Annotated in this window: 39 protein-coding genes and 1 pseudogene; 25 read left to right on the top strand and 15 right to left on the bottom strand. The window is 68.3% G+C overall.

Annotated elements, in window-relative coordinates:
- Nucleotides 1-45 precede the first annotated feature (45 nt).
- The 3 genes from O3438_RS00200 to O3438_RS00190 all read left to right on the top strand — a co-directional run bounded on the left by O3438_RS00200 (nucleotide 46) and on the right by O3438_RS00190 (nucleotide 1,781).
- Nucleotides 46-924 carry a NucA/NucB deoxyribonuclease domain-containing protein gene (locus O3438_RS00200; RefSeq protein WP_269677971.1) on the top strand — a complete coding sequence of 293 codons (879 nt, stop codon included), beginning with the start codon at nucleotides 46-48 and terminating at the stop codon, nucleotides 922-924.
- A gap of 20 nt (nucleotides 925-944) precedes the next feature.
- A complete protein-coding gene (locus O3438_RS00195) occupies nucleotides 945-1,535 on the top strand; it encodes a hypothetical protein (protein WP_269677970.1) in 591 nt (196 codons plus the stop codon).
- 111 nt (nucleotides 1,536-1,646) lie between these two features.
- Entirely contained in the window at nucleotides 1,647-1,781 is a 135-nt protein-coding gene (locus tag O3438_RS00190; RefSeq protein ID WP_269677969.1) for a hypothetical protein, read from the top strand.
- 564 nt (nucleotides 1,782-2,345) lie between these two features.
- Here the strand turns inward: O3438_RS00190 and O3438_RS00185 are convergent.
- Nucleotides 2,346-5,915 (bottom strand): NACHT and WD repeat domain-containing protein, encoded by a 3,570-nt coding sequence (locus O3438_RS00185; protein WP_269677968.1) that lies wholly within the window; start codon nucleotides 5,913-5,915, stop codon nucleotides 2,346-2,348.
- Nucleotides 5,916-6,115: 200 nt separating this feature from the next.
- Complete coding sequence (locus tag O3438_RS00180; RefSeq protein WP_269677967.1) at nucleotides 6,116-6,373, bottom strand: hypothetical protein; 258 nt, start codon at nucleotides 6,371-6,373, stop codon at nucleotides 6,116-6,118.
- A 409-nt stretch (nucleotides 6,374-6,782) separates the two neighbouring features.
- Here O3438_RS00180 and O3438_RS00175 point away from each other — a divergent pair, with 409 nt between their 5' ends.
- From O3438_RS00175 to O3438_RS00165, 3 genes are all read left to right on the top strand, one after another.
- The gene (locus O3438_RS00175) at nucleotides 6,783-7,055 is read left to right on the top strand and encodes a DUF6244 family protein (RefSeq protein WP_269677966.1); all 273 of its coding nucleotides are present in this window, start codon (nucleotides 6,783-6,785) and stop codon (nucleotides 7,053-7,055) included.
- Nucleotides 7,056-7,195: 140 nt separating this feature from the next.
- Complete coding sequence (locus O3438_RS00170) at nucleotides 7,196-7,552, top strand: DddA-like double-stranded DNA deaminase toxin (protein WP_269677965.1); 357 nt, start codon at nucleotides 7,196-7,198, stop codon at nucleotides 7,550-7,552.
- On the top strand, nucleotides 7,549-7,962 hold the full coding sequence (locus tag O3438_RS00165; RefSeq protein WP_269677964.1) for an Imm1 family immunity protein: 414 nt from the start codon (nucleotides 7,549-7,551) through the stop codon (nucleotides 7,960-7,962). The genes O3438_RS00170 and O3438_RS00165 overlap by 4 nt, the downstream gene beginning before the upstream one ends.
- A gap of 757 nt (nucleotides 7,963-8,719) precedes the next feature.
- On the opposite strand, the gene O3438_RS00160 is transcribed toward O3438_RS00165, so the two are convergent.
- Complete coding sequence (locus tag O3438_RS00160) at nucleotides 8,720-9,061, bottom strand: hypothetical protein (protein WP_269677963.1); 342 nt, start codon at nucleotides 9,059-9,061, stop codon at nucleotides 8,720-8,722.
- A gap of 223 nt (nucleotides 9,062-9,284) precedes the next feature.
- On the opposite strand from O3438_RS00160, the gene O3438_RS00155 reads away from it, so the two are divergent.
- The 5 genes from O3438_RS00155 (at nucleotide 9,285) to O3438_RS00135 (ending at nucleotide 13,224) form a co-directional block, all read left to right on the top strand.
- The gene (locus O3438_RS00155) at nucleotides 9,285-9,950 is read left to right on the top strand and encodes a hypothetical protein (RefSeq protein ID WP_269677962.1); all 666 of its coding nucleotides are present in this window, start codon (nucleotides 9,285-9,287) and stop codon (nucleotides 9,948-9,950) included.
- Between the two features lie 276 nt (nucleotides 9,951-10,226).
- Nucleotides 10,227-10,718: a hypothetical protein gene (locus O3438_RS00150; RefSeq protein WP_269677961.1), complete on the top strand. Its 492-nt coding sequence runs from the start codon at nucleotides 10,227-10,229 to the stop codon at nucleotides 10,716-10,718.
- 242 nt (nucleotides 10,719-10,960) lie between these two features.
- Nucleotides 10,961-11,647, top strand: a complete 687-nt coding sequence (locus O3438_RS00145) for a DUF433 domain-containing protein (RefSeq protein WP_269677960.1) — start codon at nucleotides 10,961-10,963, stop codon at nucleotides 11,645-11,647.
- Between the two features lie 19 nt (nucleotides 11,648-11,666).
- Nucleotides 11,667-12,059: a hypothetical protein gene (locus tag O3438_RS00140; protein WP_269677959.1), complete on the top strand. Its 393-nt coding sequence runs from the start codon at nucleotides 11,667-11,669 to the stop codon at nucleotides 12,057-12,059.
- Nucleotides 12,060-12,183: 124 nt separating this feature from the next.
- A complete protein-coding gene (locus tag O3438_RS00135) occupies nucleotides 12,184-13,224 on the top strand; it encodes an ArsO family NAD(P)H-dependent flavin-containing monooxygenase (protein ID WP_269677958.1) in 1,041 nt (346 codons plus the stop codon).
- Between the two features lie 71 nt (nucleotides 13,225-13,295).
- Here O3438_RS00135 and trxB read toward each other — a convergent pair whose 3' ends face one another.
- The 7 genes from trxB to O3438_RS00100 form a co-directional block, all read right to left on the bottom strand.
- Nucleotides 13,296-14,225 (bottom strand): thioredoxin-disulfide reductase, encoded by a 930-nt coding sequence (gene trxB, locus O3438_RS00130; protein ID WP_269677957.1) that lies wholly within the window; start codon nucleotides 14,223-14,225, stop codon nucleotides 13,296-13,298.
- 69 nt (nucleotides 14,226-14,294) lie between these two features.
- On the bottom strand, nucleotides 14,295-14,702 hold the full coding sequence (locus O3438_RS00125; protein WP_269677956.1) for an arsenate reductase ArsC: 408 nt from the start codon (nucleotides 14,700-14,702) through the stop codon (nucleotides 14,295-14,297).
- Nucleotides 14,702-14,887 carry a hypothetical protein gene (locus tag O3438_RS00120; RefSeq protein WP_269677955.1) on the bottom strand — a complete coding sequence of 62 codons (186 nt, stop codon included), beginning with the start codon at nucleotides 14,885-14,887 and terminating at the stop codon, nucleotides 14,702-14,704. Before O3438_RS00120 ends, O3438_RS00125 begins: the two co-directional genes overlap by 1 nt.
- A complete protein-coding gene (locus O3438_RS00115) occupies nucleotides 14,884-15,630 on the bottom strand; it encodes an MIP/aquaporin family protein (RefSeq protein WP_269677954.1) in 747 nt (248 codons plus the stop codon). Before O3438_RS00115 ends, O3438_RS00120 begins: the two co-directional genes overlap by 4 nt.
- Nucleotides 15,631-15,685: 55 nt before the next feature.
- Nucleotides 15,686-16,348 (bottom strand): arsenate reductase ArsC, encoded by a 663-nt coding sequence (locus O3438_RS00110; RefSeq protein ID WP_332367438.1) that lies wholly within the window; start codon nucleotides 16,346-16,348, stop codon nucleotides 15,686-15,688.
- Nucleotides 16,341-17,042, bottom strand: a complete 702-nt coding sequence (locus O3438_RS00105; protein WP_269677953.1) for an arsenate reductase/protein-tyrosine-phosphatase family protein — start codon at nucleotides 17,040-17,042, stop codon at nucleotides 16,341-16,343. Before O3438_RS00105 ends, O3438_RS00110 begins: the two co-directional genes overlap by 8 nt.
- A gap of 212 nt (nucleotides 17,043-17,254) precedes the next feature.
- Nucleotides 17,255-17,599, bottom strand: coding sequence for an ArsR/SmtB family transcription factor (locus tag O3438_RS00100; protein ID WP_269677952.1), 345 nt, complete (start codon nucleotides 17,597-17,599; stop codon nucleotides 17,255-17,257).
- Nucleotides 17,600-17,662: 63 nt separating this feature from the next.
- Between O3438_RS00100 and O3438_RS00095 the strand changes: the two genes are divergently transcribed.
- Nucleotides 17,663-18,772: a flavin-containing monooxygenase gene (locus tag O3438_RS00095; RefSeq protein WP_269677951.1), complete on the top strand. Its 1,110-nt coding sequence runs from the start codon at nucleotides 17,663-17,665 to the stop codon at nucleotides 18,770-18,772.
- On the opposite strand, the gene O3438_RS00090 is transcribed toward O3438_RS00095, so the two are convergent.
- Nucleotides 18,744-19,121: an ArsR/SmtB family transcription factor gene (locus O3438_RS00090; protein WP_269677950.1), complete on the bottom strand. Its 378-nt coding sequence runs from the start codon at nucleotides 19,119-19,121 to the stop codon at nucleotides 18,744-18,746. The genes O3438_RS00095 and O3438_RS00090 overlap by 29 nt on opposite strands.
- An 85-nt stretch (nucleotides 19,122-19,206) precedes the next feature.
- On the opposite strand from O3438_RS00090, the gene O3438_RS00085 reads away from it, so the two are divergent.
- From O3438_RS00085 to O3438_RS00055, 7 genes are all read left to right on the top strand, one after another.
- Nucleotides 19,207-19,356, top strand: a complete 150-nt coding sequence (locus tag O3438_RS00085; RefSeq protein WP_269677949.1) for a hypothetical protein — start codon at nucleotides 19,207-19,209, stop codon at nucleotides 19,354-19,356.
- A 21-nt stretch (nucleotides 19,357-19,377) separates the two neighbouring features.
- Nucleotides 19,378-19,638: a hypothetical protein gene (locus O3438_RS00080; protein WP_269677948.1), complete on the top strand. Its 261-nt coding sequence runs from the start codon at nucleotides 19,378-19,380 to the stop codon at nucleotides 19,636-19,638.
- Complete coding sequence (locus tag O3438_RS00075; RefSeq protein ID WP_269677947.1) at nucleotides 19,635-20,888, top strand: M28 family metallopeptidase; 1,254 nt, start codon at nucleotides 19,635-19,637, stop codon at nucleotides 20,886-20,888. The genes O3438_RS00080 and O3438_RS00075 overlap by 4 nt, the downstream gene beginning before the upstream one ends.
- A 12-nt stretch (nucleotides 20,889-20,900) precedes the next feature.
- Nucleotides 20,901-21,227, top strand: coding sequence for an ArsR/SmtB family transcription factor (locus tag O3438_RS00070; RefSeq protein ID WP_269677946.1), 327 nt, complete (start codon nucleotides 20,901-20,903; stop codon nucleotides 21,225-21,227).
- Nucleotides 21,227-21,718 (top strand): GNAT family N-acetyltransferase, encoded by a 492-nt coding sequence (locus O3438_RS00065; protein WP_269677945.1) that lies wholly within the window; start codon nucleotides 21,227-21,229, stop codon nucleotides 21,716-21,718. Before O3438_RS00070 ends, O3438_RS00065 begins: the two co-directional genes overlap by 1 nt.
- 75 nt (nucleotides 21,719-21,793) lie before the next feature.
- On the top strand, nucleotides 21,794-23,212 hold the full coding sequence (locus tag O3438_RS00060) for an FAD-dependent oxidoreductase (RefSeq protein ID WP_269677944.1): 1,419 nt from the start codon (nucleotides 21,794-21,796) through the stop codon (nucleotides 23,210-23,212).
- Nucleotides 23,212-24,462, top strand: coding sequence for an MFS transporter (locus O3438_RS00055; protein ID WP_269677943.1), 1,251 nt, complete (start codon nucleotides 23,212-23,214; stop codon nucleotides 24,460-24,462). Before O3438_RS00060 ends, O3438_RS00055 begins: the two co-directional genes overlap by 1 nt.
- Before the next feature lie 150 nt (nucleotides 24,463-24,612).
- On the opposite strand, the gene O3438_RS00050 is transcribed toward O3438_RS00055, so the two are convergent.
- The 4 genes and pseudogenes from O3438_RS00050 to O3438_RS00035 form a co-directional block, all read right to left on the bottom strand.
- Nucleotides 24,613-25,590, bottom strand: coding sequence for a hypothetical protein (locus O3438_RS00050; RefSeq protein WP_269677942.1), 978 nt, complete (start codon nucleotides 25,588-25,590; stop codon nucleotides 24,613-24,615).
- A 569-nt stretch (nucleotides 25,591-26,159) separates the two neighbouring features.
- Complete coding sequence (locus O3438_RS00045; protein WP_269677941.1) at nucleotides 26,160-26,741, bottom strand: hypothetical protein; 582 nt, start codon at nucleotides 26,739-26,741, stop codon at nucleotides 26,160-26,162.
- Nucleotides 26,731-27,066: a hypothetical protein gene (locus O3438_RS00040; protein WP_269677940.1), complete on the bottom strand. Its 336-nt coding sequence runs from the start codon at nucleotides 27,064-27,066 to the stop codon at nucleotides 26,731-26,733. The genes O3438_RS00045 and O3438_RS00040 overlap by 11 nt, the downstream gene beginning before the upstream one ends.
- A gap of 661 nt (nucleotides 27,067-27,727) precedes the next feature.
- Nucleotides 27,728-28,168 (bottom strand): annotated as a pseudogene (locus O3438_RS00035) (transposase family protein); the annotation flags it as partial.
- Between the two features lie 1,735 nt (nucleotides 28,169-29,903).
- Here O3438_RS00035 and O3438_RS00030 point away from each other — a divergent pair.
- The 6 genes from O3438_RS00030 to O3438_RS00005 all read left to right on the top strand — a co-directional run.
- Nucleotides 29,904-31,280 (top strand): cation:proton antiporter, encoded by a 1,377-nt coding sequence (locus tag O3438_RS00030; protein WP_269677939.1) that lies wholly within the window; start codon nucleotides 29,904-29,906, stop codon nucleotides 31,278-31,280.
- Nucleotides 31,281-31,786: 506 nt separating this feature from the next.
- Nucleotides 31,787-32,926: an acyl-CoA dehydrogenase family protein gene (locus O3438_RS00025; protein ID WP_269677938.1), complete on the top strand. Its 1,140-nt coding sequence runs from the start codon at nucleotides 31,787-31,789 to the stop codon at nucleotides 32,924-32,926.
- The gene (locus O3438_RS00020; protein ID WP_269677937.1) at nucleotides 32,923-34,407 is read left to right on the top strand and encodes an amino acid adenylation domain-containing protein; all 1,485 of its coding nucleotides are present in this window, start codon (nucleotides 32,923-32,925) and stop codon (nucleotides 34,405-34,407) included. Before O3438_RS00025 ends, O3438_RS00020 begins: the two co-directional genes overlap by 4 nt.
- Before the next feature lie 211 nt (nucleotides 34,408-34,618).
- Nucleotides 34,619-34,903 (top strand): hypothetical protein, encoded by a 285-nt coding sequence (locus O3438_RS00015; RefSeq protein ID WP_269677936.1) that lies wholly within the window; start codon nucleotides 34,619-34,621, stop codon nucleotides 34,901-34,903.
- Nucleotides 34,904-34,911: 8 nt separating this feature from the next.
- Entirely contained in the window at nucleotides 34,912-36,258 is a 1,347-nt protein-coding gene (locus tag O3438_RS00010; RefSeq protein ID WP_269677935.1) for an NAD(P)/FAD-dependent oxidoreductase, read from the top strand.
- A 186-nt stretch (nucleotides 36,259-36,444) separates the two neighbouring features.
- Nucleotides 36,445-42,082 (top strand): type I polyketide synthase (locus O3438_RS00005; RefSeq protein ID WP_269677934.1); only part of this gene is annotated, 5,638 nt, incomplete at its 3' end.

The raw sequence follows: 42,082 nt of genomic DNA, 5'->3' as shown, positions 1-42,082 counted from the left end.
GAGACCCGCGAAATGATCTGCGCGGTCCGGGACCTTACCCTCGACGTGATCAACGTGAACACCGGCGCGATCATCGGGCAGATCTACTTCGACGAGTACGCCTTCGAGTACACCTCGTCGACCATCCCCACCTTCGCTTACCAAATCATGATTGACATGTATGGCGGCTGGGGCTCGATCGGCGGCACCCTGGCCCAGGGAACCGCCACGTGCACCGGCGCCTGCACCGTCAACAGTTCCGACTTCCTGCCGCAGGCCGTGACCACCACCAACCAGGTCGAAGGAGAGGCGTTCTTCCGGTCCACCGCCACCACCCGCGGCTCGGTCGGCACCGCCACCGCCACCTGGTCCTACTACTTCGTCAACCCGTCCTGGGTGGCCCCGTCGACTCCGGTAACCGTCACCCCACCGGTGACCCGCTGCGATCACAACCTGCCTGGCAACAACACCGTGGCTGGCTGCATCATTCGAGACATCCCGCCAGCCATGATCTACAGCGTCTCCTCGGCATACGAAGAACTCGCATGGCACATCCTGGCCGCACAGGACTCTGGGCTACCCGGCTCGCACCCCAGCTACGGTCTGTCTCACCCGGCGCCACTCAACCGCCTGGTGAACGCCGCCCAGCAGACCTCGAACTACAACCGCTCCTGCCCGAGCAGCTACCCGCGACCGGCCGGGCTCAGCTGTGACGAGTATCCGTTCCAGTCCAGCCAGCAAGGCGCGGCCACGGGCGGCGGCGGCCCGGGCCGCACCTTCGGCGGATGTCAAGTGCCACTCCCGGCCGGGACGGGACCGTCGGGGTACAGCGCTTGCATGATCGACAACACCCAGAACAGTGAGGGTGGCAGCGCTCTCGGCAGCTTCTACATCGATCAGCGGATATTCAACGCGGACCCGTTCTATGTCTGGATCACCCCGTAGGGGCGGAATATGATCCGGTGGTGAACCAACGAGGTGCGGTGCCGGTCACCGATCACATGTTCCATCTTGTCGATACCGGCACCGTCCTCGGCCCACCACTCACGTATGACAACGGCCTGATCTCGACCCATCCCGGTGGCGTAGTGGTGTTCACCGGCATCAGTTCCGGCTTCGTGCAAGTCACCGTAGATGCCAGGGATGCGCCTCCGGCTACCACCGACATCGTCGGCTGGGACGACATCGTCGAGACCTCGGTACACGCACCCGCCGGCCGGATGGTGGTCTCCGGCGTGATGAACGATGCCCCAGAGCTCCCGGTCCTGACACGGTCAGGACCGGGAAGCTACCGGATCCGGATACACGCCCGCGGCCGCGACATCGCCGTCGATCTGGGTGCACTCGAGCCGGTCGAGGATTACCTGGTGGTGGCATGGCCGGCACAACCAGCAACGGAGACCAGCCTCAAACACACCGACACCTTCGGCGCCGGACTGAGAAGCGCCCCGCGCAGGCCGAGACCCATCCCGCGCACGGAGGAAAGAAAGGCCGCTCGGCATGCCCGGCTGCAGGCAATGGAAGAGAAATTCCGCACGCAGGAAACATCAGACTAGCGCTGACCTTCGGCTTCCTTCTGGCACCCACCCAACTGAAGCTTCACCGGTCGGAGACGACCCGTCCTCCGTCGCAGCGCGTTGAGCAGGTACACCACGACAGCGAGCGGCATGACCAGCCGCGAAACCGCCTACTTCACCATCTGGCTATCCGCCGCCAACCCGCACCCCGCCGACCTGCACGACTGGATCCGCCGACGGATGGTGACAAGTGCGTGCTCGTGGCTTATCGGCCAACCTTCTTGATCATCGCAGCCGGCGCGAACTCCGCATCGACACGAGCAGACGGCGTCCGACTGACAGTCGGGAGCTAACCGTCTGACACCTCCGGGTTCGCCGAAGAGGTCACCGTCCAGGAAGCCCTGCTCACCACGCCGAATGACCCAGGCAGAGATCATCACGCTGGTCGAGGCCCTTGGAAACATCGTCACCGTGCTCCGCGACGCGGACCCCGCCGACAAAGCCGAGATCTACCGCCAGCTGGGCCTACGGCTGACATACCACCCGGAAGCGCAAACGGTGCACGCTGAAACCGATCTCAGCGCGCACCGTGGGCCTATGGGTCGTGTCCGAGGGGGGATTCGAACTCTTGTACGCATCATATGAGCACCATTTCAGGGTGCACATGCTCATAGATTACGGTACGGCCAGGGTTGACTCAAGCCGGCGCGCTCATCACCTTCCGCAACCATGCATAGCAGTTCGGGCGCATCGGTCTCTGCTTGTCTGGCGCCTCGCTCTATCATCGAGTGGCAGGTTTGAACGCGTGGCCATCAAGCTAAAGTCGACCCGCTCGCGTCCCGGCGAGTCTCAGTCGGTCGACGCTGACGGCAGCCCGTATCGCTCGCGTTCTTCGGCAGTCAGCGCTCGCGGTTCTCGGTCTTCGACCGAGCGGTTCGCGTGGTCACCGCATACGTCCCAGCTTAGGATCCTGCCGTCGTTGTAGGTGACAATGAGGGTGTCTTGCCAGGACAGGCTGCTAACAATCCCGTCTGGCGTGTCGAGCACGCCGAGGGACCGCCCGTCTTGGGTGTACCAGATGTAGAGCGTGTCATCGTCGCTGATGGATGCGAGCAGGTTTCCGTCGGGTGACCAGCTAAGTTGACGGACGGCACCTGTGTGGCCGACACAACGCATGCTTATGTCCCGCTGCACCACGTTCCAGATCTCGATCTGGTTGCCGACGGCGGCAGCGAGTCCGGTGGAGTCTTTCGACCAGGCCAGGGCCGCTACCTCGCCTTCCCCGTCGGTTTGCCACTGATGGGCGAGGGTGTAGTTATCTCCTCGCCATAGGCTCACGCTGTGTTCGCTGACGACCGCCGCTATAAGGCCTGAGTCTGGGGACCATGCAAGCGTTCCCCCGCTTTCTTCGCCTCCGTCGAGAACTGCTAGGCGCTGCGCTTTAGTCACGTCCCACACCGAGAGGGCGGGTAGCGTTCTGCCGAAGAAGCAATGCGTATGGACGGCCAGCCGTGAGCCGTCGCCGGACCAGGCTAGTCCGTAAACCCACGGTAATGGCGTCGATGTCGTTGTGTGTTTCGGGATTGGTCGTGGACGAGCACCCCACTGTGCTCGCAGGACACCGGATCGCGCGTCCCACACCGTGACCTGTTCTTGCATGGCGGTGGCGACCAGGTCACCTAGCGGCGAGTACGCGATCGACATGCAGTCGTCGTCTCCGAGCCTCAACGAGAGCGTCGCCTCGTCCGTTTCGATGATCTCCGGCGTCGTTCCCGTCCGCTTTACGGCGGCTCGTTTGTGCTCCGGCGACCATGACACTTCTCGCAGGCTACCGGTGGGCAGGCGGCGAAAGCTTCGGCCGACAACATCCCAGACCTCCACCTTGTGGAATGAGCTTCCCAGGCCGATTCGCTTGCCATCGGAGGACCAAGCGATCGTGCTGATTTGGTGAGGACGTGCCCGCCGCTCGACTGTCCGTCCCGTGGCGACGTCGATCACCGCCACGCGGTGTTGGTGTCGTGTTCGACGCACGGCGTAGGCGATGACATCCTCGACGGGCGACCACGCCATTGCTTCGGCCAAGCCGGGAGGCACGCTTTCGGCGGCTTGGCCGGTATCGGTGTCGTAGATCCACAGAGTGCGGCGTTCCCGTGCGAGGGTCGCAGAGCGGCGCATTGAGAACGCCGGAGCGGCTGAGACCGCGAGGCGAATTCCGTCGGGCGCCCAGCACAACACCGGGTCTGACCACGCTACCTTCTGTCGCAGGACCTCCGACGTCTGCTCGCCGATGCTGATCACGAGCAGCAGATCATCTGAGGCGATGGCCAGCCGGTCACCTTGAGGGGACCATGCCGTGGCGTGAACACTTGTGGCTGGGACGCTCGTAACCAACCCTGGTACGTCATCATCTAAGCGATAGACGTCAACGGCTCGGTAGTCGAACGTTCCCGCGAAGCAGACGTCACCGCCCCACGAGACCGAGTCGAACGATGTCAGGAGACTCCCTCTTCGCCTGCCCAGGTTGCGGCCGTCCGCGACGCGCCACAGCATGACGCCTCGATCGTGCTCGGTCAGGGCATGGGTTCCGGTGGCACTGAGCAGGGTGTGACCGCACGCATCTGAGTCAGTGGCGAAGGCGACCCCGGTAAGGCGGCCGGTGTCGTCCCAGGTGCAGACGCGGCCCATCTTGTCGGCGGTGCGCAGTCCTTGGTTGTCGGGCAGCCAGACCGCGGAGGTGATGCCGGTGGTGTGTCCAATGGAGAGGTGCCTTGTTCGCGGTGTGGCGGTCAGGGCCCATCGCGTCATCGTCGCCGCAGGGGTGGGTGGCAACTCGTGTAGCGCGGTGTGGGCGAGCGTCACGGCTAGTTCGTGGTCCTGTCGACGCACCTGTTGCGCGAACTCCGCAACGCGCTCGGACTGTCGGGCGCGAGCCTGGTGATCGGTCTCTCGAGAGGCGTCGAGTAGCTGGCGGGCTGCGGTGGAGAGAGTCGCCTCGGCTGCCAGCGCCAGGGCATCAGCGAGCGTTTGGCCGCGTAAGAGGTCGTCTGTCTGTGGGTTCGCTTGCCATGCTGCCGCGCGGTGTTCGAGCCGGGTGATGCGGTGCAGGCGCTCCTCATTGGCGCTGATCAGAGCGGCGAGTCGTAGCCACTGGCGGAACAGTGCGTCGTGGGTCAATTCAAGGCAAGTGCCGTCCTCGACATCGGTGATCAGACGGGCTGCCCTGAACTCTTCAAGGATGTGGGCGGCGGTGGTATCGAGGTCGGCTCGGCGGATCATCCGTCGTACGGTTTCCTTGCCTTCCATAGCGATGCCGTGCAGCAGAGCAGAGTCGACGGTGTGTTGGGGGTAGCGCGCGGTGAGGGATTCGTAGATCTGCTCGGCGTGAGCTGCGATGGCACCACCCACCTCCCCGGCCTGTTCGTACTGGGCCACCGTGACGTGTTGGCGGTCGGACTGTAGGTGCAGGCGTTGTAGCAGGTGGCTGAGCAGGGGAAGCGCGTCACCGACCGTGGCGTCGGCGGTCATGCGGTCGATGAGGTCGTCCTCGAACGTGAGTCCAGCAGCCCGGGCAGGCCCCGCGATGGCCTGTCGAATGCGGGCCGGGTCCAGCAGGCCGATGGCCACCGGCCGGGTGATGAAGCCGGCCTGCTGATCGGTGAGCCGGCGGCGGAACTCGGGCCAGATCGCCACCAGTATGCGAAGTTCCGGCAGCACCGTAAGCGTCCGGGTCAGCAGGCTCCACCACTGGGCTCGATCTTGCCCGTCGGTCATCGTGTACAGGTCTTCGGCTTGATCGACAACGAGCAATACGGGGCCGCGTGCGGCGGCGAGGAAGCTTGGCACAACCTGGAGTGGGGCTTCCGGGGAGGCGGCTTCTTCGCGCAACAGTCGCGCCGTCTGCAGCACAGCGGTCGGGCCAGCCGCCAATGCAGCGGCGAGGCTCATGAACGGATCGGCAGCCGGGCGAAGCGGACCCACCACAGTCCACCGCCGTGGTAGTCGAGCGATGACGCCCGCGCGGATCAGCGATGACTTGCCCACTCCCGACGGACCGACGATAGCGACGATCCGCGTCGCTGGCGCCGACCCCGAGCGCTCCAGCCGGTGCAGCACGTCGCTTGCCTCGCGGTCGCGGCCAAAGAACACACCCGCCCGCTCCCCCGTGAACGGCGCGAGGCCAGGGTACGGGCTTTCCGCGCTCCGCCACGTGACCGCCGTCCGGCGGTGCAGGAAGTACCGCCAGCCGAGCCACAGGACAACGCAAAGCGGAAGCCACAGGTAGGCGTAGTCAAGGACAAGCCGCCACGGCCCATGCCAGCTATCCGTGCGCGCCGTCACGATGTTGATAGCCAGACCGACGGCGATCGTGCCCAGCAGGGCACCGGACTCGCGACGGTACTCCCCTGGCGCTCGCCCCACCTGATCATCGCACTACGAGAAGGTGATGCTCGCCAGAGCGTGACGGATAGCCGACAGAGACACCAGCGTGGCCGGGACTGGACTCAGACCCTGACCTGACTAAACCCCGGAGTTCGATCAGCGGCACTGCGACCAATGGTTCACAGTGTGACGTGCTGCTCTCCATGCGGCTGACCGAATCACCCACCGTCGCAGCTTCCTCATGACGTGATGAGGTGCCACGGCTTGCCGAGGGCGACACGACGGAAGGCGTCGATCTCGCGTAGGTGGGCGTCGTGGACGTACGGGACGAGAGCGGCCTTGCTGGCGTGCAGGCAGGCGCGGTATCCAATTTCGTGCAGCGGGTGTCCGTCGGGCGGTGCGGGGCTCTCGGGATCCCAGCCGACGATGGCGCAGATGCTCTGCGCGGTGCGTCGGGCGTGGGGACGGGCGATGGCCCAGGCCGGCTCGGGGTACATACCGCGCAGGCTCCATAGGTCGCTGCGGTCAGGGATGGTGGGAATCTGCTCGTGGTCGGTGGTGGTGCCGGCCAGCTTGTCGAGCCGGTTGCGCAGGCTCTCGCGACGCCCGGCGATCGCGATGTTGTCCGTCAGGGCCGACTCGGTGAGCCACGAGACCGCGTCATTGTGCTCGGACGGGCCGAGCCCGGCAGCGGCGACGGCCTGCGCCGCGGCGGCGTCGAAGTCCTGCCAGAACTCGTGCGAGCCGACGCCACACGGCCACCAGTCGAGATAGGTGTCCTGGTCGGTGATCGGCTGCCGCCCACGCCTCTCGCGCTAGGAGTGCCCGCCTGATCCGCCACGGTGGTCGTCGAGTGGAATCATGGCAGGAACCTGCGCACGTCTATGTTCTGGCACAGTGATTGGGGTGAGTGCGGCAGAGTTGATCAGTCGGCTTCTTCAAGCCAAAGCGCATCTTGACCAGGCTCGGGAACTGATGCGAGCTGCCGGCTCCGAGCTTCACCAAGCACGGGCGTTGATCCGAGCGGCGCTGCAGGGCGCCGCCGATCACAGCACTGCCACGATGGTGGACCGCAGCTCACAGCAGCTCGATGGAGCGGGCATAACGGTCGGTCAGTCAGCGGACAAGGTCGAGGAGATCCTCACGCGGGTGCGTGGGCTCGGCGGTCTGGGAAACTGACCGCGGGTGGCGGCGGAAACCGCCGACCACCCGCACCTGCGGACCCACCGCAGGCAGTCCTTCGGGCGGCCGCAAGTCTGACACGTCGCAGCGAACCGCAGGACAAGACCGAGGCGTTCCTCCTCGCCGACGGGGCGATCATGCGCGATCCTGACTTCTCCGCGGAGCCAGACGGCCGGCTGCGCAGCCGGCAGATCCGGGTGGGCAGGCTTCCCGCCGCCGGAGTGGGACTCAAACCGCCGCTGGCTCAGGCCATCGTGATGGACCACGCCGAGGCGCAGGCCGCCGCCATGCTGCGTCGTGCCGGCAGCCCATCAAGGGCCACGCTCGTGCTCAATCACACCCCCTGCAACGATCCGATCAGACCCCTGGTCTGCGAAAAGATCCTCGCCGCGATCCTGCCGCACGGAACACGCCTGACGGTGTTCCTCACCGACGGCGACCGGACATGGCTCCATAAGCTATACGTCGGAACAGGAGAAGGGATCCGGCGATGAGCATCGACATCACCTGGGGACGCGGCGACGGTGCCGCGTCGGTCAGCACCGTCGCCGACCTCGACGCCACACTGGACACGATCGGCCGCGCCCACGCCGAGCAGCTGCCCTATTGCGTCACCCTCATCGCCCCAGGCGGAGGCGAGTTTCCCGTGATGCTCGACATCTGCGTCGGGCACCCTGAACGGTCGTTCGTCTATCACGTCGCTGCCGACGGCAGCAGCGCTTGGGGATACCAGCCAGACCTCGAACCCGGGCCCACGTTCACCTTCGACTACGCCGGCACACCCACCGACGCGTGGCCCGAACGCACCCGCGTCACCAACACGACCGCGCGGCAAGCGGCACGACAGTTCCTCACCAGCGGCGGGCAACGACCCGATGCGCTGGCCTGGGAAGCCGTCGACTAGCTTCGAGCGTGGACGGCTCACAAGGCAGGTGCCACGACCGAGGTGGCGCTTGATTCGAGGGGCCTCGCCGCGCGCGGTGACCACGGAGCCTCCCACCCGCAGCGCCGCACACGGCCACTGCCCCTTAGTCACCCTAGGTGGGACGGCACACGTTGCCTGCGACCAGCCGTTGTCTATGTGACTGAGGAAGCAGCGGAGGACCTCACCGAGGACGAGCGGCACGGCAATCTCGACGTCGGCCTTGAGTTTCGCGACGCGGAGGCCGGCGGTGGTTACGCGACAGGCAGCGTTACCTCCATGATCTGTTGGACGCGCCTCGATAACCTTCGCACGTGGATCCTGCTATTGCCGCGGCCTGGTCCGGTGTCCTCGTCGCTTTCCTGGCAACCGCGGTCGCCTATTACCAGGCCCGACTGAATCGCCGGGCCATCGCCGCAGCCGAACGACAGGCGGCGGTCGCCGAAGCGGCTCTCCCGCCACCGCCACCGCCGGTTGGTTGGGAGGTACGACCAGCAGGTGCCGATGGGCACTGGGCGATCGTGAACATCGGAACCGAGGTAGCCCACAGCGTCGAGTTCGATCCAGATCGGTCTAAGAGTGTGCTCCGCCTCGACAGTCGAGCGCACCCTGTCCGGCCCGGTGCCTCCATCCCGATCAAATCGGTTGCGACCTGGGGCGCCCCGTCGATCCGTGAGATTTGGTTGCGGTGGGAGGGACACCCTGACTGGACAGCCGTGCCCGTACCGCCTGGATGGCACTAGATCGTCGGTGGTGAATTACTCACGAGGCGGCCGTCGCCCCGTGAGATGGACTGATCGATAATTTCTCGTTTCTGGTGCATGACCTCCTCTCGGGATCGGCCGGTCAGCGACACGATCCGCTGCACTAGGGCGTTGATCAGTACGGCTGTGCCTCCGACGAGCGGGGAAGCGTCGACGGTCGCGGTGTCCGTCGCGTCGTCGAAGGTGGCCGTGACACAGCCCATCTCGCCGAGGCGCGCGACGGCCAGATCCAACACCTCGCCGGCGTCGTCATCCGGCCGCGAACTGTCGAAGGTGGCGACGGCGTCGAGCAAGACGTGAGCGGCGAGCCGGCCCACTCCGGTGTCGCTGTTCGTCCTCGGCCGAGAATGCCATAACTGGCGGTGCTCCTGGATGTTCGACGTACCGTTCAACCGCTGCGGCAGACGGGCACGGGCCGTTCTGGTAGAGGCACCACCTCGCTGCTGACGGCGTCACCACCACGCAGAGACCCTCCGCGCATTGCTGTCGTCGAGCTGACAGCAGCGCAAGAATCGGAGCAGGTCAAGGCAAGATGCCCAGGTGGAGGCCCGATCTCTAAATCGCTACGCGGCCGCTGCCGCCATCGTGCTCAGCAGTGCTGCCGTCATGATCAGTTTGGTTGCCATGGTCGCTGTAACGGCGACCTACACGGCGCCGAGCGACCGAGAGCAGCCCAAGATTACCGACTGGATGCAGGCGTGGGGCAGCATCGCCGCCGTGTTCGCCGGACTGCTGGCCGCTGCTGCTGCGGGCGCGGTGTTGAGGCAAGAACGGAAACGCAATGAGGAAGCGCGCCTGCAGCGCATTGAGGATCGACAGGAGGCTGGGCTCGCCGAAGCGAGCGCCGTCATCTACAGCCGGCTGCTCTTCGATCGCGGAGGACGAGGGCTCAGCGGCGTCCAGCTCGACGTGCAGAACTTCGGCCAGCGAGCGGTGATCGATCTGGACGTGGTGATCATGCTGCGCGACGGCCGCGAGTTAGTGCTTGATCGCGTACCGGTGGTGCCCCCCGGGGGTGTAAGCGTAAAAGTCGAAGACCGGAGGCTGGCCGAGGATCCACCCATCCCGTTCGCACTGGAAGACGGCACCGCGAAGGCGCTCCTGCATTTCGCCGACTTGGAAGGCACCAGGTGGAAGAGGTACGGCAAGGGGAAGCCCTTCCGCCTGCCACGAACGATGGGCGCTACCACCGGGAGCACGACCTGACCCAGCACCGCGGCGCGGCCCGGCAGGATCGCGCATGGCGGGATCATCTCGCGTCTTGGGCGTATCCGCCGCGGCCGGTCGGCCAGGGGCCGTTCTGCCGGCGGCGGCATTCCTCAAGCGGACAGGTGCAGCCGGTGGGCCAACTTGCCGATATGGGCCGTGGATTACGGCGATGGCTGCGGGTCGCTGTCCTCGATGGTCATACCCTCGCGGCGCGTACCTGCCGGGCGGTCACGGTCCGAACCTGGTCGGTTGCCTGCTGTAGATTGCACTGTCGTGCTTCTCCTGGCAGCGAACCCGGAACCCGTCGCGCAGCCCACCTTTTGGGAGAACCTCGTCTGCATCCTGTTCTGCTCGGCGGCTCTCTTTCTGTACGTGTGCTACTACTTCGGCTTCAAGATCGACGCTCAGTGCCTCGTCCTGACCAAGACCACCAGGAAGCCCTGCACCAAGGACGGCAAGATTCTCGTCGGCTGCCGACAACACAAGCGACAAAAGTTGGTGGCGTGGGTTCGCCACCTCGGTGCGGCTGGCTGGCTCGATCCGTGGCTCTACCGGTTGCACATCGTCCCGCCAGCGTTCGCGCCCCCGCCGCTGCAACCAGCGCCGGCAGTTGCTCACAGCGTCGCGCCACTAGTGGTACCCGAGACGCCCAGCAAACGCATGACGTTCGAAGCTCGGATCGCGCTGTGCGCGTTGACCCTCGCCGTCCTCCAGACGATCACAGCCCTCCTCGCCCTCGCCGTCGACCTCGCCTCTGGCACGTGAAGTCGATTCAATTTCCGATAGCTTCCTCGCACTCGCCGAGTGCTCCGCCTTGCCTGAGCGAGGAAGAGCGGTGGCCCGCCAGTTCTGCCAGAGGTTGATCGACGCACGCTCCTGCGCGGGCTCACCCAGTCGCCACTGGCCGCTACTGGGACCGCAGATGGCGCGCGTGCCGCGAAGAGCGCGTCATCCCTACGTTGGTGCGCTCCCCACCCCGCGTATGTAATGCTGCTGACGGCGAATCCATGACGCAAAAAAAGGGGGGAGAAATGGGCGATGTCCGTTTTACGGAAGGAATCCTCAATCTCGCCCAAGCCGGGCGTCACCTTCGGGTCCCGCGACAGACTTTTCACCGGTGGGCGCGTGGCTACCAACGCGGCGGTCCCCTGCTGCACGTCGCCGATGGCCGGCCAGACGTCCTGCCGGTCACGTTCATCGCTTTAGCCGAGGCACACGTGCTGGAGGCGCTGCGCAACGCAGGCGTGCGTCCGCAGAAGATCCGCCCAGCGCTGACCGAACTCCAGCGGCAGTTCGGCCGTGAGTACGTCCTCATCGCACCCGAGCTGGCCACTGACGGCATCGACGTGCTGTGGGACTTCAGCAAAACCCGCTCGGGCGAAGGGCTGATCGTCGGTGGCACCAACCAGCATGTGATCAAGGAGATCGTGGCCGATCACATGGAGTACATCGCCTTCGACCACGATGGGATCCCCGAGCAGCTGACGCTGTCCAACTGGCAGCCAGCCAAGGTGGTCGTCAACATGCGGCGGTCCTTCGGGCAGCCGATTTTCGCTGCGACGGGAACCCGGGTGGCGGACGTCGCCGGCATGATGAAGGCGGGTGAGAGCGCTGAAACAGTCGCGGACGAGTTCGGAATCGACATCCACGACGCCCGAGCCGCCGCACGCGTCCTCCTGGGCCGCGCCGCCTGAGTTCTACATCGACGAGAACATGCACGGCCGGTCGCTGCGCCGGTGCATTACCGACCTCGGCTACCAGGTGCACAGCCCCGCGTCCGTCTTCACCCGGGAACGGTTGGAGCAGGGTGTCAGGGACGAGGACTGGCTGCCGGTGATCGGCGAGAAGGGCTGGGTGGTGTTCGGCCGCGACCAGTACATCCTCAAGCGGGACCTGGAGCTGCAAGCCTTCCTCAAGGCCAAGGTGCACATGTTCCTGTTTCCCGGTGATGCCGCCCGGGACCACATCATCGAGCTGGTGCGGTTGAACCTGGCCCGGATCTGCGCGCTGGCGTCGGCCCGCCAGCCGAACGTCTACTGGCTCAGGCGTGACGGCGTGACGAGCTACGAACAGCGCTTAGCCGAGATTCACCGCCGCCGCCCATAGATGCCGCGTCGCAGGAGGTAGCGGCTTTCGCCGTACGACACCTTCGTCGCTTCTCGGGCGGGGGGACTTTCGCGCCCACTCGGGTCGTGTCGGCATGATGATCTGTAGCGCGAGGAGGTAGGGAGTGTCCGGGTCGTGTGAGGTGGTGGTCGTCGGGGGCGGGCAGGCCGGTCTGGCGGCGGGCTATTACCTGCGCCGCGCTGGCCTGGATCACGTCATCCTCGATGCCCAGTCGCAGCCGGGTGGCGCGTGGCGGCATGGTTGGGACTCGTTGAGGTTGTTCTCCCCGGCGCTGTACAGTCCGCTTCCGGGGTGGGGTATGCCTGGCCAGGACGGTGAGGACTTCCCGAGCGCCGGGCACGTCGTGGACTATCTGCGGGCCTACGAGCAGCGCTACGACCTCGCGGTGCGCCGGCCGGTCCGCGTGCGGGAGGTGCGTCCGACGGGTGCGCACCTGCAGGTGCAGACCAACGCTGGAGTGTGGTCGGCCCGGTACGTCATCTCCGCGACCGGGACGTGGCAGTGCCCGTACCTGCCGGACGTTCCGGGCCGCGAGGAGTTCACTGGCCGGCAGCTGCACACCGTCGATTACGCCTCGCCGGCGGAGTTCCGTGGGCAGCGGGTCGTGATCGTCGGTGGGGGCAATTCCGGGGCGCAGATCCTGGCCGATGTGTCACAGGTCGCCGAGTTCACGTGGGTCACTCGGCGTCCGCCGCGGTTCATGCCAGATGACGTGGACGGTCGGGTGCTGTTCGATGTGGCCGCCCGGAAGGCCTCCGGCGCTGGGGGCGGGGTGAGCGAGTTGGGGGACATCGTGATGGTGCCCAGCGTCCGCGACGCCCGCGAGCGCGGCGTGCTGCACGCCCGTCCGATGATCGCCCGGTTGAGCGCGCACGGCGTGTGCTGGGCCGATGGCAGCGAGCAGCCGTGTGACGCGGTCATCTGGTGCACCGGGTTCCGGCCGGACCTCGCCCACCTCGCGCCGCTGCTGCCCGGGTGGCGCCACGGCACTGCGCCCACCGACGGTACGAGGTCGACGGAGGAGCCCCGCCTCTACCTGCTGGGCTACGGGGACTGGACGGGGTCGGCGTCGGCGACGTTGGTGGGTGCGGGGCGCACGGCCAAGGCCACGGTCGCTGACATCAGCGCCCGACTCGCCGGGTAGCCCGTGGGACGATTCCGCCGCCGGCGCGGCCCGGGTTGCTGACCGGGACGGTTAGCGCGGAGCGGCGCCGGTCAGGGCAGGGCGGCGAGGTAGCGTTCGGCGTCCAGCGCGCTGGCGCAACCGGTGCCGGCGGCGGTGATGGCCTGGCGGTAGGTGTGGTCGACGAGGTCGCCGGCGGCGAACACGCCGGGCAGGTTGGTGCGCGTGCTCGGGGAGTCGACGATGACGTAGCCGTCGTCGTCGAGGGTGACCTGGCCGCGGAACAGGTCGCTGCGGGGGTCGTGGCCGATGGCGACGAACACGCCGGTGACGCCCAGGATGCGGGTATCGGCGGTGTGCACGTCGCGCAGGCGGGCCCCGGCCACGGCGCCGTCCTGGCCGAGGATCTCCTCGACGACGCTGTTCCACGCCACCTGGATCTTGTTATTGCTCAGCGCGCGCTCGGCCATGATCTGGCTGGCGCGGAAGGTGTCGCGGCGGTGGATGATGGTGACGCTGCGGGCGAAGCGGGTGAGGAAGGTGGCTTCTTCCATGGCGGTGTCGCCGCCGCCGACCACGGCGATGTCCTGGTCGCGGAAGAAGAACCCGTCGCAGGTGGCGCAGGCGGACACGCCATGGCCGAGAAGTTCCTGCTCGCCGGGGACGCCGAGGGGCCGCCAGGCAGAGCCGGTGGCCAGGATGACCGCACGGGCCTGGTGGGGTTGCTCGCCGATCCAGACAGTCTTGGTAGGGCCGGTGAGGTCGACGCGGGTGACGTCGTCGGTGATGAACTGGGCGCCGAAGCGGTCGGCCTGCTTGCGCAGGTTGTCCATCAGGTCGGGGCCGGTGATGCCGTCGGGGAAGCCGGGGAAGTTTTCCACCTCGGTGGTGGTCATCAGGGCGCCGCCGGACTGGCTGCCTTCGATGAGCAGGGGTGCGAGGTTGGCGCGGGCGGCGTAGAGGGCGGCGGTGTATCCGGCGGGTCCGGAGCCGATGATGATCAGGGGGTGCGGATCGGACACGAGAGGGCTCCTGCTCAGGGACAGCCGCCCGCCGACGGCGGGGTCGGCGGGCGGGGATGGGTGACAGGGTCAGGCGGCGGTGTGCAGCTCGGCCAGGAGTTGCTCGACCCGGGTCCGGATGTCATCGCGGATCGGGCGGACCGACTCGACGCCCTTCCCGGCCGGGTCTTCAAGCTTCCAGTCCTCGTAGCGCTTACCGGGAAACACGGGGCAGGCGTCGCCGCAGCCCATCGTGACGATGACGTCCGACGACTCCGCCGTGGCGTACTCCAGAAGCTTCGGGGTCTGGTCGGTGATGTCGATGCCCACCTCGCGCATGGCCTCGACGGCGGCGGGGTTGACGGTGTCGGCGGGGGCGGAGCCGGCGGAGCGGACCTCGACGGTGTCACCGGCGAGGTGGCGCAGCCAACCGGCGGCCATCTGGGAGCGACCGGCGTTGTGGACGCAGACGAACAGGACGCTGGGCTTGTCGGACATCAGGTGCCTTTCTGGCAGTGCGGTACGCGGAGCCGGTTGACCGGCGCCTCGTCGAAAAGCGAGGGCCGGGAGCTCTCGGGGTCGCTGTTGCGGTCGAGCAGCCGGTACCGGCCGACGTGACGAGCCGGGTTGAGGAACTCCCGGCGGGGCTTGTCCCCGCCACGGTGCTCGCTAGTGACGGTCATGCGCGGTGATCGAGTGCCGGGTCGCGGTCGTCAGCGGGAACGACCACCTGGTCGGCGGCCCTCCCGGCGTCCGGGTAGAGCGCAGCCAGCAGGCCGATGCCCACGACGAGGCCAACCAGTTGGGCGATGACGAAGCCGGGGACGGAGGCGGGGGCGATGCCGGCGAAGGTGTCGGTGAACGCCCGGCCGATCGTCACCGCCGGGTTGGCGAACGACGTGGACGAGGTGAACCAGTACGCGGCGCCGATGTACGCGCCGACCGCGGCCGGGGCGACGGGGGCGCGGCCGGAGCGGGCCAGGGCAACGACCAGCAGGATCAGGCCGGTGGTGGCGACGACCTCACCGAGCCACAGGTGGCCGGCGGCCCGGTCCTTGGCGGAGAAGTCGACCGCGGTGAGGTCGAACATCAGGTTCGCCAGCACCGACCCGGCGATCGCCCCGGCGACCTGAGCGGCCACGTAGCCGCCCAGGTCCCTACCGGACAGGCCGGTGCCGGCGCGGCGGCCGAGGAACCAGTCGGCGGCGGAGACCACCGGGTTGAAATGGGCGCCGGAGACCGGGCCGAAGATCAGGATCAGCGCGCCGAGGGCGAACGCGGTGGCGATCGAGTTCTCCAGTAACTGCAACCCGACGTCGTCCGGAGAAAGAGTGGTGGCCATGATGCCGGAGCCCACCACGGCGGTGACCAGCAGGGCGGTCCCGAGAAACTCGGCCAGCAGGCGCCGCCAAAGTGCGATGGTCATCAGTTGGTTCTCTCCTAGTGCGCTAACGGTGCGAGCCGATATCGGGCCGGCGGGTCTATCGGGTGGCGGTGACGTTCAGGTCATCGAGCAGGCGGCGGACGCGGCGTTCGATCTCGTCGCGGATCGGCCGGACGTCGGCCAGGCCCTGGTCGGCGGGGTCGTCGAGGTCCCAGTTCTCGTAACGGGTGCCAGGAAAGACCGGGCAGGCGTCACCGCAGCCCATGGTGACCACGACGTCGGCGGCGCGGACCACCTCGTCGGTCCAGGGCTTGGGGAACTCGTCGGTGATGTCGATGCCGCGCTCGGTCATCGCCGCGATCGCGGCGGGGTTGACCTCGATGCCGGGCTCGCTCCCTCCGGACCACGCCACGGCGTTGTCGCCGGCGAGGTGGGTGAAGAAGCCCAACGCCATCTGGGAGCGGCCGGCGTTGTGCGTGCAGAGGAACAGCACCACCGGCCGGCCGTCGCGGTGGTGACCCTCGACCCGGGCGAGGGCGCGCAGGCGCTGGCGGGCGAACCGCTCCGCGAGCAGCGGCAGGTAGTTGGGGATGCTGCCGGCGGTGGCGAACTGGTCGTAGCTGGACTGCAGGAACCGCTCGATCGTCTCGGCGCCGTAGATGCCGGCGAATTCGGCGGCGAGGCGTGTGGCCGCGGTGCGCAGGGCGACCTGCTGGTCGACGGAGATTTCCTGCAGCGGGTGGGGGCTGGTGTCAGTCACGGTGCTCTCCCGGATCCACGGCGGGGGTGATGACGGGGGCGACGCGGTCGACGCGGTCGGCGAGGTCGGCGAACGCGGCCTCGAACGCGTCGTCGGTGTCGGCCCGGACCGGGTCGGGCACCGACCAGTGCAGCCGGGGCCGCACCGGCCCGGTGAGTTCCTCGTGGGCGTTGTCGCAGACGGCGATGACCAGGTCGTCGTCGCGCACGATGTCGGCGACGTGAGAGGTGCCGGTCGGGTTCAGTGCCAGCCCGTGGCGGCGGGCGACGGCGACGGCACGCGGGTGGACCCGCTGGGCGGGTTTCGTTCCCGCGGACGCCGCTGCGGTGTGGGTGCGATCCGACCAGAGGGCGGCGGCCAGTTGCGAGCGGGCGGAATTGCGGGTGCACACGAACACCACGCGCCGCACCCCGGTCAACGGCGCCGGGTTCAGCGCGGTCAGGGCCTCGGGCCGCAACCGCAGGTAGGTGCGACGCCGGTCGCCCTCAGACCGATCCCGAACGACCAAGCCTGCTTCGGTGAGGACCTTGACGTGGTGGGCGATGAGGTTCGTCGGCATCTGAAGGTCCTGGGCGATCTCTCCGGGGGAGGCGTCGCCGAGGGTGAGCGCGTCCACGATCGCCAGGCGCGCCGCGTCGCCGAGCGCGGCGTGGATCCGGGCGCGCCCCTGCAGGGAAGCAAGCTCAGTAATCATTGACTCAATGATTACTGAGCAAGCCCGCGAGTGTCAAGCGGGGGTAAGTGAGAGCTACCTGGCGGTGCGCGGGGTGGCCCGGCCGATAGGGCTGACCAGCGTCAGGCCGGACTCACCTGATGATCCGGGGTGGTGCCGCCCTTCATGGGGCAGCTGGCCGCCGGTGACGGCTGGCCGATTGGCGGGTGTTCGCCTTGTCGGAGTGAATCGGGTCAGCAGCAGGTTTTGAGGTAGGACTGCAGCTCGGCCAGCGCTGCCTGCGCGCCGTCGCGGTCCGCCCGGTAGTAGACCGTCTTGCCGTCGCGCCGCGAGGTCACGACCCGCCCCCGGCGCAGCAGGGTTAACTGCTGCGACGCGGTCGCCTGGCTGATCCCGATGCGCTCGGCAACGTGCCCGACGGACAGCTCGGCGCCTTGGGCGAACAGCATCATGATCCGTTGGCGGGTGGGGCTGCCCAGCGCCTTGAGGAACTCCTGGGTATCCGGCGCCAGTCCGCTCGGGCCTGCGGGAGTCGCCGTCGCGGGCGGGGTCACCTGCGAGGGCGTGGGCTCATCCATGCCTGCCACCTTTCCCCACCACGGTCATATTGTCATTCAACGAAATGACGATACGATGAGGAGGTGACCACCTCTGGAGAATCTGTGATCATCGTCGGTGGCGGCCAGTCCGGCCTCGCCGCCGCTCACGCCGTCCTGGCTGCCGGTCTGCGGCCCGTCGTCCTGGAGGCAGGCGCCGAGCCGGTGGGTTCGTGGCCGGACTACTACGACAGCCTCACCTTGTTCTCCCCGGCCCGCTTCAGCGCGCTGCCTGGCCTGGCGTTCGGCGGGGGTGATCCCGAGCGTTACCCGAGGCGCGACGAGGTCGTCGCCTACCTGCGTCGCTACGCCAGCGGCATCGACGCCGACATCCGCACCGGCGTACGTGTCGCCGCCGTGCGTCAACGCCCCGGCGGCGGCTATCTGGTGCGCACCGACAGCGGCGACGAGATCGCGGCGGCGGGGGTCATCGCGGCCAGCGGCTCGTTCGGAAACCCGCACCTGCCGGCGTTACCTGGTCTCGGCGACTACACCGGCGAGGTGCGCCACGTCGCGCAATACCGGCGGCCCGAGACGTACGCCGGCAAGCGGGTCATCGTGGTCGGCGCCGGCAACTCCGCCATCCAGATCGCCCACGAACTGGCGCCGATCGCCCGGGGCACCCTGGCCACCCGGGCGCCAATCCAGTTCGTGCCGCAACGCATCCGCGGTCGGGACCTGCACCACTGGCTGCATGCCACGAGGGCGGACCGCCTCCCGCGCGCGGTGCTCACCCGCCTGATCCGCCATGCCGCAGTGCTCGACACCGGCGTCTACCGCGACGCCATCATGGGCGGCCTGCTAACCCGCCGGGACATGGTCACCGCCTTCACCCCCGACGGGGTCAGGTGGCCCGATGGTGCGTCCGAGCCGATCGACGCGGTGATCCTCGCGACCGGCTACCGCCCGAACCTCGGATATCTCGCCGCGCTCGGCGCCCTCACGCCTGCCGGTATGCCCGAACACGTCGGTGGAGTCTCCACCACTCACCCCGCGCTGGCCTACCTGGGGCTGGAGTTCCAGCGGTCGTTCTCGTCGAACACCCTGCGCGGCGTTGGTCGTGACGCCACCCACGCCGTCAGGGCCCTGGCCGAGCACCTGCGCAGCGGCGGGCGCTGGGCGCGGCTCACGCGACGGCGGCCGGCTCGACGCTGAGCAGTCCGGCGAGCTGGCGCAGGATGGCCGGCCGGGCCCGGTAGTACACCCAGGTGCCGCGGCGTTCGGCGTCGACGAGGCCGGCCTCGCGCAGCGTCTTGAGGTGGTGCGAGATCGTCGGCCCGGTCAGGTCGAACGCCGGGGTCAGGTCGCAGACGCACGCCTCCCCGCTCTGCGCGGAGGCGATCATCGACATCAGCTGCAGCCGCACCGGGTCGCCGAGCGCCTTGAACGCCGGCGCGAGCACCGCGGCGGTCTGCGCCGGCACCGGGCTCTGCGCCAGCGGCGGGCAGCACGGCGTGTCGGCGGTGAGGTCGATGACGGGAAGCGACGCAGCTTGCTTTGACATGCCTCTAGGTTGACAGGTGTCTAAGCAGCGTGCAACTCTCTGATTCGACAGACGTCAAGACAGGCGTCGTGGAAAGGGAGTCGTCATGTTCGGCACAGCACGACGCACGGCGAAAGCCCAGGCGGGAGCGCGGTTCTGTGACTCCTGTGCGCGGGTGTCCACCGCGGCGCAGCGGGCGCAGAGGCACTTCGACCAGATCCGTGACAACGCCTACGCCCTGATCGGCGCCCGGTAACCCTGATCGAAAGGTTGTGTGATGAGCGAGAACACCCAGATCAGCCCCGCGACGGCCGGCGGGTTCGCCGGTGATCCGGGCGCCGCCCTGGCCGTAACCGGTTCCGGTTCCTGCTGCGGCAGCCCCGCGCAGGCGGTCGGCTCGATCCTCCCGCCCGACGGGCACTCGGCGACGGCGGGACCGTGCTGCGGCACTCGGCAGGCCGCCGAAGCGGCCAGCTCCTGCTGCGGCACCGAGGCGAAGACCGAAGCCGTCACGACGGGTCAGGGGTGCTGCGGATGAGCGCCCCATCGGGATCGGCCGCCCACCTGGACGCGATCCTGCCCCAGGTGTCAGCCGAGCGGATGGCCGCCACGGTCTCCGCTCTCGCCGCGGATGACTTCACCGGCCGGCGGGTCGGCACCGCCGGCGGCGCCGCCGCCCGCGCCTGGCTCGTCGCGCACCTTGCCAACCTCGGCGCGACGGTCGACACCGACGACTTCCCGGTCCGCAACGTGCCCGAGCTGTACGCGGCGCCGACCGTCGTCTGGGGCAAAGGTGACACCTCGACGCGGCTGACCTTCGGCCGCGAGGTCGCGGTCCACTGCGCCTCAGCCGACACTTCTGAGGTCAGGCGCGGCCCGTTGGGTGTGGCCGGCAGCGGCGACCCGGCCGGCCGGTGGCTAGTGGTGCCCACCGGCGGGAACCCTCTCGATGCCGCCCGCGATGCCTCGGGCGCCGCGGGTCTACTGCTGAGCCGGGCCGTCGATGCCGACGGCTGGCAGTACACGGTCCTCGCCGGACCGGACCCGGGACCGCTGCCCATCCTGACCCTCGACGCGGGCACCCACCGCGCCGTCCTGGCCGCCGTCACCGGGAAGGGCTGGTGCAGCGCAAACACCCCGCTACGCCGCCGCGACGTCACCGGCACCAACATCCACGCGAGGTTCCCGGCGGCGCAGGCGGGCGGGATCGAGGTGTTGCTGACCGCTCACTACGACGGCGTCGGCGACCGTCCCGGTCTGCGTCAGCCCGGCGCGTCGGACAACGCCAGCGGCGTCGCGGTAGTCCTGGAAGCCGCCCGAATTCTTGCCGCCGCCCGCCCTGTGGGGGTCGGGGTGGGTGTCGCGCTGCTGGACGCCGAGGAGGTCGGCGCGCTGGGCTCGGCCCACCACAGCCAGCAGCTGCAGGCGGGCGACGTTCGGCCGCTGGTCATCAACGTCGACGGCGCCGGGCTGCTCGACCAGGCCGCCGCGGTCGAGGCCGGCGGGCCGGCCCACGCGCTGCTCGCCCTACTCGATCAGGCCGGGCGGCACACCGGCCTTCCGCTCGCCGCCGGGCCGGTCGCCTCCGACAACCGCCGCTACGCCGCCGCCGGTCTCGCCGCGGTGGGCATCGGCGCCGGCATGGCCGGCTACCACAGCCCCGCCGACACCCCAGACCGCGTCGACCCGCACACGCTCGAAGCGATCGCCCGCCTCGTCGTCGCCACCGTCTGTCTCGCCGCTTCCACGCACGCTACAGTTTCATCGTCGATCGGCGATAAACGATAGAAGGGTGGGGTTGTGGACGAGTTGCTCGACCGGAGCACCGCGCAGCAGTACGCATCGTGGTTCCGGGCCCTCGCGGACCCGACCCGGGTCCAGATCGTCGAGTACCTCGCCCGCCATGCCCGACCGATGAACGTCGGCGAGATCGTCGCCGCGATCGGCCTGGCCCAGTCCACCGTCTCCCAACATTTGAAGATCCTCACCGACGTGCGGTTCGTGCTCGTCGAGGCGGTCGGCACCGCCCGGCACTACCGGATCAACGACGCCTGCGTCGACTGCTTCCCCTCCGCCGCCGACGTCGTCATGGGCCGACCCGCCCCCCACCCGAACGGAGCCTGCTGATGGCCGACATCACTGTTCGCCCCATGACGGCCGGCGACGCCGCACGGGTGCTCGCCATCTACCAGGCCGGCCTCGACGGCGGCGACGCCAGCTTCGAGACCACGGCGCCGACCTGGGCCCAGTTCGACGCCGGCAAACTGCCCGAGCACCGCCTCGTCGCCGCCGACGACACGGTGTTCGGGTGGGTCGCCGTCTCACCCACCTCCGCCCGCGCGGTCTACGCCGGCGTGGTCGAGCATTCCGTCTACGTCGACCCCGCCGCCCGAGGCCGCGGCGTCGCCCGCGCGCTCTTGGAGGCCCTGATCGCCTCCACCGAAGCCGCCGGCGTCTGGACCATCCAATCAGGTGTCTTCGGCGAGAACACCGCCAGCCTCCACCTGCACGAACGCGCCGGCTTCCGGGTCATCGGCGTGCGCGAGCGGGTCGCCCGCCACCACGGCCGGTGGCGCGACGTGATCCTGCTGGAACGCCGCAGCCCCGTCATCACCTGACCCACCCTCCCCTCAGGCGCATGGCCGCCGTCTACCTGTTTGATTCGACAACTCTCGACACAGAGGAGATACCTGATGAGCACCCTGGATGACCTGCCCGTCGTGGTGATCGGCGCCGGCCCGGTCGGCCTGGCCACCGCCGCGCACCTGCACGAGCGTGACCTGCCGTTCCTCGTCCTAGAGGCCGGCGACACCCCCGCCGCCGCAGTGCGGCAGTGGGGACATGTCCGGGTCTTCTCCCCCTGGCGGTACAACATCGACCCCGCCGCCCGCCGGCTCCTCGACGACGCCGCCTGGGTCGCCCCCGACCTGGAGGCCCTGCCCACTGGCGCGGAACTGGCCGGCGACTATCTCCAGCCCCTGGCGGAGTTGCCGCAACTCAAGCCGCACGTGCGCTACGGCGCCCGGGTCGAGGCGATCAGCCGCGTCGGCCTGGACCGGCTGCGCACCGCCGGCCGCGACAGCACGCCGTTCCTGATCCGCCTCGCCGACGGCCAGGAGGTGCTCGCCCGCGCGGTCATCGACGCGTCCGGGACCTGGGGCACTCCGAACGTCCTCGGCGCCTCCGGCCTGCCAGCCCGGGGTGAGGCTGACGTCGCGGCGCACCTCGAGCACGCGCTGCCTGACGTCCTCGGCGCCGACCGGGACCGGTTCGCCGGCCGGCACACCCTCGTCGTCGGCGCCGGTCACTCCGCCGCCAACACCCTGCTCTCCCTCGCCGACCTCGCCGCCGAACATCCAGGCACCGCCGTGACCTGGGCAATCCGCACCACCTCACCGGCGCGCACCTACGGCGGCGGCGACGCTGACGCCCTCCCGGCACGCGGCGCCCTCGGCTCCCGGCTACGCGCGCACGTCGACGCCGGCCGGATCCGCCTGCTCACCGGCTTCGCCGTGCACGCCCTCACCCCCACCGACGGCCGGGTCAGCGTGGTGGTGCGGCACGCCGACGGCAGCGAAGAGTCCATCTCCGTGGACCGGATCGTCGCGGCGACCGGCTTCCGGCCCGACCATACGATCGCCGCCGAGCTGCGCCTCGACCTAGACCCGGTCATGGGCGCCACCCGCGCCCTCGCCCCGCTGATCGACCCCAACGAGCACTCCTGCGGCACCGTGCCCCCACACGGCGTCAACGAGCTCACCCACCCCGAGCCGGGCTACTACGCCGTCGGCATGAAGTCCTACGGGCGGGCGCCGACGTTCCTCATGGCCACCGGCTACGAGCAGGTCCGCTCCGTCGTCGCCGCCCTCGCCGGCGACTGGAGCGCCGCCCACGACGTCCAACTCGACCTGCCCGAAACCGGGGTGTGCAACAGCAACCCGGACGTGTCCGCCAACGCCGACAGCTGCTGCGGGCCAGCCCCGGCCACCCCGAGCTCCGGACGAGGCCTGGCCACCGGCATCGCCGGCGGGCTGCGCGCCGCACCCTTGAGCCTGCTCACCCTCGACGCCGCCCCCGCCGACGCGCAAACCGGCGGCTGCTGCAGCAGCTGATGCCCACCACCATCACGGTGCCCGCCGACGCAGCCGTCGGCGGGCACCACCGGTGGCGGATCGTCGCCGCCCTCGCCGTCACCTCCACCATCGGCTACGGCACCCTCTACTACGCCTACGCCGTCCTGCTCACCCCGATGGCCGCCACCCTCGGCACCTCCACCACCGCGGTCACCAGCGCGCTCACCGCCTCGGTGCTCGCCGGCGCGCTCGCAGCGATCCCCGTCGGCCGGTGGCTGGATCACCACGGCGGACGCGCGCTGATGACCACCGGCTCGATCACCGCCACCGCCCTGCTCGTGGCGTGGTCCCAGGTCCACACCATCGGACAGCTGTACGGAGTGATGATCGGCATCGGGATCACCGGCGCGATGGTCCTCTACGAACCCGCCTTCGCCGTCATCGTCGCCTGGTTCACCCCCGACCGACGCGCCACCGCCCTGCTCGCCGTCACCATCGTCGCCGGATTCGCCAGCACCATCTTCATGCCCCTGACCGGCGTCCTTGCCGCCCACCTCGGCTGGCGCGGCACGTTACTCGTCCTCGCCGCCGTCCACGGCGCGGTAACCGTCCCTTTGCACGGACTCACCATCCGCCGGCCCCCACCGGCAGCAACGACCAAGCCCGCGAGCCCGACCCGGCCAGGACACCCCCAGCGGCGCGCCGTCGCCCGGGCCGCGATGCGCGACGCCCGGTTCTGGATCCTCGCCGCGACCCTGATCGCGCACGGCGCGGCCACCAGCACCATGACCGTGCACCTCATCGGCTACCTCATCAACCGTGGACATCCCGCCACTGTCGCGGCCACCATGACCGGACTGCTCGGCGTCCTGTCCGTCACCGGACGACTCGTCCTCACCGCCGCCCGAAGACGCCTGCGCGTCACCACCATCGTCGCCGCGGTCTTCGCCATCCAAGCCTGCGCCGTGCTCGCCATGCAGCTGCTCGCTGGCACCCGCACTGGCGCGGTCATCACCGTCGTCGGCTTCGGACTCGGCTTTGGTATCACCAGCCTCGCCACCCCCGCCATGCTCACCGACCGGTACGGCACCACCGCCTACGCCACCATCGCCGGACGACTCACCGCACCCGTCACCATCGCCAAAGCCACCGCACCCCTCGCCGCCGCCACCCTCCTGCACACCACCGCCGGATACACACCCCTGCTCACCGCCGTCGCCGGATGCTGCGCCCTCGCCGCCATCGGCATGCTCACCCGCACCACCACGTCACCCACCCCTGTCAGCTAGACGGAGTACGCACGACGCCGGCGCCTTGCCATCTGCCAGAGCGAGGAGGGCGAGCTTCGCCGCCACCGTGCTCAGCCCTAGCCCGATTCGGGGGCGCTTGGCTCCACAAAGCCCGCTCCGTGGCGCAGGTACCGCGGCATTGCGGTACGGCTATGCCTCCCAGCCCTCCTGCCAGGAAGGCAGGACAAGGTGTTTCCCCAACTCGGCGACTCGAAGAGCCACACTGATTACGAACTGGTGGCAGAAGTCGAACTCGCTGGAGCTGGGCGCGTATCTCTGGCTCCGCGAGACCTGGCGTCCAGCGCCGGTGTAGAAGAGCTCGGGTGTGAGTTGTTGAAACCGGTGATACTCCCGGAAGTCGATCCTCAGGGCGATCATCCGCAGGGCGCGCTGCCCTTCGGACGTCACCCGGGTCATCCAATCGATCTGTTCGACTAGTCGCTCCTGTGCTCGGCTAAGTCCCGCGTAGGGCCGTTCCACAGAACGAACGGCTGCCTCGATACCTCCCCGGCTCATAGGGCGGGAGAGTCGGGGACCAAAGGTGAACGCTGGGCCACTGAACCCTTGGGGATAGATGTGTTCATGCACCAACTGGTCGAACGCCTCTACCAACAGCGCCATGGCCTCTGGGCGATCCCCGGCGATGTGGGCATCGACCGCTGCCCTAACCTTCGCTCGCGCTTCAGGTTGGTGGATGAGGTCGGTCATATCGATACCGCTGTACTCGAGACCGAACACCTTGGGCGTGTTGTCCTCGAAGAACGCAGCGACGTCGGCGCGGGCCTGTTCGATGGCTGCGAGCCCCGGCATCTGCCCGACGTGCTTGAACCCGTTACGGAGGCGGTTCAGCCGGTCCATCCCCACCTTGCCGGATAGATCCACACCACCGCTGAGCTTCTTCGGTTGCAACTCCGCCCAGTACTTCATGAACTGAATGTGGTCGGGGAGGTTAGCACCGAGGTGTTCGCCTGCCAGGACCAAGAAGTGCTCCACGGCGTCGTGAAACGACAGGACGCTGGTGAAGGTCATCGGCTCCGGCAGATGCGTCTGGTCAACGCCCTGTTGGTGAAGCAGGCGGATGAACGCGAGCGGTGCCATGGTCTGCGGGTCGATCGTCGGGGGAATCATCGGTTCCTCGATCTGATGCGGTTGACGACCGGAGGGTACGTGCACGGTCTGACACAGCCGGATACCTCCGACCCGTTACCGCAGATGGAAAAGCGCCTACCGGCAACGGCTCCGTCGGGCTTGTACGCCGTCGTCCGCTGAACACAGTGCGGACATGATCCAAGCAGGGACTGACGCGCAGGTCATCGGCTCCAGCGGCAGGCTCGCGTGTGACGCGGGAACGGTGACGCTCGAACTGATCACCTCGGATAGATCGGGGACTTGTCAGGCTGTGCCGGTGGCCATGGAAGCCCTCGCTGTTCGACGGCCAGTGGGTGTGACTGACCAGTGAGGGCTGCCAGAGCGGTGGCGACATCCTGGATGTCGGCTTTGATGTACATGGTGGTAGCGGGTCCGCGGCTGTCGGTGCGTCCGGCGTAGGCGCGGGCCACACCGTAGCCGAAATGCCGCTCCACCCAGGTCAGGGTGGTGTGGCGCAGCCAATGCGTGGAGATCCCCTGGGCGGCGACCCACGGCAACTGCCGGCCGATGCGAGCCCACAGCAGGTCGTAGCGGCGTTAGGTGGCGGGTTAGCGGTTGCGGTAGCGCAGCAGCGCGTCGGTGGGCAGCACCACCTCACGGGCACGGGCGTGCTCTGCAAGACGGGCAGCGAGCGCCGGCGTGATCGGCTGCCACCGTTGCGTGCCACCCTTCTCCGCCAACCGGATCAGGGAGTGCGCGGTGTCGAGGTCGATCAGGCGCAGTGCCAGGGCGCCGCCGCGTCGGCAGGCGGTTTCGGTGGGCAGCCGCAGCAGCAGGGCGTCGAGGATGATGTCGTTGCCGCCGCGGCGGACGGCCCGGTTGATCTCCTCCAGCTCGTGCGGGGTCAGGGCGCGGCGGGTGTTGGGCTGCCGGCGGGGTTTGCGCACCCCGTGGGCGGGGCTGTCCACGGCCGCGAGGTGACCGTCGGCGATGGCCCGGTTGTAGAAGGCACGGGCCGCGGCCATGAAGTGCTCCCCGGCGTGCCGGCCCAGGCGGGATTTGCGCCGGGACCGGGCGCCGGCGGTGGATGGCACGACACGCACATCGGTGCGGGTGAGGTCGGCGGGAGTGAGGCCAAGGTGCTCCAGCAGCGCCCTTGCCGTTGCGACGCGGTCCGGGTCAGCGGCCATCGGAGTTGTTCCTGAGGATCCGCGCGTGCAGGTCCGCCAGCGCCTCGGCGATGGTGTGTGAGGCGTGCACAACAAGCAGATTCCGACCCGGGAGGGCGGCCAGGAGCACCGGTTCACCCGCGGTGATGCCGCAGAGGTAGCGGGCGGCGGCCGGCAGGGGCAGTTCCTCGCGGGTGCCCACGACGTGCGCACCGGCTGGCGTCGGGGTGATGAGGATGGCGGCGTGCACGACGTCGACGTGTAGGGCGAGGCAGGGGAGTCCAGCCCAGAGCGCGCAGCAGCGGGCGAGCGGTGACCCGCCCAGCGGCATCCGGACGGGCCACATCGAACAGCACATCGGTTGTCTGGCCAGCGGGTGACGGCAACGTCGGCAGGGCGCCGATTCCGGCGGTGTGACCGGCAGCGGGACGGGAATGAGCGCCTCGACGATCTGCTCAACGTCGCGGTGTGGGGGGTGCGGTCGGCGGCTCATGACCGCCGCCAGCAGAGTCGCACCGATATCAGCGCAGCAGGAACCGTCCCCCGATGGTCGCTATACGCGTGGGTGCTTGTCTTTGGTGAATGATTCGCGGAGACCGGTTGATCTCTCGCGAATCCCCACAAAAACTGGTGTCCGAGGGGGGAGAATACATATTTAGAGCATCCACGCTTAGCGTGGGTGTTCATGCATTCAACTTACCAGCTCACGGGACTGAGACAAAGCATCCCACCCCAGCTCCTTGATAGGGCGGCCATGACAGTGCTGTGAACTCTCCACAAAAAGTCGAACCAAACTACTGGCTCGATGAACTGCAATCTATTCCCGTCGCCACAATGCCTTCGACCGAGTCGAATAACTCGGTAGTCGTGCGAGCCTGCAGATGACCCTGGGATCACAGTGGCGGCTGCGCCCTGACCAGTGCGATCCGTCGGTCGCAACCTCGCTGGCAGCGCCCTAAGGGCTGTCTCGTAACTGGGTGGAGCGTTGGCTGGGGCTGGGTCTGTGGTCACCAGGTCAGGGCGATGTTGTGGAGGTTGGCGATGCCGGAAGCGGCAGCGGTCAATGTGCGGGCGGCGCGGCGGTAGTCGCGCAGGATCTTCCAGTTCTTCATCCTGGCCAGGGTGTGTTCAACCTGTGCTCGGACGGTGCGGTGCTGGGCATTCAGGTCCTGCTTCCGGGCCGGTAGTGGGCTGCCGTCGCGGTTCTTGCGGTAGGGGATGATCACCTCGGGATTGCCGCGGTAGCCGCCGCCGGCCATGACGGGCCGTCCGGCCAACTTCTGGTCAATGCCGGAGGTGCGGTAGACGATCGTGTCGTTGCGGTTGCCCGGCTGGGGCTCGCCGACGGCGATGACCAGGCGGGTGTAGGCGTCGATGGACACTTGCAGGTTCGTCGAGTACCGGTAGTTCTTGCTCGGCGCCGCGAGGCGGTGGTCCCGAGTCGGCAGGCGTCGGCGCGCCGCCGAGTAGTTGCTCAGCCGTCAGTCCCAGCCGGCCCAACAGCAGCCGCACCGCCTCTAATTCGTTGCTGCCTGCAACCACAGGTGCGTCGTCGGTCATAGTTCCACATTCCTAAGCATATTCGTCCAGACTTCCGAATGCCCGATCGAGCCAACTCATCGTGTTGGTCCGGAACACTCCAGAACGCTGGTCTGCCGCGATCAACAATCGATCCCCCACGACAATGCCTAGCTCGCTCTGAACGAACAGCGGAAGGTGCATATGACCTTGCGGGGTAATTGACCAATTGCCCGCCTTGTCGAGGGTGACGGTAACGGTCTCAACTCCTGTCACGAAATTCACACATTGGGCTGGAAGCCATTGCAGTATTCGAAGCGCGGATCGATCAGCCAGACGGCCGCGCCTATCACAAACACCGAGACAGTAGTAGTTTGACGATCTGTTTAGACGCTTGAAGGGTTTGGAGAGCGGGAGGCCGGGCGGGTCTAACCGAGTGAAGGTATCAACGTCGTCAGATGACTGCGCATCGTTTATCCAACCCAGGTGAAGGCTGGGCTGAATCTTGAGCTAGCCGGGATGCCTCGCCTCGCTCCTTCTATCAGAAAGCTGCCTTCAATGGCTCTCCGGCCACCTTGTCGCGATCGCGTCGTTAGAGCATCGCTACGGCATTGATATCGGCCGACCACTTTGCTTGTCTGCCCATAGGCGCCTTCTTCGGTCCGCCACCAGGGTGACCTGCTGACGCTCGGATCGCTCTGGGAGGTTAGCGCTCAGAGTCTCTGCACACTTTGCGAAACACCAGAAATCTGGCCACCGATGGTTGATTTGGAAGAGTGGTGAATATACGTCGGCGGTGACGCGGGCGCTCGGTTCGGATGGCTCTGCCATGACGAATCACCCCACTTCCACCTGCTCGCGGACACCCCGGCCCCGCGCTGGTCGGCTTGCACCGTTGACCATGCCGCTTGTGGCAGTGCTCGCGGACATCGCCTGGGTATGCCTGGTGGCGCGCGGCACCCTCAACCCCGCTGACGGAGTCCCCACCTGCCGATCGTTCACGGGCCAAGCCGCAGTGCACCACGGTCAGGTCTCGGTCGCTGTGTCGCCCCGCGGTACCAGCCCGCCGTTCGACCCGTGCATCCCGATCGACCGCAGCGAATCATATATCCGGACGATCCGACATCATCGGTCACGCCTGTTGACATTGCCAATTGGCGATGTTCATGATGGCCGGGCGACCGTCGGCGGCGTAAACGAAACATGCCAAGCGTCCACAGCCGTGAAGGTGGACGCTTGACCGGCGGCCGGGGGGGAGGGCCGGACAGTCACGAGGACGGTTCCGGCGGCACGGTTCGCGGCGACTGCCTGCCGCAGCAAGATCACCCACCGCTCCGTCGACGTGCGAAGGTTCTCCGCATCGTGCCGCCCCGACGTGCCCTCCGTGCACCAGGACCGTCGCTGGTCGCCGCCGACATGTGGCCCACCCAGCTAGAAAAAGGAGCGCAGCTGCTGCCCTCCGTCGACCACCGCACTCACCCTGGCTGCACTTCCGCCGCGGCTAAGACCGACCCCCGCCCCGACAGTCCGTCCTCTCGCTCGGCCACACCCTGCACCTGAGGCACTCCGCCATCCGCAAACCGCACCTCTCCGGTGCGGCAGTCCTGGGAGGCTACGTTGGCGCTCGCAGTTCCCGTTGCACCGGTTGCGGCTCATCCGCTGCTGGTGTTCCTCCTCCAGATCAGCCTGCTCCTGTTGCTGGCACTACTGCTCGGAAGGCTCGCCGTGCGGCTCGGCATGCCGGCGGTCGTCGGTGAGCTGTGCACCGGTGTGCTCCTCGGTCCATCCGTGCTCGACCACCTCGCACCGAGCCTCGCCGGCTGGTTGCTGCCCAAGGACCCAAGCCAGTTCCATCTACTCGACGTGGTCGGGCAACTTGGCGTGCTGCTGCTGGTCGGCATCACCGGCACCGAGGTCGACGCTGCCCTGGTACGGCGCCGCGGTAGCACCGCCGCGCGCATCAGCGTGGCGGGATTCATCGTGCCGCTGGGCCTGGGTATCGCGACCGGCTACCTGCTGCCGACCTCACTTCTAGCCGACGACGGAGACCGCACCGTCTTCGCCCTGTTCCTCGGCGTCGCGATGTGCGTCAGCGCTATACCCGTTATCGCGAAGACCCTGATAGACATGAATCTGCTGCACCGCAATATCGGTCAGCTGATCCTGTCCGCAGGCATGGTGGACGACGTCTTCGGGTGGCTGATGCTGTCTGTCGTGTCAGCGATGGCCACCACCGGCCTGCACGCCGGCGAGGTCGGCCTGTCACTGACGTACCTGGCGGCGGTGCTGATCCTGGCAGCGCTGGTAGGCAGGCCCATCGTCCGCGTCGCACTGCGCATGAGCGCCCGATCGTCCGACTCCGGGCCCGTGGTTGCCACCGCCGTAGTGCTCGTGCTGCTGGGTGCCGCTGCTACGCACGCGCTCGGACTCGAAGCCGTGTTCGGGGCCTTCGTCGTCGGCATCCTCATCGGCACCTGTGCCCCGAGTAGCTCGCAGCCCGCCACCACGGCCCTGCGACCGCCCACGGCAGATTCCAGCGGGCGGACAAAGCAATTCACTCTCGCCCGGCTCGCCCCGTTGCGGGCGGTCGTGCTCGGTGTACTCGCACCACTGTTCTTCGCCACAGCGGGGCTACGGATGGACCTGACCGCCCTGGGAGAACCAGTGGTCCTCGCCGCCGCGATCCTCGTCCTTGCCGTCGCGATCCTCGGCAAGTTCGCTGGTGCCTACATCGGCGCACGGGCCAGCCGAATGAACCGGTGGGAGGCCCTGGCACTGGGCGCAGGCATGAACGCCCGTGGTGTCATCGAAGTCATCGTCGCGATGGTCGGGCTCCGCCTCGGCGTCCTGAGCACGGCCGCCTACACCATCATCGTCCTGGTAGCGATCGCGACGTCGCTCATGGCGCCGCCCCTGCTGCGCTACGCCATGCGGCGGGTGGACTACACCTCCGAGGAGCAACTGCGCGAACGCAACCATGACCAGCCCGACGGTGCCGCCTCTACGACTCGATCCAAACTGGCCGAAGGACCCGGCACGTGAGACGCGCTCCTGCGACTGGCCAGGCGACAGGCGAACATCGCGCCCATCGCCGCGCATGCTCTGCTCCGGCGCGCGGGATCGCTGATCGCCCATTAAGGACAAAGCTTCGTGAGCTGGGCAGTTACCGGCGCCACGTGCCCTTTATCGAGCTCATTCGCAGTGTTTGTCACCCTCGCAGGAACCCGCTGGTGCCGGGCTCGGCCGCCTGGATGCTCTTGACGAGCCCGCGCGAAGCCAAGTACGTTTCGATAACGATGACATCGGTCGAGATCATCATCATCCGGATCACCGGATGTTACGGGGATTCGCACGACCACATGTGACGTCGGGAATGGACCGGCTCGCCGTAAAGGCGTCAAGCCGGTCACGCACGAGGCATCGCGCAGACGCGACCTCGTCCCCGCCGATCCAGCAAGCATTCAGAAGTGGACTGTTCAGGAACGCGCTGATCGGCAGCCGACGGCGTTCATGGCGGTTCGATGCAACGGGGGAAGGCGTGACAAGCCTTGGACTTCGACCTGACTGCGCAACAACAAGCACGATATGACGATGTGCTGGCCGCGGTACGTGCCAGGCTCGGGACGGTCCGGGAACAGGCCGGCTCCTATTTCAGCCGCGACGACTGGAAAACCGCAGCCGACATCGGGCTGGTAGGCCTGTGCCTACCCACCGACAGCGGTGGCGGCGGGCTCGGCGCGCTCGATACAGCCCTGTGCCTGGAAGCTTTCGGCCACGGCTGCCCCGACACGGGTTTTGTGTTCAGCATCAGCGCTCACCTGTTGGCGTGTGCCGTTCCTGTACGCGACTTCGGCGACAGCCCGGCAGCCGAGCGTTTACTGGCTGGGCTTGCCAGCGGCGAGCTGGTCGCCGCGAACGCGATGACCGAGGACGCGGCCGGGTCCGACGTTGGGCAGCTTGCCGTCACCGCAGACCGGGTGGGCGACGACTACGTCCTCAATGGGGACAAGTCATTCGCGAGCAACGGGCCCGCCGCGGACGTCTTCATCACCTATGCAGTGACCAACCCATCCGCGGGTTTCCTTGGCATCACGGCCTTCGCGGTACCCGCTGGGACGGCCGGTGTGGAAGTCGGGCCCCCACTGGGAAAGCTAGGGCTCGCATCCTGCCCGGCCTCACGGGTCGCGTTTCGTGAATGCCGGGTGCCGGTGGCGTATCGGCTCGGCAGCGAAGGACAAGGCAGCGTCATCTTCCAGCACTCGATGGCGTGGGAACGTGGGTGCCTGTTCGCCGCATATCTGGGGCTAATGGAGCGGCAACTGCAGCAATGCACCGAGCACGCCCGCAGGCGGCGTCAGTTTGGACGGGCGATCGGCGACTTCCAGGCGATCTCGCATCGCATCATCGGCATGCGGCAACGCCTGGAGAGCAGCCGACTGTTGCTGTACCGGGCCTGCTGGCTGCTGGACGGTGGCCGTGATCACACCACGGCCGTGGCCTTGGCCAAGATAGCGGTCTCCGAGGCTGCCGTCGCCAACAGCATCGACGCAGTGCAAATTTTCGGTGGAGCCGGCTATCTCACCGCCACTGGGGTCGAGCAGCAACTACGCGACAGCATCCCCGCCACCATCTTTTCCGGCACCAACGAGATCCAGCGCGAGATCATCGCCCGAGAGGCGCGGCTGTGAACCTACACCAGCTCGTCATCGACATGGCCGCTGCGGAACCCGACAACCTCGCCGTCACCGACGCCGGGCATGCCGTCACTTACCGCGAACTCGACCAGCACGCCAACACTCTCGCCGCCGTGCTGCGGCACAACGGTGTCGGCCACGGCGACCGGGTGGTGCTATGGGCGGAGAAATCAGTCACCACGGTCGCAGCCATGCAAGCCGTCCTGCGGCTTGGCGCAGCTTATGTTCCCGCTGAGACCAACACACCGATCGCGCGGGTAGCGGCTATGGCTCGAGACTGCGCCGCTTCCGCAGTCCTGACTACGCCGGACTTGTCCGGTCGGATCCGCACCGAACTCGAGCCCAGCACCGTCTGCCTAGATTTTACCGATACAGACTCTCGGGCACGGTCGTTCCATGAACCTGTCGCAGCCGACGACTTGGCGTACATCCTCTACACCTCAGGATCGACCGGCAGGCCCAAAGGCGTGTGCGTCAGCCACCGCAATGCCCGCGCCTTCGTCGATTGGGCGGCCAGTGAACTGCAGCCCCTGCCCGCGGACCGGTTCGCCAACCACGCCCCCTTGACCTTCGACCTTTCCGTGCTCGACCTGTACGCGGCATTCTCCGGCGGCGCGTGCGTATGCCTGATCCCGAGCCACCTGGCTTACGCACCCGCACAACTGGTTCAGCTCTTGCATGACCAACACATCAGCATCTGGTACTCGGTGCCGTCAGCGCTGGCCCTGATGATCCGTGAAGGTGGGCTACTCGACCGGCCCGCGCCGGCGACTTTGCGGGCGGTGTTGTTCGCCGGTGAGCCGTTTGCCATCACCCACGTGCGTCAACTGGCCGGCTGGACCTCGGCCCGGCTACTGAACCTGTACGGGCCGACCGAAACAAACGTGTGCACCTATCACGAACTTGCGGCCGCAGACCTGGACCGCGACCGGCCGGTTCCCATCGGCACCGCCGCCTGCGGAGACCGGGTATGGGCGCAAAACGAGAACGGCAGCGTCGCCGGGCCCGGCGACGAGGGCGAATTACTCGTCGAAGGACCCACCGTGATGCTCGGATACTGGGGCCGGCCACGCCATCAAGGGCCGTACTGCACCGGCGACCTGGTACGTGTGCTGCCTGACGGGGGATTCGACTTCGTGGGCCGGCGCGATCACATGGTGAAGGTACGCGGTCACCGCGTCGAGCTCGGTGACATCGAAGCGGCCCTAACCACCCACCCGGACGTCGCTGAAGCCGTCGCCGTCGTAACTGGAACCGGCGTGGACGCCCGGCTGACAGCATTCGTGCTGCCACACCCCGATCGGCAGCCGGGGACTCTGGCCCTCAGACAGCACTGCGCACAACAGTTGCCGCGCTACATGCTCGTCGACCATGTCCGAACCGTCACGGAACTGCCGCGCACCCGCAACGGCAAGATCGACCGATCGGCGCTGCTGGCCATCGCAGCCCCGTCCCACACAGCCCAGGGCACCTGATGCCGGTTGCGACGGCGCAGACATCCCGGTCCGGCCGTGACCCTCCGCCACCGGCAACATGACGCGCACCGGACGCCTTCCCTGCCACCGCGACCGTCGCGTCCAGGCCGCACCTTCGACCACACGCGGCGGCCGTAGCCACCGCTGGGGACCAAGACCCCGATCATCCGGGCGAATCGCACAACATCGACCTCCTGGGAGGACCCAGCACATGACGCATGACGACATCTCGGCCCAACTCATGGCCTTCATCCGAGAACGGTTCCTGGACGGAGACCAGAAAGGCGAACTGCAGCAGAACACACCACTGCTGGAGTGGGGCGTGCTGAACTCGATGAACACCGCCGTCCTGCTGACGTTCATCCGTGAGGAATTGGGCGCCTCCGTACCCGCCAAGTACGTCAACGCAGAGCACTTCAAAGACGTACGCAGCATCACCGCAATGGTGGTTGACCTTGCGGCCACCCAACAGATGACCAACGTGGGAACGGAGTGAGTGAGCGCATGGAGCCCGAGTTTGACGTCGTGATCATCGGAGGTGGGCCGGCGGGATCCACCGCCGCCGCCTACCTGGCCAAAGCCGGCCTGTCGGTCGCTGTGTTCGAAGGTGAAACCTTTCCCCGCGAGCACGTCGGAGAGTCACTGGTGCCGGCAACGACACGGGTGATGCTGGAGACCGGTGCGATGGCGAAGGTCGACCAGGCGGGTTTCCCGCGCAAGTACGGGGCGGCCTGGACCTCCGCCGACACCCGCACCATCGTCGCCAACGACTTCACCAAGCTCGCGCACGATTTCGGCGCAGCGGAAATTCTGTTCAGCGAGCGTGACCAGCCCGGCGTCGACCGCGACTACACCTACCACGTCGACCGCGGCCGGTTCGACCAGATCCTGCTCGAGCACGCGGAAAGCCTGGGCGCCACAGTGCGGCAAGGCACCCGGGTACTCAACGCCGACTTCGACGACCCGGACGGTGTCACCGTCACTTGCCGCAACGGATCGGACGAGTTCACCACCACCGCGCGGATGCTGGTCGACGCGTCCGGCCGGCAGACCATGCTCGGCCGGCAGATGCGGTTGAAGGTCCCCGACCCGGTGTTCAACCAATACGCGATCCACAGCTGGTTCGAGAACCTGGACCGCAAAGCGCTCACCAGCAACCCCGAAAAGATCGACTACATTTACATCCACTTCCTGCCCATCAAGGACACCTGGGTGTGGCAGATCCCGATCACCGACACGATCACCAGCGTCGGTGTGGTGACGCAGAAGCACCGGTTCGCCTCCGCGAACACCGACCGGGACAAGTTCTTCTGGGACTTCGTATCTAGTCGACCGGAACTCGCCGACGCCCTCAAACAGTCCACCCAGGTGCGCCCGCTGAAGGTCGAAGGCGACTACAGCTACGCGATGCGGCAGATCTGCGGTGACCGGTTCGTGCTCATCGGTGACGCCGCCCGCTTCGTCGACCCGATCTTCTCCAGCGGCGTCAGTGTCGCACTCACCAGCGCCCGATTCGCCAGCCGGGACATCATCGCCGCGTTCGAGGCCGGACAATTTACCCGGGACCGTTTCACGGCCTACGAACAGAAACTGCGCAACGGTGTGCGCAACTGGTACGAGTTCATTTCCGTTTACTACCGGCTCAACATCCTGTTCACCTCGTTCGTCCAGGACCCGCGCTACCGCCTTGACGTCGTCCGACTGTTGCAGGGCGACCTGTACGACGAGTCGGAGCCCGAAGTGCTGCGTGTCATGCGCGAGACCGTGACCGCGGTAGAGAACGACCCCACCCATCTGTGGCACCCCTACCTCGGCACCCTGCGCGCACCCACCGCAGCGCCGGCGTTCTGACCCACCGCCCCGTTCTTCCGGTTCTCGGGCCTGGTGTCGGTCGGCACCGCCCCGCCGTGCACCAGGCCCGAGCCTCCACCCAAGGACACCACGAACCGTCCCGTCACCACCCCGGACCGATGGCGTGGGCCAACGACGTGAGGCGCACCCACCCCGACCGTGCCGACCCGCATCCGGAGGCATCACATGGCCGCCACCTCATCCGCGTTCACCGCCGAGCCCATCGCCGTGGTCGGTGTGGGATGCCGCTACCCGGGCGGTGTGCGCGATCTCGACGCCTTCGGAGCGCAGCTGGCCGCCGGCGCCATCACCGGCCCGGTGCCGCCGCAGCGCTGGGGCCCTGAATTCTGGGACCCCGCCCGCACCCGTGCCGGCACCACCGCCAGCCACGTCGGCGCGTTCATCGACGACATCGACCGGTTCGACCCCGCACACTTCGGGATCGCCCCCCGCGAGGCCGGTTCGCTGGACCCCCAGCAGCGGCTGGTACTGGAGGTCGCCTGGGAGGCTATGTGTGACAGCGGACGGACCCGCGAGCAGTGGGCGGCCACCCGCACGGGCGTGTTCGTCGGCATCCTGGCCAACGACTACGCCCTTCTGCACAGCAAGACACTCGGTATCGCCGGCATCGGCCCCGGATACGCCCCGGGCACCGAGTTCAGCTTCGCAGCCGGCCGGCTAGCACACGCCTTCGATCTGCGCGGCCCGGCCGCCGCAGTGGACACCGCCTGCTCCTCGTCGCTGTTCGCCGTCCACCTGGCCTGCCAAAACCTGCGTGCCGGGGAATGCGACACCGCACTGGCCGGTGGGGTCAACCTGATGCTGGCACCGGAGCTGAGCGTGTTCATGAGCCGGGTGGGGGCGATCTCCCCCACCGGGCGCTGCCGCCCGTTCCACGCCGACGCCGACGGGGTCATCCGCGGTGACGGCTGCGGATTCGTCATCCTCAAACGGTTGAGCGACGCGGTCGCAAACCAGGACCACGTCTACGGTGTCATCCGCGGCTGGGCGGTCAACCAGGACGGGCGCAGCCTCGGCGTGACCGCCCCCAATGCCATGGCCCAGGTCGACCTGCACCAGGCCGCGCTGGCGCACGCGGGGCTGACCGCCGACGACGTCGACTTCGTCGAGGCGCACGGGACCGGCACCCCACTGGGTGACCAGATGGAATTGCTCGCCCTGGGCGAGGCCTACCAGCCGCGCTCAGCGGACACCCGGCCGCTACTGATCGGCTCCAGCAAGGCCGTCTTCGGACACACCGACGCCGCCGCCGGCATCACCGGTCTGCTCAAGGCCTTGTGGATCGTCAACGCCGGGCACGTTCCCGGTCAACCGGACCTCGATCGGATCACCACCGCCGTGGACTGGTCCGGCTCGCGCATCGCCGTGCCCACCGCCGGCACCGACCTACCGGCGCTGAACCGTCCGGTACGGGCCGGGGTCAGCTCTTTCGGGCTCAGCGGCACGAACGTACATGTCATTGTCGAATCGCCGGTCGATGCACCGGCAACCACCGCCGAGCCACCCTCCGCCGGCCCGTACGTGCTGCTGGCTTCCGCGTCGAACAAGGCCGGAGTGCCGCAGCAGCTCGCCGCGCTGCGTGAGCAGGTCTCCACCACCGGCCGGCTCGGTGACCTGCTCGCCTCGGCAGCAACCCGGCGCAGCCACGACAGCCACCGCTACGCTGTGGTCGCCGCCGACCGCGAAAGCCTGACGGCCGCTCTCGACGATTGGGAGCAACACGGCTTCACCGGCACCAGCGAGGCGGCCGACGTGCCGGCACCGGTGCTCGTCTACTCCGGGCAGGGCGGCCAATGGCCGGCCATGGCCGCAGACCTCTACGACCAGGTGCCAGTGGTGCGCGACACGCTGCAGGAGTGTGACGCCCTGATCCGCACCCATGCCTCCTGGTCGCTGGTCGACGAACTGCGCCGCCTGCCCGACTCCCGGCTGGACCGCACCGACATCGCCCAACCGGCCATCTTCGCCGTGCAGGTGGCACTGACCCGCTGGCTGACCGAACGGGGCATCCGGCCCGCCGCGGTGCTGGGGCACAGCGTCGGGGAGGTCGCCGCCGCCCACACCGCCGGCTGCCTGAGCCTCGCCGATGCTGTTCGCCTCATCGTGCACCGCGGCCGGATCCTGCAGGAAACCGCCGGCGCCGGCCGGATGCTCGCCGTGCACGCCGACCCCGCCACCGTCCAGGCCATCCTTGACGACCTCGACGGCGGCGCGGTCATCGGCGCGGTGAACGGCCCCGCAACTGTCATGGTGTCCGGTGGCCACGCCGGCATCGACGCCGCTCAGACCGCCCTGACGACCGCCGGGCTGCGCTCCAAACTGCTTGGCCTGGACTACGCGTTCCACAGTCCGGTGGTGGCGTCGTGCGGGCCGCGACTAGGCCGGGCGCTCACCGATTTACAGCCGGCCGCGCCGTCACTTCGCCTGCTGTCCGCGGTCGACCCGGAGGCCGACAACCCGCACTTGAACGCTGCCTACTGGCAACGCAACCTTACCGACCCTGTCCAGCTGTGGCCGGCCGTCGACCGGCTCCTACGCCAAGACCGGTACTGCCTGGTGGAGGTGGGCCCGCACCCGGTGCTGTCCCGCCCTCTGGCCGAAGCCGTCACCCGCCACCAGCGGCGTGGACCCGTGCTGCACACACTGCGCCGTGACACTCCGGGCGAACGAGCACTGTTGCAGACCCTAGCCCAATTACACGTCGCCGGCCTCCAGGTCGACTGGGAGCAGGTCACCGGCAGACCCCGCCGCTACCACCGGCTGCCGGCACCGTCGTGGGGCGGGGACCGCTACTGGCTGCCCGGGGTGCAACCAGGCCAGCAGAGCGCAGCCGCCACGGTGGCCACGGCGCCGGCAGCAATCCGGCTCAGCATGCTCGACGCTGCTGGCGAGGTCATCGGCGAGATGCTGGCCGCCCCATCGGACCCAACACCGAAGTCGCCGACCGGCGCCACCGCCGACGGCATGCTCGCCCAGGTGACCGCGGCTACACCGACCCCCGCCGCCATCACAGCCGCCCCGGCCCCCGCTGCCATCACGGCCAACCCGACCAGCGCCACACCCGGCGCAGACCTGGCAGACCGGGTCGAAGCAGTGAGTCGCACGGTGCTCGGCCTAAGCCGCGACGACCGCCTGCCGCGCCGCCGCGGACTGTTCGAGCAGGGCATGGACTCACTGACCGCGGTGGAGCTGCGGACCCGGCTGGAGGCCGAATTCGGCCTGCCCCTGCCGGCCACCATCGTGTTCGAGCACCCCACCGTCGACGCACTCGCCGCTCATCTCATCGACGTCGGAGCCGCCACCGACCAGCCCGCCCACCCAGCAGCCGACCCACCGCCCGCGGCGCAGCAGCCGGCGGCCGACGATTCCACCATCACCGCTGACGGCACCGAGCACCCCGAGACCGACGCCGACGCCGACGCCGTGGCAGTCGTCGGCCTGGCCTGCCGGCTGCCGGGAGCCGACACCCCGCAGGAGTTCTGGGAACTGCTGCGTGCGGGCCGCGACGCGATCGGCGAACTGCCGGCAGCACGGCGCGCCGACCCCATCTGGGCCGAGGCGGACACGCAGGTACCCACCCGCGGCGGGTTCCTCGGTGACGTAGCCGGCTTCGACGCCGAGTTCTTCCGCATCTCCCCGCGTGAAGCCCGGTCACTGGACCCGCAACAACGGCTGATGCTCGAGGTCGCCTGGGAGGCACTCGAGGACGCCGGGCACCCCGCCGCCGGGTTGGCCGGCCGGCCGGTCGGGGTGTACCTGGGCTTAAACACCGCCGACTACCAGCAACTACTCACCCGTGACATGCAGCAGGTCGACCACTTCTACGGCACCGGCACCTCCTTCGCCGCCACCGCCGGACGCATCTCCTACGTCCTGGGGCTGCGCGGACCGAGCATCGCGGTCGACACGGCCTGCTCGGCGTCGCTGACCGCCCTGCACCTTGCGTGCCAAGGGCTGCGCAACGGTGACTGCGAGGTCGCCGTCGTCGGCGGCGCCAACGTCATCGTCGCTCCCACCGTGTCCGTGTCCATGTCGGCCGCCGCAGCGCTCGCCCCCGACGGGCGGTGCAAGACCTTCGACGACGCCGCCGACGGATACGGGCGCGGCGAAGGCGCGGTGGCGTTCATCCTCAAACCGCTACACGCCGCCAACCGCGACGGCGACCGCGTCTACGCAGTGGTGCGCGGCACCGCCATCAACCAGGACGGCGCCAGCGGCGGCATGACCGTTCCCAACGCCGCCGCCCAGGTCGCCGTCATCCGGCAAGCGCTCAGCCGGGCCGGGTGGGCGCCGCACGAGGTGGACTACGTCGAAGCCCACGGCACCGGCACCCCGCTCGGCGACCCGATCGAGGTACGCGCCCTGGCCGAAGCCCTCGGCCCGGGCCGCAAGCCCGACACACCACTACTGATCGGATCCGCCAAGGCCAACCTGGGCCACCTCGAGGCAGCCGCCGGCGTCGCCGGTCTCCTCAAGGCCATCCTCGCGCTACACCACGGCCAGATCCCGCCCCACCCCCTGAACCGGCCGTCCACCCGAATCGACTGGGACCACCTTCCCGTCACCATCGCGACCACCAGCCAGGGGTGGCCACACTCGGACAGGCCCGCACGGGCCGGCGTCAGCGCCTTCGGGTTCAGCGGCAGCAACGCCCACGTCCTGATCGAACAGGCGACCGCGTCCACCGCGCAGCCGCCGACACCAGCTCGCCCGGCACCGCCCTACGTATTGCCGATCACCGCCGCCACACCGCAGGCCCTGGCCCGCGCAGCCGAGCTGATGGCCGTCCGCCTGTCCACCAGCGGCGACGACCTGGACGACATCGTATACACCGCCGCGCACCGGCGGTCCTGGCTCGAGCACCGGCTCGCCGCCGTCGGCAACACCGCCGCCGACCTGGCCGGTGCCCTGCACCAGGCGGCCCGCGGCGAGCCGCCAGCACACGTACGCATCGGGCATACCCCGGACGGCCACGCCCGCACCGTCGCGTTCTGGTACGGGCCCGAGCTTCCCCCGCGCCAGACCCGGCAGCAGCTGGCCGCTGCACCGGACTACAGCCGGGCGCTGGCCACCTGCGCCACCGCCCTGGCAGCCTTGACCGCAAGCACGCCCGACCTGCACGCCGACCCGCCCATCGAACTGCACGCCGCCTACCTGTTCTGTCACCAGGTGGCCGCGACCATGCTGTGGGCAGCCGTCGGAGTCGCGCCTCACGGCGTCGTCGGGCACGGCGCCGGGCAGATGGCGGCCGCCTGGGCAGCCGGTCAGCTGGGCATAGACGACGCGTTGCGGATGCTGCTGCAGCCCGGCGCCGACGTCGCGCTGCACGACGCACGTATCCCGCTGCTGTGCGCCGACACCGCCGAGCCGGCCGCCACCACCGGCCAACTCACCGCCCGCGCCACCGCCCACCCGGCAGGCAGCACCGAAGGCTGCGCCCAACGGATCAGCGCAGCACATCTCGACACCGTCGTCGACGCCGGCTTCGGACCGGCACCACTACCTGTCGACGCCCAGTGCGAAGTACGCGCCGACGACCCGCTGTACCACCTCGCGCTGACCGCGGCCGAGCTGGTCGTCAACGGTGCAGTCGTCACCGGAGGCGGCCTACCCCGCCGGCCGGTCAGCCTGCCCGGCTACCCGTGGCAACGCCGCCACCACTGGTACCGCGCCACGGCAACGGAAACCGGCCGGCCGCTGCTGCCGTCGGTGATCACGGCGGCGACTGCGCAGGCAGTGCGGCGGCGCGCCGACCAGCTGCGGGCCTTCGTGGCCGACAACTCCAACGTGTCGGTCGCTGACA

Source organism: Micromonospora sp. WMMC250 (assembly GCF_027460215.1).
Lineage (GTDB): Bacteria > Actinomycetota > Actinomycetes > Mycobacteriales > Micromonosporaceae > Micromonospora > Micromonospora taraxaci.
Note: the sequence above shows the minus strand (reverse complement) of the source record. Positions and strands in the feature narration are given on the sequence as shown.

What these genes read in the sequence shown, in the direction of transcription:
- O3438_RS00190 (WP_269677969.1), top strand. Translation starts at nt 1,647, where the DNA reads ATGACCAGCCGCGAAACCGCCTACTTCACCATCTGGCTATCCGCCGCC.
- O3438_RS00180 (WP_269677967.1), bottom strand. Translation starts at nt 6,373, where the DNA reads ATGTACCCCGAGCCGGCCTGGGCCATCGCCCGTCCCCACGCCCGACGC.
- O3438_RS00170 (WP_269677965.1), top strand. Translation starts at nt 7,196, where the DNA reads ATGCGCGATCCTGACTTCTCCGCGGAGCCAGACGGCCGGCTGCGCAGC.
- O3438_RS00165 (WP_269677964.1), top strand. Translation starts at nt 7,549, where the DNA reads ATGAGCATCGACATCACCTGGGGACGCGGCGACGGTGCCGCGTCGGTC.
- O3438_RS00145 (WP_269677960.1), top strand. Translation starts at nt 10,961, where the DNA reads ATGACGCAAAAAAAGGGGGGAGAAATGGGCGATGTCCGTTTTACGGAA.
- O3438_RS00140 (WP_269677959.1), top strand. Translation starts at nt 11,667, where the DNA reads ATGCACGGCCGGTCGCTGCGCCGGTGCATTACCGACCTCGGCTACCAG.
- O3438_RS00125 (WP_269677956.1), bottom strand. Translation starts at nt 14,702, where the DNA reads ATGTCCGACAAGCCCAGCGTCCTGTTCGTCTGCGTCCACAACGCCGGT.
- O3438_RS00120 (WP_269677955.1), bottom strand. Translation starts at nt 14,887, where the DNA reads ATGACCGTCACTAGCGAGCACCGTGGCGGGGACAAGCCCCGCCGGGAG.
- O3438_RS00115 (WP_269677954.1), bottom strand. Translation starts at nt 15,630, where the DNA reads ATGACCATCGCACTTTGGCGGCGCCTGCTGGCCGAGTTTCTCGGGACC.
- O3438_RS00105 (WP_269677953.1), bottom strand. Translation starts at nt 17,042, where the DNA reads ATGATTACTGAGCTTGCTTCCCTGCAGGGGCGCGCCCGGATCCACGCC.
- O3438_RS00100 (WP_269677952.1), bottom strand. Translation starts at nt 17,599, where the DNA reads ATGGATGAGCCCACGCCCTCGCAGGTGACCCCGCCCGCGACGGCGACT.
- O3438_RS00090 (WP_269677950.1), bottom strand. Translation starts at nt 19,121, where the DNA reads ATGTCAAAGCAAGCTGCGTCGCTTCCCGTCATCGACCTCACCGCCGAC.
- O3438_RS00085 (WP_269677949.1), top strand. Translation starts at nt 19,207, where the DNA reads ATGTTCGGCACAGCACGACGCACGGCGAAAGCCCAGGCGGGAGCGCGG.
- O3438_RS00080 (WP_269677948.1), top strand. Translation starts at nt 19,378, where the DNA reads ATGAGCGAGAACACCCAGATCAGCCCCGCGACGGCCGGCGGGTTCGCC.
- O3438_RS00075 (WP_269677947.1), top strand. Translation starts at nt 19,635, where the DNA reads ATGAGCGCCCCATCGGGATCGGCCGCCCACCTGGACGCGATCCTGCCC.
- O3438_RS00065 (WP_269677945.1), top strand. Translation starts at nt 21,227, where the DNA reads ATGGCCGACATCACTGTTCGCCCCATGACGGCCGGCGACGCCGCACGG.
- O3438_RS00060 (WP_269677944.1), top strand. Translation starts at nt 21,794, where the DNA reads ATGAGCACCCTGGATGACCTGCCCGTCGTGGTGATCGGCGCCGGCCCG.
- O3438_RS00055 (WP_269677943.1), top strand. Translation starts at nt 23,212, where the DNA reads ATGCCCACCACCATCACGGTGCCCGCCGACGCAGCCGTCGGCGGGCAC.
- O3438_RS00050 (WP_269677942.1), bottom strand. Translation starts at nt 25,590, where the DNA reads ATGATTCCCCCGACGATCGACCCGCAGACCATGGCACCGCTCGCGTTC.
- O3438_RS00045 (WP_269677941.1), bottom strand. Translation starts at nt 26,741, where the DNA reads ATGGCCGCTGACCCGGACCGCGTCGCAACGGCAAGGGCGCTGCTGGAG.
- O3438_RS00040 (WP_269677940.1), bottom strand. Translation starts at nt 27,066, where the DNA reads ATGTGGCCCGTCCGGATGCCGCTGGGCGGGTCACCGCTCGCCCGCTGC.
- O3438_RS00015 (WP_269677936.1), top strand. Translation starts at nt 34,619, where the DNA reads ATGACGCATGACGACATCTCGGCCCAACTCATGGCCTTCATCCGAGAA.
- O3438_RS00010 (WP_269677935.1), top strand. Translation starts at nt 34,912, where the DNA reads ATGGAGCCCGAGTTTGACGTCGTGATCATCGGAGGTGGGCCGGCGGGA.